Source organism: Halomicrobium sp. HArcht3-1 (assembly GCF_058933345.1).
In genome coordinates this window covers 164,190-219,479 of record NZ_JBZYDM010000005.1, presented here as the reverse complement: position 1 = coordinate 219,479, position 55,290 = coordinate 164,190, and the positions used below count along the sequence as shown (strand labels likewise).

60 protein-coding genes (2 of these 60 running past the window's edge) are annotated in these 55,290 nt (G+C 65.4%); 36 read left to right on the top strand and 24 right to left on the bottom strand.

Annotated features, from left to right (window positions below):
- The 3 genes in view from AC5FRW_RS10865 to AC5FRW_RS10855 are tightly spaced (at most 44 nt apart) and all read right to left on the bottom strand, a layout consistent with a single transcriptional unit that may run on beyond the window.
- Positions 1-161, bottom strand: partial view of a ribonuclease FAU-1 family protein gene (locus AC5FRW_RS10865; protein ID WP_493568475.1) — the start only. Its footprint begins 1,228 nt before the window's first position; the window shows 161 of its 1,389 coding nt (coding positions 1-161); the start codon lies at positions 159-161; its stop codon lies beyond the left edge, outside the window.
- Positions 158-532, bottom strand: a complete 375-nt coding sequence (locus tag AC5FRW_RS10860) for a DUF7532 family protein (RefSeq protein ID WP_493568474.1) — start codon at positions 530-532, stop codon at positions 158-160. The genes AC5FRW_RS10865 and AC5FRW_RS10860 overlap by 4 nt, the downstream gene beginning before the upstream one ends.
- A 44-nt stretch (positions 533-576) precedes the next feature.
- Positions 577-750, bottom strand: a complete 174-nt coding sequence (locus AC5FRW_RS10855; RefSeq protein WP_493568473.1) for a preprotein translocase subunit Sec61beta — start codon at positions 748-750, stop codon at positions 577-579.
- A gap of 97 nt (positions 751-847) precedes the next feature.
- On the opposite strand from AC5FRW_RS10855, the gene AC5FRW_RS10850 reads away from it, so the two are divergent.
- The gene (locus AC5FRW_RS10850) at positions 848-1,114 is read left to right on the top strand and encodes a thioredoxin family protein (protein ID WP_493568472.1); all 267 of its coding nucleotides are present in this window, start codon (positions 848-850) and stop codon (positions 1,112-1,114) included.
- A 61-nt stretch (positions 1,115-1,175) separates the two neighbouring features.
- Here AC5FRW_RS10850 and AC5FRW_RS10845 read toward each other — a convergent pair whose 3' ends face one another.
- Entirely contained in the window at positions 1,176-1,442 is a 267-nt protein-coding gene (locus tag AC5FRW_RS10845) for an ArsR family transcriptional regulator (protein WP_493568471.1), read from the bottom strand.
- A 139-nt stretch (positions 1,443-1,581) separates the two neighbouring features.
- Here AC5FRW_RS10845 and AC5FRW_RS10840 point away from each other — a divergent pair, with 139 nt between their 5' ends.
- The 3 genes from AC5FRW_RS10840 (at position 1,582) to AC5FRW_RS10830 (ending at position 4,695) form a co-directional block, all read left to right on the top strand.
- Positions 1,582-1,881, top strand: a complete 300-nt coding sequence (locus AC5FRW_RS10840; protein ID WP_493568470.1) for an EMC6-like membrane protein — start codon at positions 1,582-1,584, stop codon at positions 1,879-1,881.
- Positions 1,882-1,883: 2 nt separating this feature from the next.
- Positions 1,884-3,713, top strand: a complete 1,830-nt coding sequence (locus AC5FRW_RS10835; protein ID WP_493568469.1) for a ribosome biogenesis/translation initiation ATPase RLI — start codon at positions 1,884-1,886, stop codon at positions 3,711-3,713.
- 529 nt (positions 3,714-4,242) lie between these two features.
- Positions 4,243-4,695, top strand: a complete 453-nt coding sequence (locus AC5FRW_RS10830; protein WP_493568468.1) for a hypothetical protein — start codon at positions 4,243-4,245, stop codon at positions 4,693-4,695.
- 24 nt (positions 4,696-4,719) lie between these two features.
- Here the strand turns inward: AC5FRW_RS10830 and AC5FRW_RS10825 are convergent, their stop codons facing one another.
- Together AC5FRW_RS10825 and AC5FRW_RS10820 are read right to left on the bottom strand one after the other, a co-directional pair.
- Positions 4,720-4,935, bottom strand: a complete 216-nt coding sequence (locus tag AC5FRW_RS10825) for a hypothetical protein (RefSeq protein ID WP_493568467.1) — start codon at positions 4,933-4,935, stop codon at positions 4,720-4,722.
- 174 nt (positions 4,936-5,109) lie between these two features.
- Positions 5,110-5,631: an archaemetzincin family Zn-dependent metalloprotease gene (locus AC5FRW_RS10820; RefSeq protein ID WP_493568466.1), complete on the bottom strand. Its 522-nt coding sequence runs from the start codon at positions 5,629-5,631 to the stop codon at positions 5,110-5,112.
- Between the two features lie 39 nt (positions 5,632-5,670).
- On the opposite strand from AC5FRW_RS10820, the gene AC5FRW_RS10815 reads away from it, so the two are divergent.
- The 4 genes from AC5FRW_RS10815 to npdG all read left to right on the top strand — a co-directional run bounded on the left by AC5FRW_RS10815 (position 5,671) and on the right by npdG (position 7,968).
- Complete coding sequence (locus AC5FRW_RS10815) at positions 5,671-6,090, top strand: UPF0146 family protein (RefSeq protein ID WP_493568465.1); 420 nt, start codon at positions 5,671-5,673, stop codon at positions 6,088-6,090.
- Between the two features lie 28 nt (positions 6,091-6,118).
- Positions 6,119-6,991 carry a TIGR01548 family HAD-type hydrolase gene (locus tag AC5FRW_RS10810; protein WP_493568464.1) on the top strand — a complete coding sequence of 291 codons (873 nt, stop codon included), beginning with the start codon at positions 6,119-6,121 and terminating at the stop codon, positions 6,989-6,991.
- A gap of 55 nt (positions 6,992-7,046) precedes the next feature.
- Entirely contained in the window at positions 7,047-7,223 is a 177-nt protein-coding gene (locus AC5FRW_RS10805) for a hypothetical protein (RefSeq protein WP_493568463.1), read from the top strand.
- Between the two features lie 76 nt (positions 7,224-7,299).
- Positions 7,300-7,968, top strand: a complete 669-nt coding sequence (gene npdG, locus AC5FRW_RS10800) for an NADPH-dependent F420 reductase (RefSeq protein ID WP_493568462.1) — start codon at positions 7,300-7,302, stop codon at positions 7,966-7,968.
- A gap of 498 nt (positions 7,969-8,466) precedes the next feature.
- Here the strand turns inward: npdG and AC5FRW_RS10795 are convergent, their stop codons facing one another.
- The 7 genes from AC5FRW_RS10795 to nikR all read right to left on the bottom strand — a co-directional run bounded on the left by AC5FRW_RS10795 (position 8,467) and on the right by nikR (position 16,261).
- Positions 8,467-10,353 carry a PINc/VapC family ATPase gene (locus tag AC5FRW_RS10795; RefSeq protein WP_493568461.1) on the bottom strand — a complete coding sequence of 629 codons (1,887 nt, stop codon included), beginning with the start codon at positions 10,351-10,353 and terminating at the stop codon, positions 8,467-8,469.
- 61 nt (positions 10,354-10,414) lie between these two features.
- On the bottom strand, positions 10,415-11,116 hold the full coding sequence (locus AC5FRW_RS10790) for an ABC transporter ATP-binding protein (protein ID WP_493568460.1): 702 nt from the start codon (positions 11,114-11,116) through the stop codon (positions 10,415-10,417).
- Positions 11,113-11,922: an ABC transporter ATP-binding protein gene (locus tag AC5FRW_RS10785; protein ID WP_493568459.1), complete on the bottom strand. Its 810-nt coding sequence runs from the start codon at positions 11,920-11,922 to the stop codon at positions 11,113-11,115. Before AC5FRW_RS10785 ends, AC5FRW_RS10790 begins: the two co-directional genes overlap by 4 nt.
- Positions 11,919-13,082 (bottom strand): ABC transporter permease subunit, encoded by a 1,164-nt coding sequence (locus tag AC5FRW_RS10780; RefSeq protein ID WP_493568458.1) that lies wholly within the window; start codon positions 13,080-13,082, stop codon positions 11,919-11,921. Before AC5FRW_RS10780 ends, AC5FRW_RS10785 begins: the two co-directional genes overlap by 4 nt.
- Positions 13,083-14,084 (bottom strand): urea ABC transporter, permease protein UrtB, encoded by a 1,002-nt coding sequence (gene urtB / locus AC5FRW_RS10775; RefSeq protein WP_493568457.1) that lies wholly within the window; start codon positions 14,082-14,084, stop codon positions 13,083-13,085. It abuts the gene before it with no gap.
- A 96-nt stretch (positions 14,085-14,180) separates the two neighbouring features.
- Positions 14,181-15,524 carry an urea ABC transporter substrate-binding protein gene (locus AC5FRW_RS10770; RefSeq protein ID WP_493568456.1) on the bottom strand — a complete coding sequence of 448 codons (1,344 nt, stop codon included), beginning with the start codon at positions 15,522-15,524 and terminating at the stop codon, positions 14,181-14,183.
- A 323-nt stretch (positions 15,525-15,847) separates the two neighbouring features.
- Positions 15,848-16,261 (bottom strand): nickel-responsive transcriptional regulator NikR, encoded by a 414-nt coding sequence (gene nikR / locus AC5FRW_RS10765; protein ID WP_493568455.1) that lies wholly within the window; start codon positions 16,259-16,261, stop codon positions 15,848-15,850.
- 113 nt (positions 16,262-16,374) lie between these two features.
- Here nikR and AC5FRW_RS10760 point away from each other — a divergent pair, with 113 nt between their 5' ends.
- The 17 genes from AC5FRW_RS10760 (at position 16,375) to AC5FRW_RS10680 (ending at position 29,553) form a co-directional block, all read left to right on the top strand.
- Positions 16,375-17,016 carry an energy-coupling factor ABC transporter permease gene (locus tag AC5FRW_RS10760; protein WP_493568454.1) on the top strand — a complete coding sequence of 214 codons (642 nt, stop codon included), beginning with the start codon at positions 16,375-16,377 and terminating at the stop codon, positions 17,014-17,016.
- Positions 17,013-17,330 carry a PDGLE domain-containing protein gene (locus AC5FRW_RS10755; protein ID WP_493568453.1) on the top strand — a complete coding sequence of 106 codons (318 nt, stop codon included), beginning with the start codon at positions 17,013-17,015 and terminating at the stop codon, positions 17,328-17,330. The genes AC5FRW_RS10760 and AC5FRW_RS10755 overlap by 4 nt, the downstream gene beginning before the upstream one ends.
- Positions 17,330-18,145 (top strand): cobalt ECF transporter T component CbiQ, encoded by an 816-nt coding sequence (gene cbiQ, locus AC5FRW_RS10750; RefSeq protein WP_493568452.1) that lies wholly within the window; start codon positions 17,330-17,332, stop codon positions 18,143-18,145. The genes AC5FRW_RS10755 and cbiQ overlap by 1 nt, the downstream gene beginning before the upstream one ends.
- Positions 18,142-18,975: an energy-coupling factor ABC transporter ATP-binding protein gene (locus tag AC5FRW_RS10745; RefSeq protein ID WP_493568451.1), complete on the top strand. Its 834-nt coding sequence runs from the start codon at positions 18,142-18,144 to the stop codon at positions 18,973-18,975. The genes cbiQ and AC5FRW_RS10745 overlap by 4 nt, the downstream gene beginning before the upstream one ends.
- A 64-nt stretch (positions 18,976-19,039) precedes the next feature.
- Entirely contained in the window at positions 19,040-19,408 is a 369-nt protein-coding gene (locus AC5FRW_RS10740) for a VOC family protein (protein ID WP_493568450.1), read from the top strand.
- 99 nt (positions 19,409-19,507) lie between these two features.
- Positions 19,508-20,272: a geranylgeranylglyceryl/heptaprenylglyceryl phosphate synthase gene (locus AC5FRW_RS10735; protein WP_493568449.1), complete on the top strand. Its 765-nt coding sequence runs from the start codon at positions 19,508-19,510 to the stop codon at positions 20,270-20,272.
- Positions 20,273-20,324: 52 nt separating this feature from the next.
- Positions 20,325-21,926, top strand: a complete 1,602-nt coding sequence (gene ggt / locus AC5FRW_RS10730; protein ID WP_493568448.1) for a gamma-glutamyltransferase — start codon at positions 20,325-20,327, stop codon at positions 21,924-21,926.
- Between the two features lie 49 nt (positions 21,927-21,975).
- Positions 21,976-22,209 (top strand): hypothetical protein, encoded by a 234-nt coding sequence (locus AC5FRW_RS10725; RefSeq protein ID WP_493568447.1) that lies wholly within the window; start codon positions 21,976-21,978, stop codon positions 22,207-22,209.
- Positions 22,206-22,601, top strand: a complete 396-nt coding sequence (locus tag AC5FRW_RS10720) for a PIN domain-containing protein (RefSeq protein ID WP_493568446.1) — start codon at positions 22,206-22,208, stop codon at positions 22,599-22,601. Before AC5FRW_RS10725 ends, AC5FRW_RS10720 begins: the two co-directional genes overlap by 4 nt.
- Positions 22,601-23,881: an MFS transporter gene (locus AC5FRW_RS10715; protein ID WP_493568445.1), complete on the top strand. Its 1,281-nt coding sequence runs from the start codon at positions 22,601-22,603 to the stop codon at positions 23,879-23,881. Before AC5FRW_RS10720 ends, AC5FRW_RS10715 begins: the two co-directional genes overlap by 1 nt.
- A 224-nt stretch (positions 23,882-24,105) precedes the next feature.
- Entirely contained in the window at positions 24,106-24,519 is a 414-nt protein-coding gene (locus tag AC5FRW_RS10710; protein WP_493568444.1) for an urease subunit beta, read from the top strand.
- Complete coding sequence (ureC, locus tag AC5FRW_RS10705; protein ID WP_493568443.1) at positions 24,516-26,222, top strand: urease subunit alpha; 1,707 nt, start codon at positions 24,516-24,518, stop codon at positions 26,220-26,222. Before AC5FRW_RS10710 ends, ureC begins: the two co-directional genes overlap by 4 nt.
- 19 nt (positions 26,223-26,241) lie before the next feature.
- Positions 26,242-26,670, top strand: a complete 429-nt coding sequence (locus AC5FRW_RS10700; protein WP_493568442.1) for an urease subunit gamma — start codon at positions 26,242-26,244, stop codon at positions 26,668-26,670.
- Positions 26,667-27,290, top strand: a complete 624-nt coding sequence (gene ureG, locus AC5FRW_RS10695) for an urease accessory protein UreG (protein ID WP_493568441.1) — start codon at positions 26,667-26,669, stop codon at positions 27,288-27,290. Before AC5FRW_RS10700 ends, ureG begins: the two co-directional genes overlap by 4 nt.
- A complete protein-coding gene (locus AC5FRW_RS10690) occupies positions 27,291-28,259 on the top strand; it encodes an urease accessory protein UreD (RefSeq protein WP_493568440.1) in 969 nt (322 codons plus the stop codon).
- Complete coding sequence (locus AC5FRW_RS10685) at positions 28,259-28,867, top strand: urease accessory protein UreE (protein ID WP_493568439.1); 609 nt, start codon at positions 28,259-28,261, stop codon at positions 28,865-28,867. Before AC5FRW_RS10690 ends, AC5FRW_RS10685 begins: the two co-directional genes overlap by 1 nt.
- Positions 28,864-29,553 (top strand): urease accessory protein UreF, encoded by a 690-nt coding sequence (locus AC5FRW_RS10680; protein ID WP_493568438.1) that lies wholly within the window; start codon positions 28,864-28,866, stop codon positions 29,551-29,553. Before AC5FRW_RS10685 ends, AC5FRW_RS10680 begins: the two co-directional genes overlap by 4 nt.
- A gap of 121 nt (positions 29,554-29,674) precedes the next feature.
- Here the strand turns inward: AC5FRW_RS10680 and AC5FRW_RS10675 are convergent, their stop codons facing one another.
- Positions 29,675-29,806, bottom strand: coding sequence for a hypothetical protein (locus AC5FRW_RS10675; protein ID WP_493568437.1), 132 nt, complete (start codon positions 29,804-29,806; stop codon positions 29,675-29,677).
- A 123-nt stretch (positions 29,807-29,929) separates the two neighbouring features.
- On the bottom strand, positions 29,930-30,940 hold the full coding sequence (locus AC5FRW_RS10670; RefSeq protein ID WP_493568436.1) for a DUF368 domain-containing protein: 1,011 nt from the start codon (positions 30,938-30,940) through the stop codon (positions 29,930-29,932).
- 451 nt (positions 30,941-31,391) lie between these two features.
- Here AC5FRW_RS10670 and AC5FRW_RS10665 point away from each other — a divergent pair, with 451 nt between their 5' ends.
- A complete protein-coding gene (locus AC5FRW_RS10665; RefSeq protein WP_493568435.1) occupies positions 31,392-32,528 on the top strand; it encodes a M20 family metallopeptidase in 1,137 nt (378 codons plus the stop codon).
- Here the strand turns inward: AC5FRW_RS10665 and AC5FRW_RS10660 are convergent.
- The 3 genes from AC5FRW_RS10660 to AC5FRW_RS10650 form a co-directional block, all read right to left on the bottom strand.
- Entirely contained in the window at positions 32,518-32,907 is a 390-nt protein-coding gene (locus AC5FRW_RS10660; protein ID WP_493568434.1) for a RidA family protein, read from the bottom strand. The genes AC5FRW_RS10665 and AC5FRW_RS10660 overlap by 11 nt on opposite strands.
- A 93-nt stretch (positions 32,908-33,000) precedes the next feature.
- Positions 33,001-33,762, bottom strand: coding sequence for a response regulator receiver protein (locus tag AC5FRW_RS10655; protein ID WP_493568433.1), 762 nt, complete (start codon positions 33,760-33,762; stop codon positions 33,001-33,003).
- 31 nt (positions 33,763-33,793) lie between these two features.
- A complete protein-coding gene (locus AC5FRW_RS10650) occupies positions 33,794-35,560 on the bottom strand; it encodes a PAS domain-containing protein (protein ID WP_493568432.1) in 1,767 nt (588 codons plus the stop codon).
- A 193-nt stretch (positions 35,561-35,753) separates the two neighbouring features.
- Here AC5FRW_RS10650 and AC5FRW_RS10645 point away from each other — a divergent pair, with 193 nt between their 5' ends.
- The 4 genes from AC5FRW_RS10645 to ubaA all read left to right on the top strand — a co-directional run bounded on the left by AC5FRW_RS10645 (position 35,754) and on the right by ubaA (position 40,750).
- Positions 35,754-37,274 carry a carboxypeptidase M32 gene (locus tag AC5FRW_RS10645; protein ID WP_493568431.1) on the top strand — a complete coding sequence of 507 codons (1,521 nt, stop codon included), beginning with the start codon at positions 35,754-35,756 and terminating at the stop codon, positions 37,272-37,274.
- 69 nt (positions 37,275-37,343) lie between these two features.
- On the top strand, positions 37,344-38,333 hold the full coding sequence (locus tag AC5FRW_RS10640) for a methyl-accepting chemotaxis protein (RefSeq protein ID WP_493568430.1): 990 nt from the start codon (positions 37,344-37,346) through the stop codon (positions 38,331-38,333).
- 164 nt (positions 38,334-38,497) lie between these two features.
- Positions 38,498-39,904, top strand: coding sequence for a sensor histidine kinase (locus tag AC5FRW_RS10635; protein WP_493568429.1), 1,407 nt, complete (start codon positions 38,498-38,500; stop codon positions 39,902-39,904).
- A 36-nt stretch (positions 39,905-39,940) separates the two neighbouring features.
- On the top strand, positions 39,941-40,750 hold the full coding sequence (ubaA, locus tag AC5FRW_RS10630; RefSeq protein WP_493568428.1) for an SAMP-activating enzyme E1: 810 nt from the start codon (positions 39,941-39,943) through the stop codon (positions 40,748-40,750).
- Here ubaA and AC5FRW_RS10625 read toward each other — a convergent pair.
- The gene (locus AC5FRW_RS10625; protein ID WP_493568427.1) at positions 40,720-41,649 is read right to left on the bottom strand and encodes a cobalamin-binding protein; all 930 of its coding nucleotides are present in this window, start codon (positions 41,647-41,649) and stop codon (positions 40,720-40,722) included. The genes ubaA and AC5FRW_RS10625 overlap by 31 nt on opposite strands.
- Positions 41,650-41,976: 327 nt before the next feature.
- On the opposite strand from AC5FRW_RS10625, the gene AC5FRW_RS10620 reads away from it, so the two are divergent.
- The 3 genes from AC5FRW_RS10620 (at position 41,977) to AC5FRW_RS10610 (ending at position 49,029) form a co-directional block, all read left to right on the top strand.
- Entirely contained in the window at positions 41,977-47,052 is a 5,076-nt protein-coding gene (locus AC5FRW_RS10620) for an MG2 domain-containing protein (RefSeq protein ID WP_493568426.1), read from the top strand.
- Positions 47,049-48,167 (top strand): PGF-CTERM sorting domain-containing protein, encoded by a 1,119-nt coding sequence (locus AC5FRW_RS10615; protein ID WP_493568425.1) that lies wholly within the window; start codon positions 47,049-47,051, stop codon positions 48,165-48,167. Before AC5FRW_RS10620 ends, AC5FRW_RS10615 begins: the two co-directional genes overlap by 4 nt.
- Before the next feature lie 271 nt (positions 48,168-48,438).
- A complete protein-coding gene (locus AC5FRW_RS10610) occupies positions 48,439-49,029 on the top strand; it encodes a 50S ribosomal protein L15e (RefSeq protein ID WP_493568424.1) in 591 nt (196 codons plus the stop codon).
- Between the two features lie 192 nt (positions 49,030-49,221).
- Here the strand turns inward: AC5FRW_RS10610 and AC5FRW_RS10605 are convergent, their stop codons facing one another.
- A complete protein-coding gene (locus tag AC5FRW_RS10605) occupies positions 49,222-50,187 on the bottom strand; it encodes a phytoene/squalene synthase family protein (RefSeq protein WP_493568423.1) in 966 nt (321 codons plus the stop codon).
- Between the two features lie 251 nt (positions 50,188-50,438).
- Entirely contained in the window at positions 50,439-50,663 is a 225-nt protein-coding gene (locus AC5FRW_RS10600; protein ID WP_493568422.1) for a DUF8015 family protein, read from the bottom strand.
- Positions 50,664-50,976: 313 nt separating this feature from the next.
- On the opposite strand from AC5FRW_RS10600, the gene AC5FRW_RS10595 reads away from it, so the two are divergent.
- On the top strand, positions 50,977-51,351 hold the full coding sequence (locus tag AC5FRW_RS10595; protein WP_493568421.1) for a winged helix-turn-helix transcriptional regulator: 375 nt from the start codon (positions 50,977-50,979) through the stop codon (positions 51,349-51,351).
- 25 nt (positions 51,352-51,376) lie between these two features.
- Here AC5FRW_RS10595 and AC5FRW_RS10590 read toward each other — a convergent pair whose 3' ends face one another.
- From AC5FRW_RS10590 to AC5FRW_RS10580, 3 genes are all read right to left on the bottom strand, one after another.
- Positions 51,377-52,690, bottom strand: coding sequence for an RNB domain-containing ribonuclease (locus tag AC5FRW_RS10590; RefSeq protein ID WP_493568420.1), 1,314 nt, complete (start codon positions 52,688-52,690; stop codon positions 51,377-51,379).
- 301 nt (positions 52,691-52,991) lie between these two features.
- Positions 52,992-53,270 carry a DUF7562 family protein gene (locus AC5FRW_RS10585; protein WP_493568419.1) on the bottom strand — a complete coding sequence of 93 codons (279 nt, stop codon included), beginning with the start codon at positions 53,268-53,270 and terminating at the stop codon, positions 52,992-52,994.
- A gap of 77 nt (positions 53,271-53,347) precedes the next feature.
- Complete coding sequence (locus tag AC5FRW_RS10580) at positions 53,348-53,734, bottom strand: hypothetical protein (RefSeq protein WP_493568418.1); 387 nt, start codon at positions 53,732-53,734, stop codon at positions 53,348-53,350.
- A 152-nt stretch (positions 53,735-53,886) separates the two neighbouring features.
- On the opposite strand from AC5FRW_RS10580, the gene AC5FRW_RS10575 reads away from it, so the two are divergent.
- Complete coding sequence (locus tag AC5FRW_RS10575) at positions 53,887-54,270, top strand: hypothetical protein (protein WP_493568417.1); 384 nt, start codon at positions 53,887-53,889, stop codon at positions 54,268-54,270.
- A 117-nt stretch (positions 54,271-54,387) separates the two neighbouring features.
- On the top strand, positions 54,388-55,290 hold the 5' portion of the coding sequence (locus AC5FRW_RS10570) for a geranylgeranyl reductase family protein (protein ID WP_493568416.1). The gene runs 180 nt beyond the window's last position; only the first 903 of its 1,083 coding nucleotides appear in the window; its start codon is at positions 54,388-54,390; the stop codon falls past the right edge of the window.

The following is a 55,290-nucleotide window of genomic DNA, read 5'->3' as shown; positions in this document are numbered from 1 at the left end:
TGTCGGTCGCCGGTCGTCTCGACCGTCGCCGTTGCGGGGTCGTGGGGCAGATCGGCGTCGAAGCGCTCGACGATCGGCGGCGAGGGCTGGACGACGCCGGGATCGTCGCGCAACAGTTCGGTCAGGGCGGTCGTGTAGATGCCGCGAATCCGCAGTGTCATAGCGGCTCTTTGTCGTGGGCGAAGCGCACGCGGCCGTCGACGGTCGGCCCGAGCGTCAGTTCGACCACCCCGTCACCGAGGACACGTCCGCCTTCGACCGGGACGCCCCACGAATCGAAGCGGAGGTAGCCGCGGATGTCGTCGGCATGGGTAAAGAGATCGAGGTAGTCGAGGGTGTGTTCCTGTACGTCGCTGGCGCTGTGGGCCATCTCCATGTCGGAGTAGATCGTCTCTCGGTCCGCGAAGAACGCTTCCAGATCGGCGGCCGCTGCGTCGGTGGCTTCGACGACCGCCGCCGAGGCGTCTGCGATCTCGTCGGTCGAGAGACCGGCCCCACGCAGTGCCTGCTGCTCGCGCTGGCTGAAGTGCATAGCGGCCGTTGGCGACGGATCGGTGAAAAGTGCGCGGGTCTGGCTCAGAGTGCGCCCATCATGAACAGGGCGTTGAGTGTCAGGATCAAGATTCCAAAGAGGACGCCGAAGGCGACGACCGACCGCGGGTCGAGCCGGATCGTGTTCTGGTCTTCCGCGTCGAAGTACCGAACGAGACCGGCACTGGACATCAGTCCGCCGCTGTCGCTGCTGCTCATACCTCTCTCTGGTCGGCCGGCCGGAGTAAGCCTTTCCCTTCGCGTCCGCTGTGAAAATCCTTATCTGGCCTGCCCAGTTACCTTCCCAAGAGTACCGATGACAGTTACGCTCAAGGACTTCTATGCCGACTGGTGCGGTCCGTGCAAGACCCAGGATCCGATCCTCGAAGAACTCGAAGCCGACTGGGGCGAGGTAAGCTTCGAGAAGATCAACGTCGACGAGGAACAGGACGTCGCCAACGAGTATCAGGTCCGGTCGCTCCCGACGCTAATCGTCGAGAACGACGACGGTATCGTCGAGCGATTCGTCGGCGTCACCCAGCGCGAAGACCTCGAAGACGCCTTGCAGCAGGCCAGCGCGTAAGCCCGACTTCTCACGATTTCGAATAGCGTTTGGGAACGAACGCGAAGCAAACAGAAAACGCTCAGTCAGAGACGGCTGCGTCGGCCTGTTCTGCGCCGGGGTCGGTGATTTCATAGAGGTTCTGGCGCGCGTCGGCGAAGTAGACGTCTTCTTCGATCACGCCGACCTCGTCGAGGCGTTCGAGTGCGTAGCGGACGGTCCGTGCCGAGAGCATCGACTCCTCGACGATCCCCTTCTGGGTCAGGGGGCCGTCGTACTCCAGAACCTTGTACACGAGCTTTGCGCTCGGTGGAAGGTCCGAGATGGCCTCCCCGTCGGATTCGGTCATCACCTGTGTCGAGTGGCGCAGGCTCCATAAAGATTGAGGAGTTCCGTCGAGCAACAGCCCGCTCACGGCCGTCGCTGGGCGTCCGCGCGGGCGTATCCGAACCGGGCGGCTTTTGGTGCCGGACGGCGGACCGAACGGTATGGCAACGGACACGGTCGAGGGTATGAGTTCGCACATGCGCGGACTCACCGTCACGACGCTCTCCGCACTCGCAGGGCTGGGTGCCGGCGTCGCGACCAACGAGATAGCGGCCAGCGCGACCGATCAGATCGGTATCGCCGTCCTCATCGCAGCGATCGTCGTCCAGTTCCCGATTCTGAAGGTACTGGGCGTCGACATCGACGACTTCTCCACGAAGGACTACCTCTTCGTCGCGTTCATGACGTTCTCGCTGTGGTTCATCTCGTGGGGCATCCTCCTGACGACGGAGACACTCTAATCATGGCCGAGGACAGTATCGCGGTCGTCGACCTCGATCGATGTCAGCCCGACCGCTGTAACTACGAGTGCATGAACTTCTGCCCGCCAAACCGGACGGGCAAGCAGTGTATCGTCAAACGGGGCGACGCCTACGACGAGGGCGAGGAGTACGCCGGCAGTGACGATCAGGTGTGGATCTCCGAGGAGATCTGTCTGGGCGAGACCTGCGGTATCTGCGTCGAGAAGTGCCCGTTCGACGCGATCGAGATCATCAATCTCCCGCAGGAACTCCAGGACGAACCGGTCCATCGCTACGGCGAGAACTCCTTTGCCCTCTATGGTCTGCCCGCACCACAGGAAGGGCGCGTGACCGGTATCCTCGGCCCGAACGGGATCGGGAAGACCACCGCGGTCCACATCCTCGCCGACGAGATGACGCCCAACCTCGGGCGCTTCGACACCGAACCGGCCTGGGAGGCGGTCATCGACGAGTACCGGGGGACCGAACTGCAGGACTACCTCGAAGACCTCCGGGAAGGCGACGTGACTGTCGCCCGCAAGCCACAGTACGTCGACCAGATCCCCGACCAGTTCGACGGCCCGGCCCGCCAGCTACTCGAACGGACCGATGAACGGGGTGCGCTGGACGAACTAATCGAACGGACCGGCATCGCCCCCGTCGTCGACAACCACATCGACGACCTCTCTGGCGGGGAACTCCAGCGGGTCGCCCTCGTCGCGACGCTGGCCCGTGACGCCGACTTCTACTTCCTCGACGAGATCACTCCCTATCTGGACATCGGCCAGCGCATGACCGCCGCGCAGTTGATTCAGGAACTGGCCGAAGACGAGGACCGCTCGATGCTGGTCGTCGAACACGACTTGGCGATCCTCGATCTGCTCGCCGATGCTCTGCACGTCGCCTACGGTGAACCCGGCGCGTACGGTATCATCACCAGCCCGAAATCGACGAAAAACGGCATCAACGAGTACCTCTCGGGCTACCTCGAAAACGAGAACATGCGCTTCCGCCAGCAGGAAATCGAGTTCGAGGAACACGCGCCCCGTTCGAAGTCGACAGGCGACGTGGTCATCGAGTACCCCGACATCACGAAGTCCTACGGCGACGGCGAGTTCGCACTCGAAGTCGAGGGCGGAACGATCCGCGAGAGCGAGGTGCTGGGCGTCGTCGGTCCCAACGGGATCGGGAAGTCGACCTTTGCGAAGCTGCTGGCCGGCCGCCTCGAACCGGACGAGGGCAAGATCGACGCCGATCTGGACATCGCCTACAAACCCCAGTACATCGAGATCGACCAGCCGATGCGGGTCGACGCCTTCCTCTCGTCGATCACGGACGACTTCGGCTCGTCGTACTGGACCACCGAGATCGCCCAGCCCCTCCAGCTAGACCGCGTGATGGAGCAGCAACTCACCGACCTCTCCGGTGGGGAGCGCCAGCGCGTCGCCATCGCGGCCTGTCTCTCCAAAGACGCCGACCTCTATCTGCTGGACGAACCGTCGGCCCACCTCGACGTGGAACAGCGCGTGCTCGCGACCAGCGCCATCCGACGCTACGCCGAGAACCACGACGCGACGGCGATGGTCATCGACCACGACATCTACATGATCGACCTGCTGTCCGATCGCCTGCTCGTCTTCGACGGCGAACCCGCACAGCAGGGCCACGCCAGCCCGCCCGTGGGCATGCGCGATGGAATGAACGAGTTCCTCGCGAACCTCGACGTGACCTTCCGCCGGGACGAACGCACCTCGCGCCCGCGGATCAACAAGCCCGGCTCGCAGCTGGATCGAAAGCAGAAGCGAGAGGGCGAGTATTACTACGCGCCGTAGGCGGTCGTTCCCTGCGGTCACGACCGCCGGACAATCGAGCGGGAGCGACTGAAAGGAGCGACACGTGAGGGCGGTGTTCAGATAAGCAACCTCGGTCTCCGAGTGGCAGACACCGAAAGCCCTCGCACAGTTACGGTCCCGGGACCGCCGCTGCGCGCCGTGGGTGCTTGCGGGGTCCGGGTTCCCGTAACTGCGCTCGCCCTTTCACCCACCAGGGTTTAGACGGCTAAACAGCCGACTCCTGGTGGATGAATGGGCGAGGCTCGGTAACCAGATCTGCGGCGGCACTATTCGACCAGAGGGAGAATATCCGCCACAGATCTGGCTAGCGAGTCGAGGGCTTTCGGTGCCTTGGACTGTCCGTACTTGATCTCTTATCTGAACACTACCCGCGTGAGCAGGGCGGTCGTTAATTCGAACGGGGGAGATCACCACTACTCTCCAACCGACACATCGATACACTATTGCCCGAAAGCACTCTCCGTCTGACACAACTGGGATTTGTTCGATGCGTGGTGCCCGATTGACTGTGCGAGACGTTCGCCCCGCCCGTCTGCTCCTGTCGTGCGCGTGCACGGCGGTCCTTCTCGGTGGGTCGCTGTTCGTCACCTTCGGGACGGAGTGGGGGTGGGAACGACAGTTCTTCCGCGGGGTCGTCCTGCTCTCTGCGCTTCCGCTCGGTGTGTCGGCGCTGGCGCGCTTCCGGCGGTACCGTCGTCCGGCCGCGCTCTTGTTCGTCGGCGTGCTCGTGTTCTGGATCGGCGTCGCTGGGGGTGCGTGTCGAGAGCCGCTTCTACCGGATGCGACCTGGCAGTTCGTGTACGACTGGGGCACAAACGCTTTCTACTTCGGGTGGCCCCACGACACGCGGCTCGGATACACGTGCTTCGGGGAACCGAACCGGCTGCTCGCGATAGTTGGCTATCTCTGTACGACTGCCGGGACGGCGCTGGGTCTCGGTGCGCTCGATCCAGCCGAATGAGGGACGATCGAGAGACCGGTAGCTCTAGGACACGGGATCGGGGCCGGCCATCTCCGCGCCATCGACGGCGTCGTCGAGTCCGTCGTCGATCTCGACCCGCCCGCCGCCGTCGTCTGGAATCTCGCGGTCGCTTTGCTGGGCCTGCTCGTCCTGTGACTCGGTGACGGAGTCGCCACCGGTGACCGATCGGAAGATGTCTGAGAGTTCGTCGACGCGGGCGGAATCTTGCGTTTTACTCATACACCATGTTATTAGTTAACATGGATAATAACGGTTGTGCCTAACTAAGTTGGACTCCGATCTTGGAGCGAAGAATGGGCTGGTGGTGCGACGGACGAAGACGGGTCTCGCGGGCGTTTTAGCGTCGTTGAGCAGGCCTAACGCACCGATTTCATGCAGAAGGAGCGCCGTCGGTCAGGTCACCTGTTTCGCACAGGTGCCACACAGCGACTGTTCTTTCACGTCGACTTCCCGGACCGTCGGCGAGAAGTTCATCACACAGCGTTCGTTGTCGCAGTGTTCCAGTCCCAGCGTGTGGCCGATCTCGTGGACCACTTCCTTGCGGACCCGATCACCGAAGATGTCCCCGGCGGAGCGATTCGAGAAGCCACCGTCGGAGGAGGTCTGCAGGCGGTGTGTCGAGATGACGCTGCCACTCCCACTGAGATAGGCGAGTCCGAAGACGTAGTTGCGTCGTCGGTAGTACAGATCCTGTGGCGTGATCGCGATGTTTTTGTCGCCAGTGCCGACCCGCTGGGCCAGATCGATGAACTCCTCGGCCCGGTGCTGGTCGCGGTTAGCGTCGTATGCGCCGGAGGGGATCGGCTGGGGTTCGTGCATCGAGACCTCACAGTCGTAGACGGTCCGCAGTCCGTCCGAGGCCTCGCGCTTGACCCGTGCCGAAACGTCGCCGACCGGCACGACGTCGACGTGCATGCGAAGCCATATGGTTCGGTGTGACATAAACATCCCGCCGTGGACGACCACCGACGCCCGATTTCGGACCGACTGGCGACGTTCGAACGCGTCGTCGAGGTTGGCATTGGACGCCGCCCCGAGGTGGCCGGCGCACTCGCCGAGCGCGGCGTCGACGTGACCGCGACCGACGTGGTCGAGCGTCCGGTCCCCGATTCCGTTCCCTTCGTTCTCGACGACGTAACCGATCCAGACCCGGCCGTCTACGCCGATGCAGACGCCGTCTACGCGTTGAACTGCCCACCGGAACTTCATCGGCCACTGTGGGCCGTCGCGCTCGCTGCCGACGCCGTCTGCTATTTCACGACGCTCGGCGGCGACCAGCCGGCGGTTCCGGTCGAGCGCGAGCAACTGCCGCGTGGGGAGACGTTGTACAGAGCGCGAGCGGACGGGCCGGGGCGCGGTCGAAAAGACAAGTGAAATGACTGCCCGTCTCCTGTCCCGGCACATGAAAGTCGACGCGGTCGTGCTGGACCTCGATGGCGTGGTCGTCGACGTGGAACACTCCTATCGGCGCGCTATCGTCGAGTCCATCGAGCGGCTGTACGGCGAGACGATCGAGCGAGACGACGTGCAGTTCTTCAAGGACGCCGGTGGCTTCAACAACGACTGGGAAGTCGCCTACGCGGGGGCGCTGTACGTCCTCTCGACTGCCGAGGGTCTCGCCCTCTCGCTCGACGCCTTTACCGACCGCATCGCCGAGCGCGGCGGCGGACTCGACGCTGCGGAAGCGGTCGTCCGGGACGAACTCACGCCGAATCAGTGCGAGGACGTCTTCGGGGCGTGGGATCGGGACCAACTTCGTGACGTGTTCCAGATGCTGTACCTCGGCGCGGATCTCTATCGGGACATCGAGGGCAGTGAACCCCGGATCGTCGAACCGGGCTTTATCCACGACGAACCAGTCGTCATCGATCCCGAGACGATCGCGGCGTTCCACGCCGACTACGATGTCGGCGTCGTCACCGGCCGCCCCGCCGCCGAGGCCGACATCGCTATCGAACAGGTCGGTCTGGACGTGCCGGCGGCCGACCGCTTCACGATGGACGACTGGGAGGCCGGCAAGCCCGACCCCCACGCCTTGGTGACGCTCGCAGCAAAGTTCGACGCCGAACGGGTCGTGTTCGTCGGTGACACGCTCGACGACGTGAAGACTGCAGTCAACGCCAACGAGGCCGACGACGACCGGGTCTACGACGGCGTCGGCGTCCTCACGGGCGGTCTCAGCGGTGAAGACGGTCGCACGAAGTTCAGCCGCGTCGGGGCCGCCGCCGTCCTCGACAGCGTGAACGAACTGCCTGAACTGATCGAACCGCGCTGACGCTCTCGTCCGTTAGGCTTCGTCCTTTTCACGGATGGACCACGACTAGTCGACGATGGAGCGAACGCAACTGCTCTGGTTCGTCGGTCTCTCGGGTGTCCTCGCCGTGTTCGGACTCGCACTCGGTGTGTTGATCGTCCCGCCGACGCTGCCCGCACGGTTGTTCGTCGGCGTCCAGTGGATCGCGTTCTCGCTCGTACTCGCCTATCTGATCGTCGCGCGGGGGGATTGATCGTTCGATCCAGCGACCGTCGGCAAGTAGCGGGACTGTGGCAACACTTATTCGGCATTCGTCCCAGCCTTCGGGTATGGAAATCGCCCTGCTCGGTGGCACCGGTGATATCGGCGAGGGACTGGCACTGCGGTGGGCCAACGACTCACCCCACGACGTGATCGTCGGCTCGCGCGACCCCGACCGCGCCGAGACGAAAGCCGAGGAGTACGAGACGGAACTGGACAGCCGTGGGCGCGAGGTAACGATCGAGGGACTAGGTAACGTCGACGCCGCGCGTCGTGCGGACGTGATCGTCACTGCCGTCCCGGCGTATCACCTGACCGACACCGTCGAGGCCATCGCCGACACACTCGAACCCGACGACGTGCTCGTCTCCCCGGCCGTCGGGATGAAACGCGACGAGGACGGCTTCCACTACAACCGCCCCGGCGCGGGCAGCGTGACGAAACTCGCCGAAAACGCCGCGCCCGACGAGGTCTCGGTCGTCGGTGCCTTCCACAACCTCGCGGCCGGCCGACTGGCGAATCTCGACGCCGAACTGGACTGGGACACCGTCGTCGTCGGCGACGAGCGCGACGCCAAGGACACCGTGATCGAACTGGCCGAGGCCATCGACGGCCTCCGTGCCCTCGATGGCGGCCCGCTCGCCAACGCCGCCGAGGTCGAGGGACTGACACCGCTGTTGATCAACGTCGCCCGACACAACGACCGGATGCACGATCTGGGCGTGCAGTTCCGCTAGACCACCTTTTTCCGCGTCGGGTTCGAGTCGCGCCTTCGGCGCGCTCGAACCGCTCGCGCAAAAACGTGGGCCAAAAAGGGCCGAACGCGAGCTACGCTCGCGTTCGGGGGAATCGCGCGACCTTCCGGGTCCTGACGGACCGCTCGGTCGCGCGAATGCTCTCGGCTACGACGGCACCACGGTGATCGTCTTCCCGCCGACCTTTTTCCGCGTCGGGTTTCCTCGTTCGCTGCGCTCACTGCGGGAACCCTCGCGCAAAAACGTCGATGAAAAAGGCGGCCACTCCCTTCGCTCGTGGCCGTGAACCGCACCGGTGGCACGGATGCGGCTGACCTACGACGGAACCACAGTGATCGTCTTCCCGCCGACCTTTTTCGCCTTCGGGTTCGCTCGCGACGCTCGCGAACCGCTCGGCCAAAAACGTCGATGAAAAAGGCCGCCCCTCGCTTCACTCGGGCCGGTGAACCGCCTCGCTTCGCTCGGCGGATGCTCTCTCGCTTACGACGGCACCACGGTGATCGTCTTCCCGCGGTCGATGGCCTGTTCGAGTTCTTCGGCGATGGCACTGCCCCGCGAGACCTGGATCTCACCGCCGCGCGAGACCGTCGCGGTAAAGAGGTACTGGCCGTCGGCCTGCACTTCGACGGTGTCGCCCTGGTGGCCGTCCATCGGGATCTGGACGTGTCGGGAGGTGATCTCGGGCGTGACGATCTGTCCGGGTGCGTTCTGGCCGCCACCTGCGGAGCTACTGGCCGAGGAGCTACTGGGCTTCTCTGCGAGCGTGCGCACGTCGATGTCGATGCCAAGCCGATTCTCCACGTCGGTGATCCGGCCGCCGCCCTTGCCGATGACCTGCGAGATGTCCTTCTCTTCGACCCAGACGACGGCGGTGTCGGGACTCTTGAGTTCGACCTCGACGTGGCCGTGGGCGATCGACCGGATCTCGCGTTCGATCTCCTGTTTGGCGATGCGGTCGACGCCGGACTCTGTGCCCGGTCCACCATCCTCGTCGCCAAGCGGCACGGTGACGACCTGACGGTTGAAGGTGTAGATCTCGTAGGCTGGTTCGCCGGTCTCGAAGTCCCGGATGAGGATCACCGGTCGGGCGAGGTCCTCTGCGGTCAGGCCTTCGGGGACCTTCACCTCGGTCGTCACGTCGTAGACGGTCTCGACCTCGCCGGCCTCGATGTAGATGACGGTGTCGACGATCTGGGGGATCAGGCCCAGTTCCACGCGGCCGATCAGGCGCTGGAGGGCGTCGATAGCGCGGGTGGCGTGGACGACGCCGATCATCCCGACGCCGGCCAGTCGCATGTCCGAGAAGACCTCGAAGTCGTCCGTTTTGCGGACCTCGTCGTAGATGGTGTAGTCGGGCCGGACCATCAGCAGCGAATCGGCGGTGTTTGCCATCGAACCGCCCAGTTCCGTGTACTGGGTGATCTCGGGGCCGACCTGCAGGTCGCGGGGCTTCTCCATCGTCTTGACGGCGTAGTCGGCGTCGACGAGGAACTCACCGACGGCCTGTGCGAACGTCGACTTCCCCGCGCCGGGTGACCCGGAGATGAGGACGCCCCGCTGGTGATCGGTGAGCCGTTCGCGCAGTTCGTCGGCGTGCTCGTAGTCGTCCATCGTCGTCTTGACGATGGGCCGGACGGCGGTGATCTCCAGTGCGTCCGAGAACGGCGGTCGGGCGATGGCGATCCGGTAGTCCCGGTACTGGATGATCGTCATCCCCGGCTGGGAGAGTTCGACGAACCCTTCGGGGCTGGCCCGCGCCGCGTCCTCGATGTCGGCGGCGTAGTCCCGTAGCTCGCTCTCTGTCGCCTGCTTGTCGCGGATCGGCTGATACGACATCTCGCCGATCGATCCGCGCTTGGCGAACGGTTCGACGCCGACCTTGAGGTGGACGCTCATCGTCGCCTCGTCGAAGAAGTTCTCGATGTCCAGCCGATCGATCGTCCGCTCGATGGGGTCGAGAAACTCCACGTCGATTCCCTTCGCGCGTGCGACCTCGGCCTGCACGTCGTCGCTGGTCACGAGCGTCGCCCCGCGGTCCTGTGCCACGTCCCGAATCAGCGCGTCGATCTGGCCCTCGCCGGCCTCGCGTTTCTCGATGGCGTCCGGACGGCGACCGACGTACTCTACGTCGATCGTGCCGTCCTCGTCGAGGTCGACGAGGCGCTGGAGTTCCTCCAGCCCCTCCCAGCCGGTCTCGCGGCCGTCGTTGGCCTGTGCTTCGAGTTCGCCCACGACTGCCTCGGGGACGATCACCGTCGCGCCAGCGAAGCCGGTGCCTTCCCCCGTCGAATCGGGGTCGGCGTCGGCTTCGATCCGCTCGGACACGCGGCCATCGATGACCACGCTCGTGTCCGGTACAATATCCATACTCGGCTTTCGGGACAGGCTGTAAAAAGGGCGTCCCTCGCGGCAGGTCGACCGAGAGCGATCAGACCGCCAGATAGCTGGCGATCGCGTCCTCGTCGCCCAACTCCTCGCCGGCGATCTGGTCGACGATTTCGCCCCGTTCCATGGCGTAGCAGCGGTCGGCCATATCGCGGATGACGCCGAGGTTCTGCTCGACGAAGAGGATGGTCGTCCCGAGTTCGTCGTTGATACGGCGCATGTCGCGGCTGATCTGGTCGACGATGGAGGGCTGGACGCCCTCGCTGGGTTCGTCGAGCAGGAGGAGGTCGGGGTCGCCCACCAAGGCCCGGCCGATGGCGAGCATCTGCTGTTGCCCGCCAGAGAGCGTGCCGCCGTCCTGTCCGGCGCGTTCTTCGAGCACCGGGAAGAGGTCGTACACTTCCTCGTAGCGCGTCTCGCCGCTCGCGCTGTTGATGTGTTCGCCCATCCGGAGGTTCTCCGCGACGGTCAGGTCGGGGAAGATGTCCCGGCCCTGTGGGATGTAGCCGATCCCGTCGTTGGCGCGGGTGTCCGCCGCCGCCCCGGTGATGTCGGTTCCCTCGTAGGTGATCGTCCCAGACATCGGTTCGAGGAGACCGATGGCGGTCTTCATCAACGTCGTCTTGCCGACGCCGTTCTTGCCGACGACGCCGACGATCTCGCCCGCCTCGACGGCGAGGTCGATCTCTCGCAGCACGGGGGTGTCGTAGCCGACGGTCACGTCGTCGAATTCGAGGACCGTCATTCGTCACCTCCGTCGTCTTCGCCGAGGTAGATCCGTTTGACCGCCGGGTCGGACTCGATCTCCTCGATCGATCCTTCGCGGAACACGTCGCCCTTGTTCAGGACGGTCACCTTGTCTGCGATCTCGCCGACGAACTCCGTGTCGTGTTCGATGACGATGAACGCGATCCCCTCCTCCTCGTTGAGTCGCGTGACGCGCGCTGCGATCTCGTCGCGCTCGTCGACCGAGAGGCCGGCGACGGGTTCGTCGAGCAAGAGGAGATCGGGTTCCAGCGAGGCGGCCATGCTGATCTCCAGTTGCTGTTGCTGGCCGTGCGAGAGCGTGCTCGCCTCGACCTCCTCGTAGCCGGTGAGTCCGGCCGCGTCGATGGACTCCTGAACGAGACGCTGGCGCTCGACCCCGTCGGCGAACTGTTGAATCGGCAGCCGAGCGTTCTCTCGGACGGTCAGATCGCCGTACACGGACGGGACCTGAAACTTCATGCTGATCCCGCGATCGACCCGTTCGTTTGGCTCCAGATCGGTGATGTCGTGGCCGTCGTAGTAGACCGCCCCGTCGGTCGGTCTGAGGGTCCCGGTGATCAGTTTCAGCAGCGTCGACTTGCCTGCGCCGTTCGGCCCGATCAGACACCGGAGTTCGCCTTCGTCGATGGCGAAGTCGACCGAATCGGTCGCGGTGAAGCCACCGAAGGTCTTGACCAGCTCCTCGGTCTGCAGTAGCGTGTCGGTTCGGTCGCCAGTCGCCATCTCGGCGGCGGTCTGGCGGACGTTCGGTCCCAGCGACTCCGGACTCGATGACTCACTCATGATTCGGTTGCCTCCGTCGGCGTCTCCGGGTTCTCGACGTCAGACACGTCGAGGCGACTCTTGGATAGCTTCTCGTCGATCCACGGGACGACACCGCCCGGCAGCACCAGAATCGAGAGCAGGAGCAACGCACCGACCGCGACCAGTGCGAGCTCGCCGCCGATGTTCAGCCGAAGGTACTCGACTGCGATCGTCGCGACGACCGCCCCGAGCAGGCTCTTTCGCCCGCCGACGCTGATCCACACCACCGGCAGCGTCGCGAAGTACAGTTCGAACACCGACGGATCGATGTAGACGTTCCGGGCGGCGTACAGCACGCCCGCCAGCCCGGCCAGCGCGCCACCGAGCGTGAACGCCAGTAACTTGGCGCGCTCGACGTCGTAGCCGAACATCATCGTCCGGTCTTCGTCCTCTCGAATCGCGACCAGCACGCGCCCGAAGTCCATGTTGACGAGGACGCGCAGGCCGAGGTACGCGGCGAGCAAGAGCGCCAGCGACAGGTAGTAGAACGGGTCGACTTCGACCGTCCCCAGCACCGGCACGAACAGTTCGAGATCGTTGAACACGAACTGGAACGTCAAGACGCCCTCGATGCCCAGATTCAGCAGTGGCATCCCCGGCATCCCGTTGAAGCCGCCAAGCGGAGCCTCGCCGATGGTCCACTCGGAGCCGGCGGTCTGGGCCATGAACGTCAGCATCACCAGCGTCGAGACGAGCGTGATGATCGTCACGTACACGTCGCGCACCCCGCCGTAGAACATGAAGTAGCCGAGCAGGGCCGCCACGACGGCACCGGCGACCGTGCCGGCGAACACGGCACCCGTGATGCCGGCCGGCGTGGGGAAATTGATCGATACCACGCCGAAGGTGTACGCGCCGACCCCGAAGAACACGGTCTGGCCGAAGCTGAGGATGCCGGCGTACCCCCACACGAGCGACAGCGAGAGTCCGAGCAGGCCAAGCACCAGGAACAGCGAGAACTGATTCCCCGTACTCGCGCCGACCAGCGGGAACGCGACGAGACCGGCGAGGACGAGCGCGAACCCGATCCAGAACCGCCGGGAGTTCCCGATGGTGTTCGGCCCTTCGAGGCGCGCCCGCAGGCGGGTAATCACCGACGGTGAAGTCGTCCCCTCGCCGCCAGTCGATTCCGCGGCCATCTACGATCCCCCCTCCAGTCGATCACGCAGTCGGTCCACCAGCCCGGTGATCCCGCCCGGCAGGAACCGGAGTGCGAGCATCGCCGCCACGAGCAGTGCGATCCGACCGGCGAACTCGCCGAACTCGTCGGAAAAGAGCGCGTCGATCGGACCGAGTAGCAGGCCCGACAGCGACGTGCCGACGACGACGCTGGCACCGCCGACGACGACGGCGACGAACGCCTCGACGAGGAACTGGTCGCCCAGCGTCGGCTGCATCGACAGCAGCGGCGCGAACAGCGCGCCGGTAAAGCCCGCGAGGCCGGAGCCGATGGCGAACGTGAGCATGTACGTGCGCTCGGTGTCGATCCCGAGTGCCTTCGCGGTCTCCTCGTCCTGCATCGTCGCCCGGACGCGCGTGCCGAACGTCGTCTGGGTGAACAGCGCGTAGACCAGCGCCAGCACGCCCGCGGTGATCCCGACCAGCGCGATCCGGTAGTCGGGATAGCCCGCCGTCGAGCCGAAGGGCACACCGATCTGATCGATCGAGTTCCCGAAGACGATGCGCGCGCCCTGCACCATGATCAGGCTCAGACCGAAGGTCGCGACCATCGAGTCCGCCAGCCGGTCGTAAAAGGGCGTGATGAGGTCGCGCCCGAGGGTCCGTTGCCCGATCCAGTTGGGAACGTACCCCGAGATGATGACGCGTTCGACCACCAGTCCGAAGACCGCGGTCACGAGCGCGCCGACGAGCATCCCGATCGGGAGCGGGAGGCCGAGCTGTGTCGCCGACAGCGTCGTCGCGTACGCGCCGACGAGGATGAACTCCCCGTGGGCGAGGTTGATGACGCCCATGATCCCGAAGATGATCGCGAGTCCGATCGCCGCCAGCACGACGAACGAGACGGCGTAGTACACCCGAAACGTCAGGTTCGGCGTCGTCTGGCTCCCGAGGGCGAACAGTGCCACGACCGCCGCGACGGCACCGATGCCGTAGCGGGCCTGAGACGCTGCCTGTATCATACTCTCGGGTGGGCCTCGTGCGGGGAGTGATTCCGCACAGCCGCGGGGTCGACTTCCGATTCGGTTCCGACCGGTACCGGCAGGCCGTTCGTCACGTTACTCTGCCTCCTCGAAGTAGTCGACGGGGGTGTACTGGGTCTGTTCGTCTTCGCTGGTCAGGTCACAGCCGACCGTGTTCGTGAGGAACTGCTCGGGGATCTTCTCGTCCGAGACCGCCTCGATGTTGTGTTGCTCGTCTGCCTTCATGACCCACATGTGGTGGTCGACGTGGTGGGTCTCCGGGTCGAGTTCGATCGACCCACCTTCGGGCGCTTCGGGTGCGCGCTCGGTGCCGAGACTGATCCCGGACTCCAGTGCCTCGATGACCTCTGGCTGTTCGAGCGTCCCGGCCTGCTCGACGGCCTGCTTGTACATGTACGTCGTGAAGTAGTTGGTCTCGGCCTCCTCGTTGAGATAGGGGGCGTCGGGATACATCTCGTAGTAGCGGTCGACGAACCCGCCATCCCCGGTGTTGCTCTCGGTCGGGACCTCCTCCATGTAGTTGACACCGGCGTAGATGTTCGCCATCGCGGGCGGGTCGATCCGGCGGTGCTCGTAGCCCTGTGCCATCGCCGTCGAGGTACCGATCGGCACGTCGAGACCGGAGGACGCCTTCTGTTCGTAGAAGGCCGTGTGGTTCGCACCGACCAGCATCGACATCACGAAGTCGGGATCTGCCTCCTGAATCCGGCTGATCGTCGAGCCGAAACTCGACTCCGACAGCGGGATGAACTCCTCGCCGACGACTTCGGCGTCGTTCTCGTCGGCCAGCACCTTCACCCAGTCGGCCGATAGCTGGCCGAAGTTGTAGTCGGCGGCGATGGTGTAGATCTTCGGGCCGAACTCCTCACGGAGGTACGGCAGGACGGACCCGAGTTGCTGGCGCGCGGTCGGCCCGCAGGCGAACGTCGTCCAGTCACAGACCCCACCCTCGTACTGGGTGGTGTAGAAGTAGAGCTGTTCGTTCCGGTTGATGATCGGTCGGATCGCCTCACGAGTCGCCGAGGAGTAGCCGGCCCACAGCACGTCGACTTCCTCTTCGTTGATGTACTCGCGGGTCAGTTCCTGATAGCGTTGATTGTCCGACTGCGGGTCGGCAGTAACCGGCTCGATCTGTTTGCCGTCGATCCCGCCGTTCGCGTTGATCTCTTCGATGGCGAGCATCGACGCCTTGTACTTGGGGTCGCCGACGAGTGCGAAGTTCCCGGACTGGTCTTCGAGCACGCCGATCTTGACCGTCTCGGCGCTGCTGGCGGTGTCGGTCGTCGCGCCGTCACTGCTGGCGTCGCTGCTACCGTCGCTGCTGCCGCCACTCTGCGAACAGCCGGCCAGACCCGCAACGAGTGCCGTCCCGCTGGCACCGAGGAACCCACGGCGGCTGACAGACCGCTCGGGACTCATTTGGTATCCTCCACAAATATACAACATTCCTCAATCTCGAAGCCACTCCTACCACGTTTTCCACCATAATTGCGAACTGAAGTCAGACATTCGTCCATCATATGTTACCGTTCCTTGGATTTTCGAGATAGTAAATAAGGGTTTGCAATCGGGTCTTATAGATGTCCAAGTATCTTCCCACGTGTATTAGGACATCCACATTCTGTACAACTCTGGTGGATAATGTGGCTTTACGATTGGGAATGAGTGGTATGTTTCTAATAACAGAAAACCGTCGCTGCAGAAGACAGTCCGGGTGGTCGAGACGGTCCCGCTGATTCGTGTTACTCGCCGCCGACGGTGACGACTTTGACCTGATTGACGCCACCGAGCGCGCGCAACTGGTTCGCCAGTTCGGTGATCGAAGTGCCCGGTCCCTCGACGACCAGCGTCTCCATGCAGGTGTCGTGTGAGAGATGGATGTGCTGGACTGACGTGATGAGGTCGGCCATCTCGTGTTGGATCGACTGGAGGTCGTCGGCGATGCCGTCGACGTGGTGGTCGTGGACGACGACGACGGTGCCGTGATGGACCGACTCGTCGGCCGTCTCCCACTCGTAGGCCCCGAAGAAGTCCCGTAGCGCGTCCCTGATCGCCTCCGAGCGGCTGGCGTACTCCCAGTCGTCGACGATGTCGTCGAGATGCGTTGTCATCTCCGGCGGGAGCGTCAGGCTGATTCGGTCCAGATCGTTGCTCATGGTGCGGGCTACGACGCCGGCCGGTAAGAGGGTGTTCCACTCGCGGTTCTCCGGCGATTGGATAATACTGTAGGAAGCAAAAGTATTATTCTGCCACACCGGAATCCGTTGGTATGCACATTCCAGACGGCTATCTCGATCTGTGGGTCGCTGTGGCCTGTGGGTTGCTGTCGCTCGGAACGCTCGCCGTCGCTGCACGACGGGCAGACGGCGAACTGACGGACGCACGCGCACCGGTACTTGGCATCGTCGCAGCCGGCCTGTTCGCTGCCCAGATGCTGAACTGGCCGATCCCCGGCGGGACGAGCGCGCACTTCGTCGGCGGGGCCTTCGCTGCCATCCTGCTCGGCCCGCATCTGGGCGCGCTCTGTGTTGCGACGGTCGTGACGATTCAGGCGCTCGTGTTCGGCGACGGTGGGCTGGTCGTCCTCGGTGCGAACGTCTTCAACATGGCCGTCGTCGAGGTGTACGTCGGCTACGCCATCTATCGGCTGCTGGCCGACCACAACGAGTTCGCGGCGGCCTTTGTCGCTGGCTGGCTCGGGATCACCGCCGGCGCGCTCACCGCGGGTCTCCAGCTCGGTCTCTCCGAGGCCTTCGCCTACGAACTCCTGACGACGCTGTCGATCATGGGCGTGGGCCACCTCGTGCTCGGCCTGATCGAAGGCGGCATCACGGCGGTCGTCTACCGCTACGTCGCCGACGCCCGACCCGACCTCTTCCCGACGACGCCCGATCTGGAGGTGAGCGCATGAGCGTATCGAGTGCGGTGAGCGACGCCTGGCACAGCCAGTGGGCACGTCGCGGGCTGGCTGCCGTCGCCGTGCTGGTCGCGCTCTCGCCGCTGTTTGCCTGGGCGGCCGGACAGGTCAGCTACGCCGAACCGCTCGAAAACGCCGCCGAGCACACCGGCGCGCCGGCCCACGCGGTGACCTACAACGCCGGTCTCCTGCCCGACTACACCCTCCCCGGCATCGATCCGTTCGTCGGGACGCTCCTCTCCGGTGTCGTCGGCACTGCCCTGACGCTCGTCGTCGTGGTGGCGATGGCCCGCCTGCTCGCCGAGTGATGGAAGTACTGGACCGCACCGTCGCCGAGGTCTCCGGCCAGGCCCAGTCGTTCCTGCTGTCGACCCGTACCCCGGAGCGCGACGGCTTCCTGCAGGCCGTCGATCCCGCCGTGAAGCTGCTGGGCACCGTCGCCGTCCTCGTGACCGCCGTCGCGACCGACGACCTCGCCGTCCTCTGTGGACTGGCGGTCGTCCCGCTCGCCTTCGCACTCTCCTCTCGGCTCCCACTGAAGGTGCTCGGAACGCGCGTCGCCCTCCCCGTCGGCGCTGCGACCGTCGTCGTCGCACCGCAGGCGTTCCTCCAGCCCGGTCCCGCCGCCCTCTCGCTGGGCACGGTTCCGGTCGCTGGCCCGCTCGCGCTTACCGAACCCGGACTGACCTACGTCGCCGCGTTCGTCGTCCGCGTGGGCACCTGCGTCGCCCTGCTGTCGGTGCTCTTGCTGACGACGCGCTTCTCGGCGCTGCTGGCTGCACTCCGCCGGCTCCGGGTCCCCTCGCTCGCGATCACGCTACTGGCGATCACCTACCGCTCGCTGCTGCTCTTCTTCAGGGAGCTAGAGCGGATGACCCACGCCCGCCGGAGTCGGACGTTCGGCCGCCAGTCGCTCGGGGACGCTTGGCGTGCCACCGGCTCCTTTCTGGGCACCTTCCTGCTGCGTTCGCTCGAACGGGGCGAGCGCGTCCAGCGGGCCGCCCGCGCTCGCGGCGGCACCCGGATGACGCCCTACGACCGGTCGGCGTCGCTCGGTTTCGCCGACGCCGCCTTCGCACTCGCTATCGTCGCCGTCGTCACAGCCCGGGTGATCGTCGCGTGACCGACGACGCCTCCACCGCTCCTGGCCCAGCCCCGTCGGTCATCGACGCCGAGGGACTGACCTACCGCTACCGCGACGGCGCGACCGCCGTCGACGGTGTCGACCTCAGCATCGAGGCCGGCGAACGCGTCGCGTTGCTCGGTCCCAACGGCGCGGGCAAGTCGACGCTGCTGCTCTTGCTCGGTGGTCTGCTCGACCCCGACGCCGGGACCGTTCGCTACTTCGGTGACGAGCAGTCGGCCGACGCCGTCCGGGACCGCCTCGGCGTCCTCACACAGGACCCCGGCGAGTACCTGTTCAACCCCACGGTGCGCGAGGACATCGAGTACGGTCCCTCACAGCTCGATATTCCCCAGTCCGAGGCCGACGAGCGCGTCGCCGAACTCGCCAAGCGCTTCGGTCTTACGCACCTGCTGGATCGCCCGCCGTTCCGCCTCAGCGGCGGCGAGCAGCGCCGGGCCGCCATCGCCAGCGTCCTCTCGGTCGACCCGGACGTTCTCTTGCTCGACGAACCCCTCTCCAACGTCGACGGCGACAACGAGGGCGAGCTGCTGGCGCTCCTCGACGACCTCGCCGCCGACGGTGTGACTGTCGTCACTGCGACGCCCGACACCGACCTCGTGGCGTCGGTCGCCGACCGGGTCGTGCTGCTCGGCCGCGACGGTCGTGTCCGCGCTACCGGATCGACCCGTGCGATCCTGACCGACACCGAACGGCTCCGGGACGCCGGCCTCGCACCGCCGACCGTCGTCGACATCTTCGAGCGGGCGGGCGTCGAGGACGTACCCGTCACCGTCGACGAGGCCGTCGAGTGGCTGGGACGGGACTGACACGACCGACTGGCGAAGCCGGAGAGCCGACACGCTCAGGTGGCTTGCGGCGCTCGGTCACGGCATGACGGGCATCGTGTTCTTTCGGACGGCGAACCGGGCGACTGTCCTCGACTTTTATACCGACCGGCTCGGCTTCGACGTGTGGCTCGAACAGGAAGGCGGCTGTACCATCCTCAGCTACGACAACCTCCTCGTCGGCTTCTGTGACGCCCCGGAGACAGAGACCGACGGGATCGTTACCGTCGTCCTCGACGACGAAGCCGCCGTCGACGACCTGTATGTCGACCTCGCTGACGTGGCTCGTGGCCCGCCGGAGACGAACGACGCCTTCGACATCTACCAGTTCTTCGCCGAGGACCCCGACGGCCGAACGCTCGAAGTCCAGACGTTTCAGCACCAGACGCCACCGGTCACCTCCGACGGGGGATGACTGGGAGGGCCGGTCGACGGTTCGATCGCCGCCGACAGCTCCTTCCAGTGATACCCGGTCGATAGAAAAACCTACCTTCGATCCCCCGGAGCGGCCGGTATGGAACTGGACTGGACCGAGATCACGCACGTCACCAAAGTCGACCCGGCCAAGGAACTGCCGGCCGACATCGACCCGCTCGGGCGGACCGACGCCGTCATCGTCGGCGGTTCGGACGGCGTTACGGCCGAAAATACGCTTTCGGTCGTCGAACGGATCACCGATCGCTTCCCGGCCCTGCCGGTCCTGCAGGAACCCTACAGCTCCGATCACGTCTCGACCGACACCATCGAGGCCGCGGACCGACTGGCGATCCCGGCGGTGTACAACGGCGACCGCGAACACTTCGTCGGCAAGCACGTCGACCTGTTCACCGAAGTCGGAAACAAGCCCGAAGAACTGTTCGGCACGGGACTGCCGGTTCTGGGCGACATCATCGCATCGAAGGGGCTGGACGCGGTCGCGAAGATGGCCGACAAGATCGTCGGCGAGGGGTACGTGATCCAGAACCTCGATTCGAAGGCCGCCCACGTCTCCGGTGTCGAGGAGACCTTCACGACCGAGCAGGTCGCCGGCGCTGCGATGGCGACGGAGGCGTTCTACGGCTTCCCCATCTTCTATCTGGAGTACTCCGGGACCTACGGCGGTCCTGCCGAAGTCGAGGCTGCCGCGACACACCTCGACGACGCGACGCTGGTCTACGGTGGCGGGATCGACAGCGCTCGCCGCGCCAGCGAGATTCTCGATGCTGGCGCGGACGCCATCGTCGTCGGTGACTGCTTCCACGACGACCCCGAGCAGTTCCGGGCGACGATTCCCGCATAGAGCACTCTCCCTGTCCACCAACGCTTTTGCCCGTCTCTTCCCACCTGCCGGTATGGAACCAGACCTCGACCGGTTCGACTCGCGCCGATCCACAGTGTACGCGAAGCGGGGCGTCGTCGCGACGAGCCAGCCACTCGCAGCGCAGGCGGGCGTCCAGATCCTTCGCGACGGTGGCAACGCCTTCGATGCGGCCGTCGCCACGGCGGCGGCGCTGAACGTCGTCGAGCCGATGAGCACCGGCATCGGTGGGGACGCCTTCGCGCTGTATCGGACGGCCGACGACGAGGTGGGCGCGCTGCGAAGCTGTGGCGGCGCACCACAGGCCGCCACACGCGAGACCGTCCGGGACCGCCTCGATGACGACGAGACCGGGATGCCCGACTTCGGCCCGCTGGCGATCACGGTGCCGGGCGCAGCCAGAGGGTGGGAGCACACCGTCGAGGAACACGGTCGCCTGCCCTTCGCCGACGTGCTCGGTCCCGCCATCGAGTACGCGACCGAGGGGTACCCGGTCAGTGAGATCATCGCCGATGCGTGGGCCGTGTGTGCCGAGCGCTTCACGAGCGACGCCGGCCGCGAGGCGTACCTGCCCGGCGGCGAGGCCCCCGAGGTGGGCCAGACCGTCACGCTGCCCGATCTGGGCGAGACCTTCGAGACTGTCGCCGAGGAAGGTACCGAGGCGTTCTACGAGGGTGCCATCGCCGAGCAGATCGGTGCGGCCGTGCAGGACGAGGGCGGCTTGCTGAGGGCCGACGACCTCGACGGTTTCACGCCGGATGTCGTCGATCCCGTCTCGACGACCTATCGGGGCGCGACCGTCTACGAACTCCCGCCGAACAATCAGGGCCTGATCGCGCTGGAGGCGCTCAACGTCGCCGAGCGACTCGATGCGGGGTTCTACGACTACGACACGCCAGAGCGAGTCCACTACTTCGCCGAGGCGATGAAACGCGCGTTCCACGACGGCCACCACTACATCACGGACCCCGATTTCGAGTCCGTGCCCGACCTGCACGACACTGCCTACGCCGAGGAGCGCGCGTCGACTGTCGGTCCCACGGCGGGCGATGTCTCGGTCGGTGGGCCGGGTCTGCCCGACGAGGACAGCGACACCGTCCTGCTGACGGTCGCGGACGAGGCGGGCAACGTCGTCTCCTTCATCAATTCGCTGTACAACGGCTTCGGCAGCGGCGTCGTCGTCCCGGACACGGGCATCGTCCTGCAGAACCGGGGGGCATCCTTCTCGCTCGATCCCGACCACCCGAACACGCTCGAACCGGGCAAGAAGCCCTTCCACACGCTGATTCCCGGCCTCGTGGAACTCGACGAGGACGACTGGGCCGCCTTCGGCGTCATGGGCGGGTACATGCAGCCACAGGGCCACGTGCAGGTCCTGTCGAATCTGCTGGACTACGACATGCCGCTACAGCGCGCCCTCGACGCGCCGCGCTGGCGCTACATGGAGGACGGTCGCCTCGCGCTGGAAGAGCGACTGGCCGGGTCGATGGGTGGGGCACTCTCCCGGAAGGACCACGACGTGGGCGTCCTGCCGGCCCGGCAGTTCGGCGGTGCACAGATCGTCCGACGAGAGCCAGACGGGACGCTCTCGGCGGCGACCGAGCCACGAAAGGACGGGAGCGCGGTGGGGTTCTGAACGGCGGACAGCAGCAACCCTTTTGAGCCTGTAAATCTGGATTTACAATATGAGCAAGATGATCCGGGTGCCCGACGAGTACCACACGTGGGTCAAAGCGCACAATCGGGACGACGAGACGATGTTCGAGACGTTGCGCCGACTGACTCGTGAGCCAGATCCAGCCGCGCTCGCAGGCATTCTCTCGTCGGAGCAAGTCGAGGAAGCACGAGCCGCTGTGGAACGATTCGGTGGGCGTGACGAGGAGCGACTCGAACGTGCGCGGGAGGCATTCGACGAGTGATCCTCGATTCGTCGTACGTGTTCGACCTGATGGACGGTGACCGAACAGCCATCGACAGGGGAACGGAACTAACCGACAGCAGCGAAGTCCAGTGGCTCCCGACGCCGGTCGTTGCCGAAGTCTACTACGGGGTCGCCTACACCGCAAGTGACGAAGAGCGACGCGCAGTCCAGAACGCGCTCCTGGGCTATCCACGAGTCGATGTCGACGAAGAGATCGCTCGGGCGGCGAGCCAGTTGCTCGCCGAAGCCGACCGCGAAGCCGGCGGGAACAGCGGTGTCGAGACGAACGATGCCTACATCGGTGCGGTCGCCGATGTCCTCGACGAACCGATCCTCACGGCGAATCCGGGCGACTTCGAGACACTCGGCGTTCCGGTCGAGACGTACTGATGAACGACAACGACCGTTCGATCGTCGCCTTCGCAATGTTAGCTCATGCGACGGTCCACACCTACGAGCTATCGATCCCCATCTTCGTCGTGATCTGGCTCCAGCAGTTCCCGGTGACGACGGCCACGCTCGGGAGCGTCGTCGCCGTCGGCTACGCGCTGTTCGGCATCGGCGCGCTGCCCGGTGGCGTGCTCGCGGATCGTCTCGGGGCAAAGACGCTCGTGATCGCCTGCCTGCTCGGGATGGGTGGCTCCTTTGCCTTGCTCGGGTTCGCGCCGGGGGTCCCGACCATCGCCGTCGCGCTGGGGCTGTGGGGCGTCGCCGCCAGCGTCTACCATCCGGCTGGTCTCTCCCTGCTCTCGACGGGCGTCGACGAGCGCGGGACTGGCTTTGCCTACCACGGGATGGCCGGCAACGTTGGCATCGCCTTCGGCCCACTCGTGACGGCACTCCTGTTGCTGGCGTTCGACTGGCAGACCGTCGCGTGGCTCCTCGTCGTCCCGGCTGGGCTGGCCGTCCTCTACGCGGTCACTGCGGAGTTCGACGAGATGGCCGCCGTCAGTACTGACGGGGGCGAGCGCGAGGAGCTGGACGACGACCTTTCCGACAGTAATTCGGGCCTGCTGGCGTCGTTGCGGGCCTTCTTCGTCGATTCACGGAGGCTCTTCACCGCCGGCTTCGCGCTGGCGATCTGTGTCGTCCTGATGAACGGGCTGTTCTACCGTGGCGTGTTGACCTTCCTGCCGGACGTGCTCGGGCAGTTCCTCCCGCCGATCACCGACTACGTGACACTCTTCGAACCCGGCAGCCCGATGGCCCAGCAGTTCGACCTCGCGTCCTACGTCTACGCTGGCCTGCTGACCGTCGGCATCGGCGGGCAGTACGTCGGCGGGAAACTCACCGACCGGATTCCGGTGACGACGGGCTTGCTCTCCGTTTTCGCCGGACTCGCCGTCGTCGCGGTGCTGTTCGTCCCGGCCGCACAGGCCGGTCTCGGCCCGTTGCTCGCGGTCAGCGCACTGCTCGGTTTCCTGCTCTTTGCGATCCAGCCCCTCTATCAGGCGACTATCGCCGAGTACAGCCCACCCGACGACCGCGGTCTCTCCTATGGCTACACCTATCTGGCGAACTTCGGCGTCGGCGCGGCGGGGGCGGCCGTGGCGGGCATCCTGCTGTCCGCCGTCGGCACCGACGGCACCTTCCTCGCGCTGGCGGCGTTCCCGGCGCTGGGTGCCGGACTGGCGCTGGTGCTCTCGCGTGTCGGAACGGTCAGATCGTAACTCCAGTCACTCGCGGACCGATTTCGTCCGCGTTCGATCCGTTCTCCCCGACGCACTGTCCGAACACTGGACGAACGTCCACCTTCTCGAAGATTGGCCGACAAAATTTCCACTGAGCGGTAGCTATTTATCCGGTAGGTCGCAACTCTGGCCCAGATGAACCACAAAGCGGTAGTTACAGGCGGTAGAACGAAACGAGTGCCCACTCTCGGGAGCCGATCGTCGTGACCGACGATCTCGTCCCGGGTGAACTCCGGGCCGGCGACGGGACGGTGACACTCAACGAGGGTCGCGAAACCGCCAGTGTGACGGTGCGCAACACGGGCGATCGACCGGTCCAGATCGGGTCGCACTTCCACTTCTTCGAGGTCAACGCCGCGCTCGCGTTCGACCGTGACGCTGCGTTCGGGATGCGGCTGAACGTCCCCGCAGGGACGGCAGTGCGGTTCGAACCCGGCGACGCGAAGACGGTCGAACTGGTCGGGATCGGCGGGAAACGCCGGGTCTGGGGCATGAACGGACTGACCAACGGCTCCGTCGAGGACGGGGCCGACGAGGCGACGGCGCGAGCCGAGGCGGCGGGCTTCGCGGTCAGTGACGCCGAAGACGGGCGAGATGACTCGGAGGCCGGGCAGTGACCCGGGAGATCGACCGCTCTGACTACGCCGAACTGTACGGCCCCACCGAGGGCGATAAACTCAGACTCGGCGACACCGATCTCTTCCTCGAAGTCGAAGACGACCTGCGTACACCGGGGGACGAAGCGGTCTTCGGTGGGGGCAAGACCCTGCGCGACGGGATGGGACAGGCCCCCGGCGTCACCAACGAGGAGGGCGCGCTGGACTGGGTGATCACGAACGCGACCATCGTCGACCCGAAACTGGGAATCGTCGCCGCCGACATCGGCGTCACAGACGGCGAGATCGCCGGGATCGGCAAGGCCGGCAACCCCGATACGATGGACGGCGTCGACATGGTCGTCGGTCCCGGCACCGACGCCTACCCCGCCGAGGGGAAGATCGTCACTCCCGGCGGGCTGGACATCCACGTCCACTTCAACTCCGGCCAGCTGGTCGAGCACGCGCTGGCCTCGGGGATCACGACGATGCTGGGTGGGGGCTATGGCGGCGGCGCGACGACCTGCACGCCCGGCCCGCGTAACATCGAGAACTTCCTGCGGGCAGCCGAGGAGTGGCCGGTCAACGTCGGGTTCTACGCCAAGGGCAACGCCTCGGAACCGGGGCCGCTCCGGGAGCAACTCGTTGCCGGGGCCTGCGGGCTGAAGCTCCACGAGGACTGGGGTTCGTCCCCGGAAGTGATCGACACCGCCCTCTCCGTGGCCGACGAGGCGGACGTGCAGGTCTGTATCCACACGGACACGCTCAACGAGACGGGGTTTCTCGAAAACACCCAGAACGCGATCGACGGCCGGACGATCCACCTGTTCCACATCGAGGGCGCTGGCGGAGGCCACGCGCCCGACATCATGGCTGCCGTCGGCGACCCGAACGTCCTGCCGTCCTCGACGAATCCGTCGATGCCCTACACGGTCAACACCTTCGACGAGCATCTGGACATGGTGATGGTCTGTCACCACCTCAACCCCGACGTACCGGAGGACGTAGCCTTCGCCGAATCGCGCATTCGCGCCGAGACCATCGCCGCCGAGGACGTGCTCCACGACGAAGGAGCCATCTCGATGATGACCACCGATTCGCAGGCGATGGGTCGGATGGCCGAACTGATCTGTCGCACCTGGCAGACCGCCGATAAGATGAAGAAACAGCGCGGTCCGCTCGCCGAGGACGACGGAACGGGGGCGGACAACCACCGGATCAAACGCTACGTCGCCAAGTACACCGTCAATCCGGCTATCTCGGCGGGGATCGACGACTACGTTGGCACGCTGGAGCCGGGCAAGCTGGCCGACTTCGTCATGTGGGACCCCGCCTTCTTCGGCATCAAGCCCGCCGTGACGTTCAAAGGCGGCTTCCCGGCCTACTCCGAGATGGGCGAGGCCAACGGCTCGCTGATGACCTGCGAACCGATGAAACAGCGCCCCCGAGCGGGTGCGATGGGGTCGGCCAAAACTGCGAACTCACTGACGTTCGTCAGCCCCGCGGCCGCCGAAGCGGGCGTCGGATCGGCCTACGACCTCGACACCGAGGTCGTGCCCGTCCGCGGTGCGCGTACCGTCGGCAAGGCCGACATGGTGAACAACACCTACTGCCCCGACGACATCGAGATCGATCCCGAGACCTTCGCGGTCCGGGTCGACGGCGAGGTCGTCACCTGCGAACCGAGCGAGGAACTGGGGCTGGCCCAGCGGTACATGCTCTAATCGAGACGAACGATCAACGATGAATCTGACACCAAAAGAAGAAGAACGACTCACGATATTTCAGGCCGCAGAACTCGCTCGACGCCGCAAGGAGCGCGGCGTCGCGCTGAACCACCCCGAATCCGTCGCGTACATCTCCGACTGGTGTTTCGAACGCGCCCGCGACGGGTGGGACGTGGCCGAGATCCGCGCCGAGGCGACCCAGCTACTGGGTCGCGAGGACGTGATGGCGGGCGTCCCGGAGATGGTCGACATGATCCAGGTCGAACCGACCTTTCCCGACGGGACGAAACTGGTGACGGTCCACGACCCGATCCGAACGGACAGCGTCGGCGGCGCGGAGGCCGTCGACGACGCTGCTGCGGACGGCGGATCGGCTGACGACGCTGCTGCGGACGGCGGATCGACCGATGATGTCGAAGACGACGAGGGGGCAGGCGAGTCGTGAGCCTCACACATCGAGACGTTGCGACGGTCGGCATCGGCGGTCCCGTCGGTTCGGGCAAGACCTCGCTCGTCACGGAACTCGTCCCAAGACTCGTCGACCGCGGGCTGGATGTGGGCGTCATCGCCAACGACATCCTCACGCAGGAGGACGCCGAGGTGCTGCGCGAGCGATTCGCGGGCGTCGTCCCCGAGGACCTCGTCGCCGGCGTCGAGACCGGCGCGTGTCCCCACACCGGCATCCGCGAGGATCCGTCGATGAACCTCTCGCAGATCGACGCGTTCGTCGACGCACATCCCGACCTCGACCTCGTCATCGTCGAGAGCGGCGGCGACAACCTCGCCGCTACCTTCAACCCCGAACTCGCCGACTACTCGCTGTACGTGATCAGTGTCGCCGAGGGCGAGGACATCCCCAGAAAGCGCGGGCCGGGCGTCGTCGAGTGCGACCTGCTCGTCGTCAACAAGACAGACCTCGCGGAACACGTCGGCGCGAATCTGGCGGTGATGGAGGCCGACGCCCGCGAGGTCCGCGACGGTCCCTACGTCTTTACCAACTGCAAAGCGAGCGAGGGCGTCGACGAGGTGCTGGAGCACGTCAGCGAGGGGGTGCTGTTCGCGTAGATGGCCGCCGACGCGCCCGACCCGACACCGTCCCCTGATCCTCCGCAGTCGACCGATTCCGACAGCGCACCCCACCCGGCGTTCGAGAGTTACGCCACCGAATCTGTCCCGCAGGCGGCGGTCGGCTCCCCGGGCAAGGAGGGTCGACTTGAACTCGCTTTCGCGCCCAACAGCGACGGCACGACGGACCTCGTCCGCGACCTCGCCCGCGTCCCCTTCCACCTCAGTGGGACGCTCGACCACGACCCCCATCCGGCGGCGACGACGGTGTACGTCCAGTCGCCGACGGGCGGCATCGCGCAGGGCGACCGCCACACCATACTGATCGACGTGGGTCCCGATGCCGTCGCCCACGTCACGACCCAGAGCGCGACGAAGGTGCTCTCGATGGAACGCAACTACGGGGCCAGCGACGTGTCGCTGTCGGTCCAGTCGGGCGGCCACCTCGACTACGTCCCCGATCCGACGATCCTCCACCCCGACGCGCGCTTCTGTCAGGACGTGACTGTCGACCTCGCGCCGGGCGCGACGGCCGTCGTCGGCGACGTGGTCGTTCCCGGCAGACTCGCTCGCGGCGAGTACTTCGACTTCGAGCGGTTCGTCTCCCGGGTCGACGTTCGGGACGGCGACGGCAGATTGCTGGCCGCCGACGCGACCCACCTCGACCCGGCCGACGGCGACCCCACCGCCGCGGGCGTGCTCGGCGAGTTCGCCGTCTACGGCACGCTGTTCGTCCTCGCGACAGACGAGTGCGACGACGACATCGCCACCCTCGCCGACGCGATCCACGAGCGACTCGCCGACGCCACCGCCGAGACCGGGGCGACAGCGCTCCCTCACGGCGCGGGCGTCGTCGTCCGCGCGCTCGGCCACGAGAGCGAACCCGTGACGAGCGCGCTCTACGATGCCTGGGACGAGGGCCGTCGGGCACTCCTCGACGTGCCTGCCCCGGAGGTGCGCAAGAACTGATGCTCGTCGCGGATAGCTATCTCGGCCACCGCGATGACGCCGACATCGCCGCACGACTCGCAGACGGCGCTGCGCTCTCCGTCACCGTCGACGACACAGAACGCCGCCGCTCGCGCGTGCGGACGACGGCCGCCGACGGGACCGATCTGGGAATCGTCGTCGCCCGCGACCTCCGCGACGGCGACGTGCTCGACGCCGCCGGTACCTGCGTCGTGGTCTCGCTCGCATCGACCGAGGCGCTAGTGATCGACTTCACTGGCGTCGCGGGATCGACGGCGACGACACTGGCCGCGCTCGAACTGGGCCACGCCGCCGGGAACCGCCACTGGGACCTCGCCGTCGAGGGCGAGCGCGCCTATCTCCCGCTCGCAGCGCAACGCGACCGGATGGCCGAGGAGATTCGACCGCACCTCCCCGACGGCGCGACGATCACCACGGACGACGTGTCGCCGGCGCTGTTCGACGACGGCGGCGACCACGACAACTCCCACTCGCACGGCAGCGACGGCCACACGCACTCGCACGGCAGCGACGGCCACACGCACTCGCACGGCCACGCCGGCGGAACGCACGGGGTCCGCGAGATCGATCCGGAGGGCGACTCGTGAGCGACGACGCGGCGCTCGCGGCCCTCCGCCTCGCCGACACTGCCCTGCCGGTGGGCACCGACAGCGTCTCGTACGGTCTCGAACAGTTCGTCGCCAGCGACCGGGTCGCGGACATCGACGACCTGCAGGCGCTGTTGGAGACCTACCTCCGCCAGCAACTCGGGCCGGGTGAACTGGTGGCGCTGCGGGGCGCACACGAGAGTGCACGTGCACACGATCTCGCAGGTGTCCTCGACGCCGACCAGCGACTCACTGCCGTGACCCTCTCCGCGGAGTTCCGCGAGAGCGCCCAGCGGACGGGCGAGCGACTCCTCCGCCTCCAGCGAGACCTGCGCTCGGACGACCTGCTGGACGACTACGCTGGCGCGGTCGCGGACGGTGACGCCGACGCGAACTATCCAGTCGTCCTCGGTGCCGTCGCCGGCCGCGAGAGCGTCCCAGTGCGGGAGGCCTGCCTGCTGGCGTGTCACGAGTTCGTCTCGGCGATGCTCGGGGCCGCCCAGCGCCTCCTCCGACTCGGGTCGACGGCCGTCCAGCGAGTGCTCGACGAACTGCGCCCGGTGATGGTCGCGGCCGTCGACGAGAGCGCCGGCCGCTCGCTCGACGCGATGACGCCGTTCGCGCCGCTGATCGACGTGGCGTCGGCCCACCACGAGCGGGCCGATCGGCGGTTGTTTGTGAGTTAGGAGATTCCGACCGCTGGGAGGAATCTCCGAACACACGAGCGAGGAGGGCAGCGACCCGCGAGTGAGCGAGGTCCTCGCCAGCGCTCAGATCTCCACGCAGGCGAGCGGAGTACGGAAGGTGCTACTCGTCAGAATTGGACGATCGACACTCGTCTTCGTCAGTTCCACCGAAGAAGCCGACGATGTTGTCGTTCTCGCGGCAGTAGTGGCTCTCCATCGCACGGATGTCACGATATGTGAATCGATCGTCCATGGGAAATTCCTTGACTGCTATTGTCTTAACTTTTCCGAACGATTCTCGACATACGTGTTGATACTGTGTGGAAAACAGTGCCTACGATCGGTTATAGGGTGTATAATGTGGCGCCTGTCGTTCTCATGCGGCGTCGAGGTCGAGATCGACGGCGTACCAGTCGAGCAGGAGGACGACGACCGCGCCGACGGCCGCGGCGACGGCGAACGTCCCGACGTTCGGGGTCGTCCAGGCGAGGCCGCGCTCGACGGTGAGTTCGGTGATCGGTGCCCGGAGCGCGCCGACGACCAGCGCGACGAGGAAGGCAAAGGTCGCCTGTCGATTCGCCGTGAGCGCCCGGCGGATCACCCGCGAGATGGTGAACAGTCCCACGAGTCCGCCGAGTATGAACGTGACGACGACGGTGCCGGTCTCGATCACTGCCGAGAGTGATCCGCCACTCGCCAGCGCCAGCAGGTCGTCGATGAAGAAACTCAGCGTGTCGGACATCCGTGCGTACTGGCCCAGAATAACGAGCAAGAGCGATCCAGAGATGCCCGGCAGGATCATCGCACTGACGGCGACCGCACCGGCGACGAAGACGACGAGCAAGCCCCCGCCGTCCAGAAATTCGTTGTGGCCTGACAGCAAGAACGCGACGACGAAGCCCACGACTGCCGCGCTCGCCTCGAACGCCGTGTCGATGCTGAGTTCTCGCAGGAGGATGATCGCCGAGGCGGCGATCAGACCGAAGAAGACGCCATAGAGGAGGATCGGTGCTTCCTTGTTGGCGACGTGGACGATCCGGGTCACGAGGACGACCGCAATGGCGATTCCACCGACCAGTGGCAACAGGAACCACACGTCGACTTCCTCCAACACGGCGATGGCCGCCCGGGGCGACGGCCGGCCGTCGATCGGCGCGAGCGCTCGCAGGAACTCGATCCCACGCTCGGGCGTCACCGCCGTGATCGCCGCGATGAGCCGTTCGTAGATGCCCGTGATCAGTGCGATCGTCCCGCCCGAGACACCGGGCACGGCGTCCGCAGAACCCATACACAGACCGATGAGGAACGTCTTGAGCCACAGTCGGATCGGCGGCACCGAACTGAAGATCGAGGAGTCCTCCGTCGCCTGACTCGACGATGTCGTCATTGGCTGCTTCTTGGCCCATGCGCACAATGGCTCTTGTGGAGTCGGGTCCCGAACGGTCTGGCGGTCGACTGTATCGTGGCGGGACTGTCCAAATGAGCGTTCGCTAGCGTCCAAACTGAAACACCGAAAGCCCTCGCGACGCTCGACCGCTCCGGGGCTCGCTGCGCGCCGTAGGTGCTTTCGTCGCCCAGGAGGGATCGAGCGTCGCTCGCCCTTTCATCCGCCAGGATCGTGGACGGTCGAACAGAGTATGTCCTGGCGGATGTAAGGGCGAGGCTCGCTCCGGGATTCTGGGGCGGCACTATCCGAACGAAGTGAGGATATCTGCCCCAGAATCCCGGAGCGTGCCGAGGGCTTTCGGTGTCTTCGGTGCGTTACTGGCAATCGTTTATCTGACCACAGCAGGGTTTCGTCGGCGTGGGTTTTTGTGCGATCCACTCCGGCTATCGGTATGCACGTCGCCGATCTGACCCGCGACCTCGTGGCGATCCCGAGCCACGAGGACGAGACCGCCGCGGGCGACTTCGTCGAGTCGTGGCTCCGCGAACACACCGACAGCGCCGTCCTGCGCGACGAGCACGGCAACGTCTTCGCGCGCAAGGGTCCGAGCGTCGATCCGGGCGTCGACGCCGTGGCCCGCGACGGCGCGGGTGGACCGTCGCTCGCACTCGCGGGCCACCACGACGTGGTCTCGCCGGACGACTCGCAGGTCCGAGACGACGGCGACTACAGCATCGACGAACGCGACGGTCGCCTCTACGGTCGCGGGACCGCCGATATGAAGGGCTGCGTCGCCGCGGCGATGCTGGCGTTCGCGTCGGTCGACACTACCGACCTCGACTGTGAACTCGTCTTCGTCTCCTTTGTCGCCGAAGAGGAGGGCTGTCTCGGTTCCCAAGCGGCCGTGGCGGACGGCTTCGCGCCCGACTACGCCATCGTCGGCGAGGGGTCGACGGGCTACTCCGCCGCGGGAGTTACGGACGTGGCCGTCGCCCACAAGGGCCGGCGGGGCAGCACTATCGAAGCCAGTGGTACGGCTGCCCACGCCAGCGAGGTCGCGGCTGGCGAGAACGCCGTCTACCGGGCCAGTGATGCGGTCGACGTGGTCCGGGACCTCGATTTCCCCTCGACGACGGTGTTGGGCCACGAGATCGAAGGCAGCGTCGCGGTCACCGAGATCGAGGGCGGTACCGCGTGGAACGTCATCCCCGACGCCTGTACCGTCACTGTCGACGAGCGTACCGTGCCGGGCGAGCGCGCACCGCTGGAGCAGGTCGAAGCCATCGACGGCGTCGCGTGGACTGTCGATCAGGACCTCTCGCCGATGGCCTGTGACGACGAAGCGTTCGCCGATCTCGTGCTCGACGCCGCCAGTGACGGACAGGACGGCGACCCCGAGCACGTGATCAAGCCCCACGCGACCGACGCGGGGAATCTCGCGGGCGCAGACACAGACTGTGTCGTCGTTGGGGCGGCAGAACCGGGTGAGGCCCACACCGCCGACGAATCGGTGTCGATCGCCGTGCTGGAGCGGTGTGAGCAGATCTATCGGGGCGTCGCTCGGCAGTTCGGTCCCGCTATTCTGTGAGAACGGCGCTGGCTTCGACCTCGACTAGCAGGTCGGGATCGACGAGCCGTTCGATCTCGTACATGCTCGTCGCTGGTCGCACGTCGTCGAAGGCCTCGCTGTGGGCGCGCCCGACGGCGTCGTAGTGGTCGATGTCGGTGACGAAGATGCGCGTGCGGATTACGTCGCCGAGGCCGGCGTCCACCCGTTCGAGCGCGCGTTCGATGTTCTCGATGGCTCGTGCGGTCTGTGCGTACGCGTCGCCGGCACCGACGATCCCGCCATCTTCGTCGGTCGCCGTCGTGCCCGATACTTCGATCCGGTCGCCGATTCGAACCGCTCGTGAATAGCCGACCTCGTTCTCCCACTCCGTTCCACTGGTGACGCGCTGGCGCTCCATGTTTCCCCGGTCAGTCGCTGCTCTGGTGTCTCTTTCGCTGCCGTCGGCGTTGCCGGGCCGTTCGGTGCGACGACGCTGTGAGACCGGGCCGTGTCACCACCTGTTGACGTGTTGGTGGCTCGGGTCGGCTGCCATCTGGACGTGCCCACATTCGAGACAGCGCCAGACGTACGCTCCGAGCTGGGTCACCGGCGGGTCACTGCCGGCGGACACGTCCCAGCTCTGTCCGCAGCTCGAACAGCTGTCCGGTCGGTACTTGCTGTCGAGCTTCTCTGCGCCGTCGTCCACCGCGACATCGTGGTCGAAGACGATGTCACGTTTGACCGCCAGAATGTCCTCTTCGCTCATCTCCCGGGTGAGGCGTGCGATGAGCGCTTGCAGCTTCGAGGCCCGCTCTTTGAGCAGTTCGTAGTCGTCCTCCTCGGTCGTCGGACCGCCGTCGTGGATCTCGAACGACGAGAGATCGACGTTCGTCTGATAGTACCGCCCCAGTGCGAGGTGGTAGTTCGCGCGGTACAGCAGCGTCTCGACGAGGTCGTGCAGGTCCTCCTCGAACACCGGCTTGATCAACTGATGGTCGACGGCCAGATCGGGGAAGGCAGCCGACCGCTCGCGGGTCGCGACGACTCGACAAAGCGGTGCCCGCGAACGGATGATCTCCAGTAGCGTCGACGCCTCCCCGTCCGCGAACGCCTGTTCGAGCACGGCCACCACGACCGACCCGTCGAGGGCTGCGTCGGCCTCCTGTCTGGTCGCGGCCACTGTTACGTCGTACTCGTCGAGCCAAAGCGCGTACAGCTCTCCGCGCGTTCGGTTTTCCTCGAACACGACGACGTTGTTGGCCGGGAAATGCATCGTTTGGATCAGTCCCGCGGCGACCACCGCGTCATTCGTCCGCTCCTGTCTCCGAGTGGGCACTCTCGAACACGGCCCGGGATTTGACCGAGAAGGAGTGAACCGTCGCCAGATCGTCGATCAGCTTGTCGACGTGCTGGAGCGACTCGATGGCGTGCTCGACGCCCTCTTCGGACCCGTTTTCCCGAAGCGTTTCGACGGCCGTCTCGGCCTCCTGTAACGGGACCCGAAGCTCCTGTGCGATCAATTCGCCGAACTCGTCGAGTCGACGCTCGATCTCTTCGGCGTGTTTCTTGGTTTCTGTCACGTCTTGCAGGAAGCCGACGAAGTGCGTCAGCTCGCCGCCATCGTCGGTGACGGGTGCGGTACTGATTCGGCCCCAGAACGGCGTCCCGTCGGCCCGGTACAGCAGTGCGAGGACCGATGTCGCCTCGCCGTCAGCGAACGCCGTCTCCAGCGTCTCGAAGCGCGCCGGCTCCGTCTCCGCCCCTGCAAGCAGCGTGAGCCGATCGCCCTGCAGGGTCGCCTCGTCGTAGCCGGTCACCGATTCGAAGCTCTCGTTGGCGTAGACGATCCGTGGCTCTTCACCGGTGGCGTCGTGGAGCGTGATTCCGACCGGCGCTTCCTCCATCGCCCGATTGCGAAGTCTGAGGTCTCGCTGGTACTCTTTTTTCTCGGTGATGAGCCGTGAGACGCCGATCAGCCCTTGGACGTTGCCGTCGTCGTCGCGCCAGGGGACCTTGGAGGTCAGCGTCCACTCTCCGGTCCGGGGATTGTACTCTTCTTGATTGATGATCCGCTCGCCCTCTTCGACGACCCGGAGGTCGTCTTCGAGCGTCTTCCGTGCGTACTCGCTATCGCCATAGACCTCCGGGTCGGTCTTGCCCAGCGTACTCTCCGGATCCTCGTGGTGCTCGCTCATTCGGACGTGGCGGCCCTCGGTGTCTTTGACGTACAGCGCCGTCGGCACCTGATGGAAGATGTGTTCCAGCAAACTCGCTTTCCGGCGGATCTCCTGTTCGAGTTCGCGGCGTTCGGACACGTCTCGTCCGATTCCGACGATCCCTCGAAGCTCTCCGTCCTCGTCAGTCAATTTTGCGCCGGTGAACTCGTAGGGGATCGCATCGCCCGTTTTGGTGACGAAGTCGACCGCGACGCTTGCGCTCCCGGTTTCCAGTGTCTCGGTCATCGCGTCGTCGACTCGCGCTCGATCCTCGCCCTCGAAGAACGTCAGTGGGTCCATCCCGTCGAGTTCCGCGTCCGAGTAGCCCGTGACCGTTCGTAACTGTTCGTTCCAGCGTTCGAGCCGCCCCGCCGGGTCGATCAGGTAGAACACGTCGTCGAGTGTATCCAGCAACAGGTCGTTGAACTCCTGTTCCCGTCGTAGCTGGTCGGTCGCTGCCGTGGCCCGGTCGGCGCGGGCCACCAGCGCTTCGAGTCGCCGTGCCAGCAGTGTCGGGCCGTCGACCGCGTTTCGACGGACGAACACGTCACTCGCGCCCGCGGACAGCGCCTCGTTTACCTGTTCGTCCGTGTCACACAGCGCGAGACAGGCGATCTCTGGATTGTCGTCACTGCACGCTTCGAGGAGTTCGATTCCTGCAGGGCGGTCGCCCTCGATCACGAGGCAGTCGATCCCATCCTCGGCCAGTCGCTCTTTCGCGGTCTCGCTGTCTCCGACGGTCGTGACCGATACCTCGTGGTCAGTGGCGGTGAGTGTCGCGCTCGCCTCCCGAACGAGCGCCTCGTCCTCGCCGACGTAGAGGAGGTGAGATGGGCCTGTGACAAATGGTAACATATTTGTATACAGTACATATCAACATATAACCTTGACTCCCGCGGCGTCGCTCGTTGGCCCCCTCCGTACGTCGCGACGGCTGTCCCACGGACGCGGTGATCACCGGCGTCGCGACCAGTTCGAGCGGGACAACTGCGGAAAAAAGATGGCCGGGAGCGTCGGGTCTATAGGGTCGCCGTCGTTATGCGAGTGTATGGCAACCGAAGCCGACCCTGAGTCCGATACGGAGACATCCAGCACGTACGAGCAGTTCGTGGCCCACATCGAGCAGCTGAACTACGTCGGTGACGCCGCCGGCGTCCTCCAGTGGGATCAGGAAGTGATGATGCCCGACGAAGGGACGCCGGCCCGCTCGAAGCAGTCGGCGGCGCTATCGACGCTGTCCCACGACCTGCTGACCGACGACGACGTGGCCGAGTGGCTCGACGAACTCGAAGGGTCTGACCTCGGTCCCGAGCAAGCGGCCGTCGTTCGGGAGGTCCGCCGCAAGCACGACCGCGCGGTGAAGGTGCCCAGCGACCTCGTCCAGCGCATCTCCGAGGCCACCTCGAACGCCCTCCCCGTGTGGAAGGAGGCCAAGGCCGAGGACGACTTCGACGCCTTCGCCGACACCCTCGAAGAACTGATCGAACTCAAACGCGAGTACGCCGCAGCGATCGATCCCGACCGGGACCCCTACGAAGTGCTGTTCGAGGAGTACGAGCCGTATCTCGGTCTCGACACTGCCGAGGAGGCACTGGAGAATCTGCGGGACCACCTCGTCCCGCTGATCGAGGACATCAAGGACAGCGATGCCGAACTGGCCGATCCCTTCGCGGGGGGCAGCTACGACGACGACGCACAGGAGGATCTGGTGCGGTCGGCACTGGACTATCTGGGCTACGACTGGGATCGGGGCCGCCTCGACACCGCGCCCCATCCCTTCTCGACGGGGACCCAGTTCGACGCCCGCGTGACGACGCGCTTCGACCCCGAGGACCCGCTGGGCGCGCTGGGATCGACGATTCACGAGTTCGGCCACGCGACCTACACGCTGGGGCTGCCCGACGAGCACTACGGCACGCCACTGGGCGAGTCCCGTGACCTCTCGGTCCACGAATCCCAGTCCCGACTGTGGGAGAACCACGTCGGGCGCTCGCTGCCGTTCTGGGAGGGATTCACGTCGACGGTCGAGGATGGTCTGGGCGTCTCCGGCACCCCACAGGAGTTCTACGAGGCCGCAAACACCGTCCACCCGGAGAACCTGATCCGCGTCGAGGCCGACGAACTCACTTACCACATGCACATCGTCCTCCGTTTCGAGATCGAGCGGGACCTGATCCACGGTGACCTCGACGTGAGCGAGGTCCCGCAGGTCTGGAACGACAAGATGGAAGAGTATCTCGGTGTTCGCCCGGATACCGACGCGGAGGGGTGCCTGCAGGACATCCACTGGTGTCACGGCTCCTTTGGCTACTTCCCGACCTATTCGCTGGGGTCGGTGCTGGCTGCCCAGCTTTACGCCGCCGCCGAGGCGGATCTGGGATCGCTGGACGAGCAACTTCGTGCGGGCGACTTCGACGCGCTGCATACGTGGCTCACCGACAACGTCCACGGCCACGGTGCGCGCTACGAGACGGACGACCTCATCGAGGAAGCGACCGGCGAATCGTTCACCGCCGACTACTTCCTCGACTACGCCGACGCGAAGTACCGAGAACTATACGACTGTTGACTGGAACGGTATCATACTTGATACTGTTTGGCCGGCAATTTTTCTGTCATCTGGTCAGAGTTGCTGTCAATGTCAAACCCAGATGGTATCGTAGAGTCTGATCTGTCCACAGCCAGCGACCTCGACGAGGATCTGGACAAGGATATCGACGACCAGATCGAGCAGGACATCGACCATCAGGCTGGCTACGATAACACGGCCGCGAGCGAGATCCAGACCGCGATCGCGGAACTGCAGGCGTCCTCGGAGGATATCGCACTGGAGGTCGACGACATCCGCGAGCAGGCGGCCCAACAGCACGAGGGAATGAGCCAGATCGCCGAGGAGGTCTCGAATCTGAGCGCCGCCGTCGAGGAGATCGCCTCCTCTTCGGAGGAAGTTTCGGCGGCCAGTCAGGAGGCGACGGATCTGGCCGACCGCGGGCAGGAGAACGCAGCGGACGTGTACGGCGCGATGGAGCGCATCCAGGGGGCCGCCGACAGTGTCACTGCGGACGTGCGAACGATCCAGCAGAGCGTCGAGGAGATCGACGAGATCGTCGAGGTGATCAACGACATCGCCGACCAGACGAACATGCTGGCGCTGAACGCCTCCATCGAGGCCGCACGCGCCGGCGAAGCCGGTGAGGGGTTCGCGGTCGTCGCCAACGAGGTCAAGTCTCTGGCCGAACAGGCCCAGTCCGAGGCCAGCGAGATCGAGCAGATGGTCGCCCGCATTCAGGACAACACCGACGACGCCGTCGACAGTCTCGAAACCTCGAACACCGAGATCGACGACGGTATCGAGTCCGTCGAGGAATCCGTGGAGATCTTAGACGAGATCGACGAGGCCATCCGTGAGGTCAACGATGGGATCGCCGAAGTTGCGTCTGCGACCGATCAACAGGCCGCCTCGACGGAGGAGGTCGCCAGCATGGTCGACGAGGCGACGGTCGCCGCCGAGGGGATCGCCGAATCGACCGAGGAGATCGCCGAAGAGATCGACGACCAGACCGCCCAGATCGACGACATCAACAGCGCAGTCGCCGAACTGGTGGCCGACTGGCAGGCCCAGCGCTGAACGCGTGCCGTGTTCCGACCGACGGTCTCGGTCACATCTCGACTGTGCCATCTCTCTGCCGACACGACGTTCCAACACCTATCTGATCTCGTATGGATTCCCGGATGCAGGTTCCAGTGAGAGACGAGCACAATTTATAACTGTTGAACCCCTTCTATCGCCGAATGGCAGATCCAGTCCGGGTGCTCTACGTCGACGACGATCCCGACATATGTGATATTGCCAAGGACTCCCTGCGTCGGGAGATCGATCGTTGCACGGTACACGAAGCAACGGATCGCGAGGCGGCGCTCCAGCATCTCGATGCCGAGACCGTCGACTGTGTGGTCTCGGAGTACGACCTTGCGGACGGAACCGGACTCGACCTCCTGACGGCAGTCCAGAACCGCCAGCCCACGCTCCCGTTCGTGCTCTTTACCGCCGCGGGGAGCGAATCGATCGCCAGTCGGGCGATTTCGGCGGGTGTCACCGACTACGTCCAGAAGGGTGGCCCGGATCAGTACGCCGTGCTCGCAAACCGGATCGAGAACGCCGTCGACCAGCACCGGACCGAGGCGACCCTCCGCGAAAGCGAGCGAGCACTCCGGCGCAAGAGCAAGATGCTCGACGTCATCCTCGAACACGTCCCGCTGCACATCTACATCAAAGACGAGCAAGCACGCCATAGCTGGGTCAGCGACTACTACATGGGATCGAGCGAACAGCTCGGGAAGACCGACGCCGAGTACTTCGAGCAGGAGTGGGCCGAGGAGACCTATCGGGAGGAACTGGAGATCATCGAGACCGGCGAACCGATCATCAAGGAGACCCGCTACGATCCCGGCCGCGAGATGTGGGTGTTGAACTCCAAGGTCCCCTGGACCGATCAGGACGGCGACATCGTCGGTCTCGTCGGGGCCACGTGGGACATCACCGAGCGCAAGGAAGCACAGCTCGAACTACAGCGCCAGAAAGAGCGCCTCTCGAAGTTCATCCGGGCGCTCTCACACGACCTTCGGACGCCGCTTCAGTTGGCGAGTTCACAGCTCGAACTGGTGCGTGAATCGACCGACGACGACCGGCTCGATCAGGTCGCTCAGGCTCACGACCGCATGGAGCGCATCCTCGAAGAGACGCTGAAGATGGCAAAGCGCGGGGAGAGCGTCGCCGAAACAGAACCGATCGATCTCGGCGAACTCGCCCGGGAGAGCTGGTCGACGACCGAAACCGACGGCGCGACGCTGACCGTCGAGACCGACCAGACCATCGAGGCCGACGGCGAACGCCTGCGTCGGCTCTTCGAGAACCTCTTTGCCAACGCCGTCGCCCACGCTTCCCGGCCGGACGAGACACTCTCCGTGACGGTCGGCAGCGTCGCGGACGGCTTCTACGTCGAAGACAACGGGCCGGGAATCCCGCCAGAGGAGCGTGCCCAAATCTTCGAGATCGGCTACACCTCGGTGGCCGACGGGACCGGCTTCGGGCTGGCGATCGTCGAAGAGATCGCCGCCGCCCACGGCTGGACCGTCGAGGTCACCGACGGGACCGACGGCGGCTCCCGGTTCGTCGTGGACTTCCAGACATCGGGATAGCACGTCCCTTATTGCCGTCGCTCGCCCAGCCACGGTATGGTCGATCTGAATCCCGAACAACTCGACCGCTACTCCCGCCACGTCATCATGGACGACGTGGGACCGGACGGGCAGGCGGCGCTGCTCGACGCGAGCGTGCTCGTCGTCGGCGCGGGCGGGCTTGGCTCACCGGTCCTCCAGTATCTTGCGGCCGCCGGTATCGGTCGCCTCGGGATCGTCGACGACGACACCGTCGAGCGGTCGAACCTCCAGCGACAGGTGATCCACCGCGACGACGATGTGGGTCGGCCGAAGGTCGCGAGTGCGCGTGCGTTCGTCACCGGACACAATCCAGACGTGACCGTCGACACCCACGAGACGCGACTGACGGCCGACAACGCCGCCGAGCTACTCGCCGACTACGACATCGTGGTCGACGCCTCCGACAACTTCGCCACCCGGTATCTGGTCAACGACGCCTGCACACTCGCGGGCACGCCGGTCTCTCACGGCGCGATCTATCGCTTCGAGGGGCAAGTGACGACGTTCTCGGGCGATGGTCCCTGTTACCGCTGCCTGTTTCCGCAGGCCCCGCCCGAAGGGACCGTCCCCGACTGTGCGACCGCTGGCGTGCTCGGCGTGTTGCCGGGGACCATCGGCTGTTTTCAGGCGACGGAGGTCGTCAAGTGGGTCCTCGACGAGGGTGAGAGTCTGGACGGCCGTCTGCTCGTCTACGATGCAAGCGAGATGCGCGTCGAGGAGATTCCCATCGAACGAGACCCGGCGTGTCCGGTGTGTGGCGACGACCCGACACTCTCGTCTGTCGCCGACGCGAGCTACGAGGGGCGCTGCTCGCTCTCGCAGTGATCCGAGAGTGACTCGGCTGCCTCGGCCGGGGGCCGCTCGAACAGGTCGGGATGGATCGTCCAGCCGAGGTATTCGAGCGTGTCGATCAGCCGCGGTCCCGAGCGGTTGACGTAGTGGTGCCCGTCCAGTAGCGTGACGTGGTCGTTTTCGACGGCCGTCAGGTCCGCCCAGCCCGGTCGGTCGGTCAGGTCGGCGAGGTTCTCGCGGATCTGTGGCAGGTCGAAGCCACACGGCGAGACGACGAGCACTTCGGGATCGTACTCGCGCAGCTCCTGCCACTCGCGCGGCCGTGAATGTGCCCCCGCCTGTTCGAGGCCGTACTCGCCGCCGGCGAGCGCGACCATCTCGGGGACCCAGTGGCCCGCCACCATCACCGGGTCCGTCCAGTCCAGCACGGCGACACGGGGGTGGTCTTCTGCCCGACTCGCCGTCGCTTCCACCGCGTCGACCCGCGCACGCAGGTCGTCGACGAGGTCACTGGCCCGGTCGTCCCGATCCAGCGCGTCCCCGAGTCGGTGGATCGAGTCGAACAGGTCGGCGAGGCTGTGTACGTCGAGTGTCAGGACCTCCGCATCGAGACCCAGCGACGCGACGGCGTCGGCGACGACGACCTCGTCGACGGCACACACGTCACAGACGCCCTGTGTGACGATCAGGTCCGGGTCCAGTCGTGAAAGCGTCTCTCGCTCGATGGCGTAGACGCCCCCGTCGTCCTCGGCGCGTGCCACCTGTTCGTTGATCTCGCCGCTCGACGCGGTCGGGTCGACCCGCGCGCGGTTCACCGACGGCCGGTCACGGGCCGCCGGCGGGTAGTCACACTCGTGTGAGACACCGACCGGTTCGACCCCGAGTGCGTAGACGATTTCCGTTGCCGAGGGGAGTAACGTGACGACCCGCATGTACCACTCGTCGGCACGGGGCGACAATCAGGGTGTTGGTCCAGCGTCCAGTCCCGCAATCGCGCCCACCTCTATCGTCGATACTCGCCTCTCTGAGAGGAAACGTCATACAACTGGTAACCCGTTCTCAATGATGATAGTCAGCGGGATAGGTATATCTAAGATAATTAGACAAGTTCTGCGCATGCTACTCGACTGGCTCATCGAGTGGTACCGTACCGTCGACGGGATCGACCGGTACTGTACCGCATCTCCGATCACGACCACGAGACACCGATCAGCACGGCGATTTCGACGGCCGCTGGAGCGCCCCGCGGAGGGTCGGTTATGACTCGCCAGAAACTACTGGCGGTCACGCTGACGGCGCTGATGGTGTTTTCGGTGTTTACCGGGACCGTCTTTCTCGCCGGGTCGGCGGCCGCAGGTAACACCTCCGAGACGACCTCGCCGCGATTCGAAATCACCAGCGTCGGTAACGCCGAGGGTGACCTCAGCGTGACAGTCGAGGCAAAGACGACGAAAGACGTCCGGGACTTCCGGTTCTGGTACGACGACAACGACGGCACGACGGCCGGGCCGGTGACGTACACGGACTCTGCGGTCAAGTCCGCGTACTACCCGAACTCGGAGCAGACGTTCAGTGACGGGGACCCGATCTCACAGAGCGGCGCGCCGTCGAAGCTGACCTTCGTCTTCGACTCGAAGAGTGACTTCACATACGACGCCGACGACTTCGTTGTCAACGCGACGGCCTACGACGCCGACTATTCGACCGCCGACACGGGCAATCGGTCGGTGATGACCGGGAACTACCACGTGCTCTCGGTGGAGGACAACGCCGGGAACCCGGTCTCGTCGGCCCCGCTCATGTTCTACGACGCGAACACGAACGAATCGCGGGGCTTTAGCTTCATGAACGGCGGATCGAGTACCTTCCACTGTCTGGGGATCGACGTGGGCGGTACGTGTACGAACCCCGACACGGACTCGCCCAGTTCGATCACCGACGGCCGCAAGACGTACGCGGCCCCTCTCTCCGTCGAGGCGTTCTCGCTGTCGAGTGCGAACGCCTCGGGGAAAGTCGACGCCTCGCCCGGCGCGACGACGCTTTCGACCGACACGCCGACGGCACCGACGTTCCTCCAGTTTACCAGCATCACGCAGGGTGGCTCGTCCCCCCAGATCGACTCGCTCACCATCGTCGACGAGGGCAGCGGCAACACGGTCTACCAGAGCGGTAGCGTGAGCATGGAGACGCTGGCTCCCGTGTTCCTCCGGCCCAACACCGAGTACACGGTGACGCTCACCAACAGTTCGTCCTTTGGCACCCAGCAGCGTTCGATCACGCTCCCGACCAAGGGGATGTCGAGCGTCGCGTTCCGGTTGCCGACGACCGACGTGGCGACCTCGCCCGTGACCGGACAGATCGTCAACGAGAGCGGGAGCCCGGTCGAGGACGCGGTCGTCATCGCCCAGCCAGAGTACGCCAGTGGCAGCCGGGTCGACGTGTACAACTCCACGAGCACCGACGCCAACGGGCTGTTCAAGATGCGGTTGCCCGAGTCGACCCAGGACCGCCAGTACAGCTTCCGCATCGTCGGCACCGACACGTCGGGTGGCACGCCGATCTACTACCCGACGACCGACGCCAACGACGGTGATGGCTACGTCGTCCAGTCGGGCAACACGGTCATCCCGGCCATGACGATCCAGCAGGGTGGTCGGGTCGACGTGACCGTCACCAACGAGACTGGCAGTCTCCCGGTCGGCGGCGGCTTTACCTCACTGTCGCAGGTGTCGACAGCCTACCCCGACACCGAGCGGACGGCGAACTCGAACAGTTTCAGCACGTTCTCGTTCGGCCAGAACCTGCCGGCGAGCGCCGCCGTCTCCTTGATGTCACCGACGACTGGCTCTGACACGCAGGTCACGTACAACGTCTGGGGACAGGGCCAGAGTCAGAACATCCAGTACCTCTGTGCCGGGACGCCCTCGATCTCACAGGGGCAGTCGACCGACGAAGCCTGTACGCTCGACCGCGCGGGCTACCTGAACATCAGCGTTCAGGAGTACGCAAGCATCGTCCAGCAACAGTCCTCGTCGTACGAACAGATCGACGACGGCCAGTTCTCGTCTTTCTTCTTCGAGAACGAACTCGTGATCCGCGACGCCAGTACCGGCGACGTGGTCACCTATCTCGGTCCCGGCGGCAGCCAGCAGTTCTTCCTCGGCACGGACACCAACGCGAACGACATCTCGGTCCCGGTCCCGCCGGGAGACTACCGGCTCGAACTCCGCCCGAGCTACGAGGGGGCACCCGATACGACGGTCAACGACACCGCGACGGTCTCGGTCTCCTCGAAGAGTACGACCGACGTGACTCTGGATCGCGGCCGGGCCTTCGCGATCCGGCCCTCGTATCAACGCTCACAGCGGTCGTTCAACCGCGGGGCCGACAACACGGTCGCCGTCAGGATCGCCGATCCTGGTACCGGGTCGATACTGACCGACAGTGCCGTCAGCGCACACGCCTTCCTCTTGCACTCCAACGGGACGACGGCGAGCGCACCGGTCGACCTGAGCTACAGCACGGCGAACAAGACCTTCGAGACCTCGTCGTTCAATCCGTCGACGCTGGGTGTCGACGCGGGCCGCTACACCCTCGCAGTGCGGGCAACGCACACCGACGGCGACCGCAGCTACAACTCGACGTTCACGCGCCCGATCCAGGTCAGTGGCTTCCAGACGGCGATCCAGCTCGGTTCGCGGACGGTCGCACCCGGTGATTCGGTGCTGGGCCGGATCGCCGCCTACGACACGACGAGTGACACGGCCATCGACGCGACCAACAGCGACCAGACGACGATCACTGTCTACGACCAGAACGGCCAGCAGGTCTCTCAGACGAGTCCCGCAAACGGCATTACGAACGGTCAGGGGTCGTTCTCGCTGTCGATGCCCGACGATCCGGGCCGGTACCGCATCGCCGTCCGCGTGCAGTCCGACAGCAACACGCAGGGGATCGCAGAGCGGTGGGTCCGTGTCGAACAGGTCGACCTCGATGTCGAGACCGATCGGCGGACCTACGGCCCGACCGACACCGTGGCCGTCGACGTGACGGCGACGGACGCGACCGACGGCAGCGCGATCAAAAACGCCTCGCTGACGCTGCGGATCAACGGCCAGCGCACCTCGGCGACGACCGACAGTAACGGCGAGGCTACGATCCCGCTCAAGCCAAGCGAGTACACGACTGGACAGCAGTGGCGACGGGGCCACGGAATCAGTGTCACGCTCGCGCACAACACCGGGAGCACTGTCGTCCGCAAGACCGCCGGCACCGGCTTCGACGTGCAGTCGTTCTCGGCCCGCGCCCGACCGACCGCCGAGGCGTTCTCGGCCGACGAGTCCGCGACGCTCGAAGTGCAGGTCCCGACCTCGGTGTCGGTTACCTCTGTCGAAGTCACGGACCTGGACGGCGAGCAGACCCAGATCGGCGGCCAGCTCCCGAACGGCAAGGTCTCGAACCCCGCGTCGGGCGTCTACGAGATCGATCTCGGCAAGCGGTCGGTCGGCGAGCATCTCGCGACGGTGAACGTCACGACCCAAAACAGCGGCACTCAGACCGCACGCACGCAGTTTGCCGTCCAGCAGTACTCCGTTGCGGCCTCGCTCGACAAGCGGACCTACGACACCGGCGAGACCATCACGCTCGACGTGAGCGTGCGCGACCCCGACGGTAGCGTCGTCACCGGCCAGCAGGTCAACGCGTCGCTGAACACGACCGGTCCCGTCAGGACCGTCGACAGCGCCAGCGCATCGACGGGCAGTAACGGCGACGTGTCGCTGTCGCTGTCCTCGGCCCAGAGTGGCTTCCACTTCATCGAGGTCGAGGCCGGACAGCAGACCCGCTTCGTCGGGCTGTCGATCAGCAGCGTCTCGGCCAGCCTCGAAGACAACAGCGGCAACGCGGTGTCGACCTACAACGCCGAACCCGGCTCCAGCCAGACGATCTACGTCAACGCGACGAAAGCCGGCGGCACGGCCGTGCCAGACGGTTCGACCGTGCGAGCGTTCGTCTCCTCGTACGGCGACACCATCGAACTGGGGAGTGCCGAGACGACCAACGGTGACGCGAGCATCTCGTTCCAGATCCCCGACTCGGTGCCGGCCCGCGAGTACCCGCTGATCGTCGACGTGACGACCCAGAGCGGCAGCGGCTTCACCACCGGGACGCTGAACGTCACCGGTGCGAACGCCAAGGAGATCACGACGACGACCAACGAGAGCGCCTACTCGCCCGGCGAGACGGCCCGCCTCTCGGCGACGGTCACGACCGGCGACGGATCGGCCATCGCGAACACGAAGGTCGACTTCGTGATCGAGTCCGACGGCAGCGCGGACCAGCGCGTCGCGACCATCCAGACCGACGCCGACGGCGAGGCGACCGTCGACTACAGTATCCCGGCGAGTGCGAGCAACGGCGACTACGTCGTCCGGGCCGCACTCAACGAGACAAGTTCGATCAAGGCCTACAGCGGCTACCGCGTGCGCAGCCTCGACGTGTCGGTCACGGCCGAAGACGGGCCGTTCGCCCCCGGCGACACGGTCAATCTGACTGTCGAGGCCACCGACAGCGCGACCGGCAACGCGGTCGATGCCAGCAGTGGGACGGTCGAGTTGGTGCTGTCGGGCAGCAACGTTCAGACCTCGATCGACACGACGGGTACCGCGCCCTACGATGCCTCGATCACGCTGCCAAACGACGGTTCGATCACGGGCACGCGCAGTCTCAGTGTCACGGTCCAGCAGGGCCGTGGGACCGACACCGACTCGACGCTGATCGCGGTGCGTGACGCGACCGAGAGCGCGAACCTCTCGATTGCCGAGCCAGTCACCGCCGGACAGGCGACGACGGTGACGGTCAACGGCACCGTGGACACGACGGCCGTGCTGACGGCCTACTCGCCCGGTGCCGGCTCCGTGGCGTACAACGACAGCGTCGCAGTCTCCAGTAGCGGCGACACGACGACCCAGATGACGATCGACTCGGCCGGCACCCACATCGTCCGACTGTCCGTGCCCGGCGTCGGCGCGATCACCGAGGTCGTCGACGTGCAGGCCGCCGGCGGTGACCCCGTCGTCTGGACCGGCACGAGCACGAGCGCCAACGCGACGGACTTCGACCGCACGCAGGACATCTACATCCAGACGAACGAACCAGGCATGACTGCAACTGTAATCAGCCAGAACGCGACCTACACGGTCGATCTCGACCAACAGAACGGCAACGACTACTACGGCGTCCTCTCGGCGAACCGCACCGACGGCGTCTACCTCGTCCGTCTCGACTCCGGGACGGCCACGAGCGTCAACGACACCATCATCGAGGTGAGCGGATGATCGGCCGCAGGGCGGTGCTCGCCGTCGCCGTCGCCGCCGTCGTCCTTACGAGCGTCGCGATCCCGGTCGCCGCCGACGCCTCGCTGTCGATCACCGGCGTCAGCGTCCCCGACAGCGTCACACAGGGCGACTCGTTCGACCTGACAGTGTCGGTCTCCGGCGAGGAGGTCCAGAACGACGAGGTCGATGTCGGCCTGACGCTGCCCGAGGGGCTGTCCTGTACGCCCACCGGCACGCAGACGGTCTCGCTGTCGGGTGGCACCGGCTCGGCGACGTTCGACTGTAGCGCCGACGTGGAAGGCGATTACACCGGCGAGATCACCGCCAGCGCGTCGGGATCGAACACCAACAACGGGAACTCCCTGTCCGACACCGCCCAGAGCGGGCTGGAAGTGCTGAGTCCGGCCAGTCTCACCCTCTCGACGTCGCTCGACGACGACACGGTCGACGCGGGGTCCTCGACGACACTGACCGTCGTCGTCCAGAACTCCGGGGACGCCTCGACGAGCTATCAGCTCAGCCCGCCGTCGGCCGGTGGCTACTCCACGACCGTCGCCAGTGGCTCGGAGAGCGGGACCGTTGCCGGCGGCGCGACCAGGACCGTCGAGTACACCGTCACCGGTGACAGCGCTGGTGATTACACGCTGACGACCTCGCTGAGTGCCGGCAACGGCCAGCAACTCTCCGAAGACGACGCACTGTCCGTCGCCAGCACTGCGACGCCCACGCCGACCGCGACGCCGGCAGCCGACAGCAGCGACGACGATGACGACGACGATGGTGGCTCCAGCCGCGACGACCGCGTCGTCCGCAGTACCGAGACGCCGACGGCGACGGCCACTGCGACGCCCACTCCGACTGTCACCGCGACCGAGACGACGACGGTCACGCCGACCGACACCGCAACGTCGACCGACACCGCGACGCCGACGGCCACGCCGACTGCGACGGCGGCCAGCGACGACACGCCGACGGCTACCGCCACCGAGGCGGTGACACCGACGGCCACAGCAGCCGACACCGCGACTCAGACGACTGCCGGGAGCGGTCCCGGGTTCGGCGTCGTCGCGGCCCTGCTCGCGCTGCTTCTCGTCGCCGCCCGACGGCGCGAGTAGCTCTTCACTCTTTTCGGATCGACTGCCGCCGCCCCTTCCCGCTCTCGACACCGTGGACGACCGCGCTGCAGTTTCGCCGTCCGATCAGGTTCGAATGGCTTAAGGGCGCAAGCCGGGAATCTGTGTGTAACTCGCTGGACGACGGGCACCAGCGGGCACCTGCATGCACCGCTCGGCCGTTTTCGGTCGACACGGTCCGTACAGGTCGGGATGTGACTCCCACGCGACGACGCGTGGGCGTTGAACCACGCAACGCCCGTGGTGATACACAATGGCACGAAGTTCGTACTCCTACATCAAGGAAGCGTGGCAGAACCCGGACGACGGGAAACTCGCAGAACTGCAGTGGCAGCGACAGCAGGACTGGCGCGAAGAAGGCGCTATCAAGCGCATCGACCGCCCGACCCGCCTCGACAAGGCCCGTTCGCAGGGCTACAAGGCAAAGCAGGGCGTTGTCGTCGTGCGCACCTCCGTCCGCAAGGGCGGCGCTCGCAAGGAGCGATTCAAGGCCGGTCGACGCTCGAAGCGACAGGGCGTCACCCGCATCACGCGCCGCAAAGACATCCAGCGCGTCGCCGAGGAACGGGCCACCCGTACCTACCCGAACCTCCGCGTGCTCAACAGCTACTGGGTCGGGGAAGACGGCCGCCAGAAGTGGCACGAGATCATCCTCGTGGACCCCGAGCACCCCGCGATCGAGAACGACGACGATCTGGGCTGGATCTGTGACGACGATCACACTGACCGTGCGCTTCGCGGCCTGACCGGCGCTGGCAAGCGCAACCGAGGCCTGGGCACGAAGGGCAAGGGCGCAGAGCACACCCGGCCAAGCCTCCGCAGCAACCGCGGCCGCGGCAAGTAACGCCTCCACTCGACTTCTTCGTTTTCCCGGTACGGAGCGGTTGCGCCGTCGCGAGACACGCGCTGTTCGCTCTCCAGTCCCCTCAAAAATACAGTCGTCATCGACGATCACTGCACACACGGTCGCACGACTGCAGTGCCATCGGTGTGTCAATCAGTCCTCCACAGCACCGACTCGTGCGTCGGTCTTCGATCAGGCCGGATGGCTCGAATCCGTCACACCGACCGGCGTCTCGGCGGTCGGTGACGGCTCGGAGATGGCACTGACCGCGTAGAAGGCCGCCTCCGGGTCCCGGTGGCGTCGCCAGTGCCACCACGTCTTCGCAAGCAGCCAGAGTCGACGGCGACGGGTGAGGTCGGGCGTCTCGGTCAGCACGTCGTAGCCTCGCGACCGGATCAATCGGTGGTGTTCGGCGTACAGCACCGCCGACAGGAGGACGCCGAACTGGCAGTCCTCGGGCAGATATCGGATGCCTGCGACTCCCTCGTGGTAGCGCTGCTCGGTCCGGGCCAGTTCCGTCTGCATGACCGACCGGAACCCGTCGCCGAGGTTGGCCTCGGCCAGATCCTCCTCGGTGACGCCATACTCGTCGAGGGTCTCCTGTGGGAGGTACACCCGGCCGTACTCGTGGATGTCCTCGCGCACGTCCCGCAGGAAGTTGGTCAACTGGAACGCCTCGGCGAGTGCGGCGGCGTGGGGCCGTGCCTGCTCCTGTTCGTCGACATCCATGACGTCCATCATCATGTTGCCGACGGCGACGGCCGACCCGCGCATGTACTCGACGAGGTCGTCGAACGTCTCGTAGCGGGCCTGTGCGATGTCCATCTCCATGGCATCGACGAAGACGTTGACTTCCTCGTCGGGGATGTCGTGGCGCTCGCGCAGTTCGGCGAAGGCTTCGAGTACGGCTGCGTCCTCTCCCTCTGCGGGTGCGTGGCCCAGTGCTGTCTCTCGGATCTGTTCGAGTCGTTCGTGCTGGACGGCCGGGCCTGGCCCGTCTGGCTGATCGACGACCTCGTCCGCGACGCGAAAGAACGCGTAGAGGACATAGGTCGCGTGGCGAATGCGCTGGGGCAGCACACGCGTCGCCACGTGGAAGGTCCGGCCAGTTTGCTGTTGAATCGATTTACTCGTCTTGATGTCGTCAGTGTCTACCATTGGGAGTGCAAGTCGTCGGGATCTGCAGGCGATACGGTCGTAGGGATCCGGATACCTCGCCGGAATGGAAGCGACCGGCCGGCGAGGGTGATATGATCACGTGTCTGTTATGTATGGCTACCACACCCATAAAACGTGTGCCCAACCAGGTTGGCGCGCCGCTGTCCTCCCCGAGCGAGCGTCCGTTCTGACGATGCAGCCGTCAGGACCGACCGGTCGAATTCGCCGGACTGCTCGCCGTCGGCCGGCGGTCAGACGCCGTCGGTCGGTGGGTTTCGGTACAGCCCGTCGACGAGTGCGAGCGCACCGACGATCGAACTCACCGGTAACACCCGCTGAAGGGGAACGGAAAAGACGAGGTTCACGAGGAACGCGATGGCGAAGGCCGCCGGTATGACGGCCAGTACGAGATCGTACCGCGACGGTGTTTTTCGACCACGCTGCCTCGGAACACCACTGTTCGCACTGGCTGTCATATTTTACCACCGTTTCACTACGTGAATACGACAGATTTCAACTAAAACGTTACGGTGATCTACTTCATCGAACACACAACAACGTCACGAAGTGATCACCTGTCTAAAACAGGAATTATCTTCATATTATTTCGAGTGCTCCCGGAGCGACGGATCGCCGATGGACACGAACCGGTCGGTCGGGGTCGTCTCACTGATCAGAGACGCGGCGACACCCGTTCGTCGTCGCGCCCTCTCTCGATTGGGACCGTTGCCAGAAAAATTCTCTCGCAGAACTGCAGTATTTATTTGGCGGGAGAACACCGTACATAGCATGGACAAAACGGGGGACGAACAGTCGATGGGCACTGGGGGGAGCGGCGAAAGCCCGTTGACCGTGACCGCAGAGATTGTGGGCAAGAAGTGGCACCCACGCATCGTCGTGGAACTGCTCCACGATGGCCCGCTCGGGTTCAACGACCTGAAAGATCGCGTCGACGGCATCTCCGATAAGGTGCTGTCGGAAAGTCTCGATGACCTGCAGGAACGGTGCATCGTCGACCGAACCGTGATCGACGACAAGCCAGTGCGTGTCGAGTATTCACTGACACAGTGGGGCGAGCAACTCGAACTCGTCGTCACCGCGATGGACGAATGGGGACAACGCTATCTCGACGCAACTGGGGGGACTACCGACGACGAGGAGTGACCGATCGCCGTCGACGACGAACTGGTCACTCGTCGTCGACGACTTCGAGCCCGCGGTTGTTGACCGCCGACGGATCGAGACCGATCTCTTCGAGGAACTGCTTGTACTCGCGCTCGCAGGTCTCGGCGGCCTTCTGCTTGTCGCTGGCCCGGTCACACAGTGCGATCAGGTCCTCTGGTACGTCGTTCGTGTAGACGATCCAGTGGTTGATCAGGTCAGAGAGTCGCCGGATCGGCGAGGTGAAGTGACCGTATATCTCGAAGTTCAGGGCGTGGTGGCCGCCGAAGGGGTCGTTCATGTACTTCGCGCGGGGCATCACCTTCATCACGGCCCACTGGATCTTGTCCAGCTGCCGGCCGGGGGCCTGCTCTAAGGTGGCGTTGACCGCCTTCCGCGGATCGTCCCACGCTTCGCCGGGTATCGAGACGCCATCGAGATCCTGAATTTCGACGAGCGCCTTGTCCCACTCGTCGGGACTTGGCTGGGGGTGGACCCGATACATCGCCTCGACCCCGCGGTCCCACATGAGTTCGTGGGTCACGGCCTTGTTGGCCTTCAGCATGCACTCCTCGATGATGGTGTGGGCGCGATCCCGTGCTGGGTTGAGGACGAGCGAGCCGTCCTCCTTGCGCTGTTCGTGCATGCGGTCGGCTAGATCCGCGATCAGTTCGGTCTTCTCGGCCAGATCGACGCTCGTGTCTTCGAGCAGATCGTCGGCCGATTCAGGGTCGTCGAGGATGTTCTCGGCCTCGGTGTAGGTCAGGCGCGCGTCGCTCTCGATGACGGACTTGTAGATCTCGATGTTCTCGTAGGAGAGGTTCTCCTTGTCGAGGTGCATCTCGACGGTGTGGGCCAGTCGATCCTCGTTGGGGACGAGCGAACACACCGTCTCGGCGAGGATCGGCGGCAGCATGTGGATCGTGTAGGCCGGCAGGTACACCGTGTTCCCGCGCTCGACGGCCTCCTCCCACATCGCCGTGTCGGGGTTGACGTAGTGGGTCACGTCGGCGATGTGGACCCAGAGGACGTACTCGTCTTCGCGCTCTTCGACGGAGATGGCGTCGTCGAAGTCCTGGGCGTCGATGGGGTCGGTCGTCCACGTCGTCATCTCCCGCAGGTCTTCGCGCTCGTCGACTTCGTCGGCGATTTCCTGCTGGACATCGGTCGTCCGCTCCTCGGCCTCCTCCATCACTTCGGGCGGGAACTCGTCGCGAATCTCGAACTTTTCGAATAGCTCCTCGCGTTTGTTCGCCATGTGACGGGCCATCTCCTCGTCGATCTCGACCGGTCCCTGTCCTTCGGGTGTGCCGGCCTCGGCCTGCGCGTCTTCGTTGCTCATGGGTGCGATTCGGGGAGTAGATAAATAGGCGTTGTGAGGGAGTGTCGAGAGCCTGACCGACGGGAGGGGTCTCGGAAAAGTCGAGCGGGGAGCGGTAGCGACCCGCGAGACGCGTGCCAAGCGAAGCGAGGCACGGGTCTCGGTACGGCGAGCGGGGAACGAAGTGACCCGCGAGCAGCGTGGCGTGTGCGATGGAACAAGCAGCGAGCGGGAACGGTGGCGAGGCGCGAGCAGCTAGGGGTATCGCGAGTGACGAGAGTCCATCCGCAAAGATGAACGACGACGAGAACGTGGCGGCGGGCTACTTCTTCCGTTTTTCTTCTGCCAGTTCGACGTAACGCTGGAGGAACGAGTCCCGTCCGTCGGCATCCGCTTCGACCGTTTCGAGGAGGTCTTCGAGACCGGCGCGTGGCTGGTGAGTCAGGTCACTGTGGCAGGGCTTGCACAGATACTCGAACTCCTTGTTCGAGCGGTCCCACCGGTTGCCATGCTTGTCGTACTCGCGCGCGTCGGACCGGGAGACCGACTCCCCGCAGGCGATGCAGGTGACGACGTCCCGGGAACTCCGGGAACCGAGCATAGCAGAGGGTTGCACGGCATCCCACTTATACTATCTGCCCCATGGGTGAGGCACCGCGTCGACTCCGCTGGCGCTTCTCAGAGAGCAGTCACGACGGCGTAGACGAGGGCTGTCACGACGCCGGCCGCGACGGCGGCGTAGAGGAGAATCTGGAGCGCGCGTTTCCGATCACGACGGAGGGCGTCGGCGTCGGTGACGCTGCCGGCCTCGTCGCCCGACCCGGTCAGGTCGTAGCGTGCCAGCGCGCCGAAGGCCACACAGAATCGGAAGTAGTCCTGAAAGACGCCGATGAAGCCGCCAAACAGCGGCGCGAACACCCCCAACAGATAGCTGTTTGGGAACTCGAACCACAGGAAGGCGGCGAGGTAGCCGACGGCGGCGACGAAACCGGCGATTCCCGCGAGCCGTCGTTTCCGTCGTTCGTCGCGGCCGATGTTACAGACGCCGGGCTGGTAGCCTGCCATGTACGGCCCTCGGGGTGCGAGTGTCAAAAACGGCGCTGTTGTGATCGGTCGCAAGGACTCGTCATGACAGTTGCAGACGGGGTGTGAGTCGCTTTACAGCCACTCGTCACCACTTAGACAAGATACTTGCCCCCTGTCCGACACGCTCACATATGAAACGGCGTCAAGCAATGATCACAGCAGTGGGCTTTACTGCCAGTCTAGCCGGGTGTTCGTCACTCCAGTCCGAGGACGGTAGTGTCGATCTGACCGTCTTCAATCAAACAGCTGTCCCATACACTGTGTCGATCCAATTCTTCGCGGACGGTGCGGAGACGTCGGCGAGTGCGTACGATACCATGATCGATATCGAACCAGACGGACAGGAGACACGCAAGGCCATCGTCGAGTCCGGCCGCTATCTTGTTCGTTACCAGGCTTTCGCGACCGACTCCCGATTGACCGACCAGGACCATGTTCATTACATCCCCGGTGATGGTGGGTCAGCGAGCCTGTTGTTCGATATTCAGGAGACTGGCAGGCTGACGCGGCGGTGAACCGAGCGCCGCAGTTCAGCACGCACCAGTGAGGCCGTCAGGGAGCTTCTCGCGGCGACCGGTCCAGCACTGAGCGATAACAGACACTACTATAGCCTCGCTCCCGTATGCTCGGGTATGTACGATTTCGTCGTCGTCGGTTGCGGTCCGGCAGGCTCGCGATTCGCCCGGCGGGCCAGCGAGACCGGCCACGACGTGCTGGCCTTCGAGCAGGGCACTGTCGGCGAGCCACTGGCTTGCTCGGGCCACGTTAGCACCGACATCTGGGGGTTCGTCCCCGAGGATGCCCGTGAGGACCTGTTTCAAAACGAGATTTACGGCGCGCGCTTCCACCGTGGCGGGCCAGAGAGCGAGGCCTATCCCTTCTACAAGGACGAGACGGTCTCGAACGTCATCGACCGCGTGGGGCTGGACCGCCGGCTGGCCGAGTGTGCCCGCGAGGCTGGTGTCGACCTGCGCGAGAACCACACCGTCCTCGACGTGAGCGAAGGCGACGACCACGTGACTGTGGAGGTCCGGGGTCCCGACGGCATCGAGACCCACCGCGCGCGGATGGTCGCAGGCTGTGACGGCCCGAAATCGCGCGTCCGGCGCGCGCTGGACCTGCCCGAACCGGGCGAACTCCTGCATGGGGTGCTGGGCTTTACCGACGAGGTCGACCAACAGGACTTCGTCGACGTGCACCTCTCGGTCCCGCGCTTCTTCGCGTGGCGTATCCCGCGGGGCGACGCCGGGGTGGAGTACGGACTGGCGACGCCGCCGGGCAACGACGTGCGCGAGCGCTTCGAGGACTTCACGGCCGACTACGGCGTCGAGACGGACCATCGCTGTTCGGGGCTGATCCCGATTGGCCCGCCAAAGCGCGTGACTGGCCGCCGCTCACTCCTGATCGGTGACGCTGCCGCCCAGACAAAGCCCTTCACCGGTGGCGGCATCCTCTATGGCATGACCGCCGCCGACCACGCCGCCCGTGAGATCGATCCGACTGACCCCGCCACGCTGGGCGACTACGAGCGGGCG

Bases quoted from the DNA above. Each gene is read 5' to 3' on its own strand.
- AC5FRW_RS10860 (WP_493568474.1), bottom strand. From the start codon at position 532: ATGCACTTCAGCCAGCGCGAGCAGCAGGCACTGCGTGGGGCCGGTCTC.
- AC5FRW_RS10855 (WP_493568473.1), bottom strand. From the start codon at position 750: ATGAGCAGCAGCGACAGCGGCGGACTGATGTCCAGTGCCGGTCTCGTT.
- AC5FRW_RS10850 (WP_493568472.1), top strand. From the start codon at position 848: ATGACAGTTACGCTCAAGGACTTCTATGCCGACTGGTGCGGTCCGTGC.
- AC5FRW_RS10845 (WP_493568471.1), bottom strand. From the start codon at position 1,442: ATGACCGAATCCGACGGGGAGGCCATCTCGGACCTTCCACCGAGCGCA.
- AC5FRW_RS10840 (WP_493568470.1), top strand. From the start codon at position 1,582: ATGGCAACGGACACGGTCGAGGGTATGAGTTCGCACATGCGCGGACTC.
- AC5FRW_RS10835 (WP_493568469.1), top strand. From the start codon at position 1,884: ATGGCCGAGGACAGTATCGCGGTCGTCGACCTCGATCGATGTCAGCCC.
- AC5FRW_RS10825 (WP_493568467.1), bottom strand. From the start codon at position 4,935: ATGAGTAAAACGCAAGATTCCGCCCGCGTCGACGAACTCTCAGACATC.
- AC5FRW_RS10820 (WP_493568466.1), bottom strand. From the start codon at position 5,631: ATGCACGTCGACGTCGTGCCGGTCGGCGACGTTTCGGCACGGGTCAAG.
- AC5FRW_RS10810 (WP_493568464.1), top strand. From the start codon at position 6,119: ATGAAAGTCGACGCGGTCGTGCTGGACCTCGATGGCGTGGTCGTCGAC.
- AC5FRW_RS10805 (WP_493568463.1), top strand. From the start codon at position 7,047: ATGGAGCGAACGCAACTGCTCTGGTTCGTCGGTCTCTCGGGTGTCCTC.
- npdG (WP_493568462.1), top strand. From the start codon at position 7,300: ATGGAAATCGCCCTGCTCGGTGGCACCGGTGATATCGGCGAGGGACTG.
- AC5FRW_RS10795 (WP_493568461.1), bottom strand. From the start codon at position 10,353: ATGGATATTGTACCGGACACGAGCGTGGTCATCGATGGCCGCGTGTCC.
- AC5FRW_RS10790 (WP_493568460.1), bottom strand. From the start codon at position 11,116: ATGACGGTCCTCGAATTCGACGACGTGACCGTCGGCTACGACACCCCC.
- AC5FRW_RS10785 (WP_493568459.1), bottom strand. From the start codon at position 11,922: ATGAGTGAGTCATCGAGTCCGGAGTCGCTGGGACCGAACGTCCGCCAG.
- AC5FRW_RS10780 (WP_493568458.1), bottom strand. From the start codon at position 13,082: ATGGCCGCGGAATCGACTGGCGGCGAGGGGACGACTTCACCGTCGGTG.
- urtB (WP_493568457.1), bottom strand. From the start codon at position 14,084: ATGATACAGGCAGCGTCTCAGGCCCGCTACGGCATCGGTGCCGTCGCG.
- AC5FRW_RS10770 (WP_493568456.1), bottom strand. From the start codon at position 15,524: ATGAGTCCCGAGCGGTCTGTCAGCCGCCGTGGGTTCCTCGGTGCCAGC.
- nikR (WP_493568455.1), bottom strand. From the start codon at position 16,261: ATGAGCAACGATCTGGACCGAATCAGCCTGACGCTCCCGCCGGAGATG.
- AC5FRW_RS10760 (WP_493568454.1), top strand. From the start codon at position 16,375: ATGCACATTCCAGACGGCTATCTCGATCTGTGGGTCGCTGTGGCCTGT.
- AC5FRW_RS10755 (WP_493568453.1), top strand. From the start codon at position 17,013: ATGAGCGTATCGAGTGCGGTGAGCGACGCCTGGCACAGCCAGTGGGCA.
- cbiQ (WP_493568452.1), top strand. From the start codon at position 17,330: ATGGAAGTACTGGACCGCACCGTCGCCGAGGTCTCCGGCCAGGCCCAG.
- AC5FRW_RS10740 (WP_493568450.1), top strand. From the start codon at position 19,040: ATGACGGGCATCGTGTTCTTTCGGACGGCGAACCGGGCGACTGTCCTC.
- AC5FRW_RS10735 (WP_493568449.1), top strand. From the start codon at position 19,508: ATGGAACTGGACTGGACCGAGATCACGCACGTCACCAAAGTCGACCCG.
- ggt (WP_493568448.1), top strand. From the start codon at position 20,325: ATGGAACCAGACCTCGACCGGTTCGACTCGCGCCGATCCACAGTGTAC.
- AC5FRW_RS10725 (WP_493568447.1), top strand. From the start codon at position 21,976: ATGAGCAAGATGATCCGGGTGCCCGACGAGTACCACACGTGGGTCAAA.
- AC5FRW_RS10715 (WP_493568445.1), top strand. From the start codon at position 22,601: ATGAACGACAACGACCGTTCGATCGTCGCCTTCGCAATGTTAGCTCAT.
- AC5FRW_RS10700 (WP_493568442.1), top strand. From the start codon at position 26,242: ATGAATCTGACACCAAAAGAAGAAGAACGACTCACGATATTTCAGGCC.
- AC5FRW_RS10690 (WP_493568440.1), top strand. From the start codon at position 27,291: ATGGCCGCCGACGCGCCCGACCCGACACCGTCCCCTGATCCTCCGCAG.
- AC5FRW_RS10685 (WP_493568439.1), top strand. From the start codon at position 28,259: ATGCTCGTCGCGGATAGCTATCTCGGCCACCGCGATGACGCCGACATC.
- AC5FRW_RS10675 (WP_493568437.1), bottom strand. From the start codon at position 29,806: ATGGACGATCGATTCACATATCGTGACATCCGTGCGATGGAGAGCCAC.
- AC5FRW_RS10670 (WP_493568436.1), bottom strand. From the start codon at position 30,940: ATGACGACATCGTCGAGTCAGGCGACGGAGGACTCCTCGATCTTCAGT.
- AC5FRW_RS10665 (WP_493568435.1), top strand. From the start codon at position 31,392: ATGCACGTCGCCGATCTGACCCGCGACCTCGTGGCGATCCCGAGCCAC.
- AC5FRW_RS10660 (WP_493568434.1), bottom strand. From the start codon at position 32,907: ATGGAGCGCCAGCGCGTCACCAGTGGAACGGAGTGGGAGAACGAGGTC.
- AC5FRW_RS10655 (WP_493568433.1), bottom strand. From the start codon at position 33,762: ATGCATTTCCCGGCCAACAACGTCGTCGTGTTCGAGGAAAACCGAACG.
- AC5FRW_RS10650 (WP_493568432.1), bottom strand. From the start codon at position 35,560: ATGTTACCATTTGTCACAGGCCCATCTCACCTCCTCTACGTCGGCGAG.
- AC5FRW_RS10645 (WP_493568431.1), top strand. From the start codon at position 35,754: ATGGCAACCGAAGCCGACCCTGAGTCCGATACGGAGACATCCAGCACG.
- AC5FRW_RS10640 (WP_493568430.1), top strand. From the start codon at position 37,344: ATGTCAAACCCAGATGGTATCGTAGAGTCTGATCTGTCCACAGCCAGC.
- AC5FRW_RS10635 (WP_493568429.1), top strand. From the start codon at position 38,498: ATGGCAGATCCAGTCCGGGTGCTCTACGTCGACGACGATCCCGACATA.
- ubaA (WP_493568428.1), top strand. From the start codon at position 39,941: ATGGTCGATCTGAATCCCGAACAACTCGACCGCTACTCCCGCCACGTC.
- AC5FRW_RS10625 (WP_493568427.1), bottom strand. From the start codon at position 41,649: ATGCGGGTCGTCACGTTACTCCCCTCGGCAACGGAAATCGTCTACGCA.
- AC5FRW_RS10620 (WP_493568426.1), top strand. From the start codon at position 41,977: ATGACTCGCCAGAAACTACTGGCGGTCACGCTGACGGCGCTGATGGTG.
- AC5FRW_RS10615 (WP_493568425.1), top strand. From the start codon at position 47,049: ATGATCGGCCGCAGGGCGGTGCTCGCCGTCGCCGTCGCCGCCGTCGTC.
- AC5FRW_RS10610 (WP_493568424.1), top strand. From the start codon at position 48,439: ATGGCACGAAGTTCGTACTCCTACATCAAGGAAGCGTGGCAGAACCCG.
- AC5FRW_RS10605 (WP_493568423.1), bottom strand. From the start codon at position 50,187: ATGGTAGACACTGACGACATCAAGACGAGTAAATCGATTCAACAGCAA.
- AC5FRW_RS10600 (WP_493568422.1), bottom strand. From the start codon at position 50,663: ATGACAGCCAGTGCGAACAGTGGTGTTCCGAGGCAGCGTGGTCGAAAA.
- AC5FRW_RS10595 (WP_493568421.1), top strand. From the start codon at position 50,977: ATGGACAAAACGGGGGACGAACAGTCGATGGGCACTGGGGGGAGCGGC.
- AC5FRW_RS10590 (WP_493568420.1), bottom strand. From the start codon at position 52,690: ATGAGCAACGAAGACGCGCAGGCCGAGGCCGGCACACCCGAAGGACAG.
- AC5FRW_RS10585 (WP_493568419.1), bottom strand. From the start codon at position 53,270: ATGCTCGGTTCCCGGAGTTCCCGGGACGTCGTCACCTGCATCGCCTGC.
- AC5FRW_RS10580 (WP_493568418.1), bottom strand. From the start codon at position 53,734: ATGGCAGGCTACCAGCCCGGCGTCTGTAACATCGGCCGCGACGAACGA.
- AC5FRW_RS10575 (WP_493568417.1), top strand. From the start codon at position 53,887: ATGAAACGGCGTCAAGCAATGATCACAGCAGTGGGCTTTACTGCCAGT.